We start from the raw sequence: 57,671 nt of genomic DNA on the forward strand, positions 1-57,671 counted from the left end.
CTGTGAACCGCACATCCACCTAGATACTACTCAAACTGCTGGTGAGCCTAACTGGAACATCTCTGGCACTTTGTTTGAAGGTATTGAGCGTTGGGCTGAGCGCAAAGAACTGCTATCAATCGAAGACGTAAAGTCTCGTGCCAAGCAAACACTGAAATGGCAGATAGCTAACGGTGTTCAACACGTTCGTACACACGTTGATGTGTCTGACCCAACACTCGTTGCGTTAAGAGCGATGGTTGAAGTTCGTGAAGAGATGAAAGAGTGGGTCGACATCCAGATCGTTGCATTCCCTCAAGAAGGTATTCTTTCATACCCTAACGGCAAAGAGTTGCTTGAAGAAGCAGTGAAGATCGGCGCTGACGTTATCGGTGCTATCCCTCACTTCGAATTCACTCGTGAATACGGGGTTGAATCTTTGCATTATGTGTTCGAGCTTGCACGCAAGTACGACTGTCTGATCGACGTTCACTGTGATGAAATCGACGACGAACAGTCTCGCTTTGTGGAAACATTAGCAGCCCTTGCTCATAAGTTTGAAATGGGCGAGAAAGTAACTGCTAGCCACACCACTGCAATGGGTTCGTACAACAGTGCTTACACATCTCGCCTGTTCCGTCTATTGAAGATGTCAGGTATCAACTTCGTGGCAAACCCGCTAGTGAACATTCACTTACAGGGCCGTTTCGACGATTACCCGAAACGCCGCGGTGTAACGCGCGTTAAAGAGATGCTAGCAGCAGACATCAACGTTTGTTTTGGCCACGATGATGTGTTTGACCCATGGTACCCACTGGGCACAGCGAACATGCTTCAAGTTCTGCACATGGGACTGCATGTAACACAGGTTATGGGCTACGACCAAATCAACAACTCACTTGATTTGATCAGCAAGAACTCTGCTCGCACATTGAACATTCAAGACAACTTCGGTATCGAAGAAGGTAAGCCAGGTAGCTTGCTGATTCTTCCTGCTGACAATGGCTTTGATGCAGTACGCCGCCAAGTACCAGTGCAGTACTCAATACGCCACGGTAAGGTGATTGCAGAGACTCAACCAGCGAAAACAAAAATAAATTTAGATCAAACTGAAGATATCAACTTTAAGCGTTAATATCGTCTATACTAATGATCAAAAGGAAGCTGAGATGCTTCCTTTTGTTGTGTTGGACGAAGCGACAAAACTATCACTAAATCAGTGTAAATCTTGTACATTCGCACGGTATGACAAAAAAAACACAAATTTCTTAAGCAATGCGTGTACATCTCAAAAGACTGTGTTAACATGCTCTCGCTCTGTTAGCCGGAGTTATTTAAGTTAGATGAATAGTAAAAAATTGACATGTAAAATCGTTACCCGTTTTTGTAAGTAGTTTTTCCTTATTTCTTAGCAATATTAAATAATTCAATTATCAGCGCATTGCATTAAATGCAATCAACAACTTAGAAAATTTATGAATAAGGGACAAATTATGTCTAACACAAATACTGGCACTGTAAAATGGTTTAACGAAGAGAAAGGTTTCGGTTTCATTTCTCAAGACAACGGCGGCGCTGACGTATTCGTACACTTCCGTGCAATCGTTTCTGAAGGCTTCAAAACTCTGAAAGAAGGCCAAAAGGTTTCTTTCGAAGTTGAAAATGGTCAAAAAGGCCTACAAGCAGCAAACGTTGTTGCTCAATAATTAGCTCTTATAGCTAAAAAGAATTTTAAAGCGCTGATTTTTATCGGCGCTTTTTTATGCCTGCTTATAAACATTTCCCCTCTCGATACAGGCTTTCCCCCGTAAACTCTGAACAAATGCAAATCACCAGCCAAGCGTCCTCAACCTAGACTTTCTCAATTAAAGCTCAACGATCAATTTACGTCACTTTTTGTATGCACTTCCCTAGACAACACTTAATTCTCAGTAATCTTTTGATACTAACTCACGCTACGCCGAAAGTTTGATAAGCCCAAATATGGTTAAAGAACAATCCATTAGATTACGCTTATGAATACGCAATCGATATTCATAATAAAAATGAGTTATTTATCCAACCCTCATCCACTAATCATATAATTTTTAAAGCAAAGACCTTCGAAATCCGCTAACCTTGTTCGCAAGTGGCTTAGTTGTTTTGGTATCTGCAGTAAAAATAATGAACAAAGACGAATTTCAGAAATCCACCGCAAATCTAAAAAAAGCGGTGCCTCTTATGATGAAGAACAGGGTGTCAACGACACCTGCAAATTACGCACTTTGGTACACCTATGTCGATAACGCTATTCCCCAGCTGACTCAAGACATGGATGGTGTTTTAGAACACTACGGTATTTGTCCTCCTGCCGTTGGTGAGCAGCTATACAACAATTATGTTGCCAGCAAATCCGAAACCAATATCAATGACCTTCGCGCTAATTTGGAACTGTTAGTTTCTGAAGTTTCCAATTCAATGAATGACACCCTGACCGACACCTCCGCTTTTTCTGACATGATCGATAAAAGCTTCGAGGACTTGGCTCGTGTTGATAATGAAAGCCTATCTATTGATGAAGTCATGTCCTTAGTTCGACAGCTGGTGTCTGAATCCCGTCATATTCGTCACTCTACTCAGTTTTTAAACTCTCAGCTAAACTCTGCAACCTCAGAGATCACCAAGCTAAAAACCCAGTTAGTAGAAGTTCAGAAAGATGCGCTTTTCGATAGTACAACCACACTCTATAACCGTCGCTCTTTCGACCGTGACATAGAAACCCTGTGTGAAGCACAACAATCTTTGTGTCTGATTCTTCTCGATATCGACCACTTTAAAAATTTCAACGACACCTATGGCCACTTGTTTGGCGATATGGTGCTTAAAGCGATCGCTCGCAAGCTGAAGTTAAGTTGCCGTGAAGGTATTTCTGCCTATCGATTTGGTGGTGAAGAGTTCGCGCTGATTGTGCCTAACAAGTCTTTGCGTATTGCTCGTCAACTCGCTGATACCAATCGTCGCTCTCTAGAAAAGCTGTCGATTAAAGATCGCCGCAGTGGTCAACAAGTCGGCAGTATCACTGCATCGTTTGGTGTCGCTGAACTTGAACCCGGCGAATCAGCTCAATCGCTGATTGAACGTGCTGATAAGCTACTTTATGAAGCGAAATCACTTGGCCGTAACCGAGTCATGCCTTTGTAAAACACACCAACAATGCTCTTATCGACATATTAGTCGGCTCGTATTGAGACTAGAAAGCCCCAAAGTTCATTATCTTCGGGGCTTTTTTTCTTTAGTTGTATAAATTACTTTAGCTAACTAGGATTCACCGTTAGATCTGGAAGCAATAATTCAAGCAGTAGTCTTCACCACTCTTTGCTCTGAACTCTTTATCTTCACTGCATGCCTTTGGTTTACCCTTTGCGTCACCTTGAATCAAACTGATCCAGTGGCGCATCGCTGCAATGGTCTCTTCACGCATTGTGGTTGTTGCTTCCATTGGTGATTGGCCAAACGTGGTGCATGATTCCAACTGAATATCATCAATTTCTACTAGCTCAATACAACCTGTCCCTTTGTGGCAACCAAACATCACCTCTAGGTGGCTGCCACTGCCATCTCGAAACAAGATAGAGTCTGGGTCGTTCTTCTCACCCATGTACGCTACAAACTGCTTAGGGTGCTTCAGACCGCTGTGCTGACCGTCTTTAAAGTAAGCCATAATATGGCGGTAATCGACTACGTAGCTGGTTACGTCTTGATGTGAGCCATTCTCTAGTGGGAATAGTCGATCAAGCAGCTGCTTTGCTTTCACTTGCTTTTCAGTTTGCTGATTAGCATTGATTGTCTCCACGGCAAAGACAGCTTCAGCGATAAATGGCTTTGATTGTTTTTGGATTTCTGTTTTATCGAATGTAAGCATATTCATAGTCTTTCCCTCTTGACCAGTCCGGTGATAACCACCGATTTCTACAGCAAAAATGTGTCCTAGAGCAATTATTCCAAACTAACGTTTAATTTATTTGTCATTTTGTGAATTGCTTAGTTTGTAGATTAGCGCTTTTTTACATACAATTTCACAACAAAAATTTTACAATGTGAATTTTACAAATATGGCCTTGTCAAAAAGTTTAGTTCGTCAGTCACATTTCCTAGGTACGAAAATACGTAACCTAAGAAAACGTAACCATTTAACGATGGAAGACCTGTCTGCGCGTTGTATTAGAATCGACCCAGAATGTGCTCCTTCCGTTTCTTACCTTTCAATGATTGAACGTGGAAAGCGGGTTCCGAGCATCGATATGCTGGAAGTGATTGCACAGGTCTTTCAGAAGAATCCGACGTGGTTCCTCGACGACGAATCTGAACAACAAGCCATTGCTCCTGATAAGGGGAATCGTGGTGGGATAAGTGGCATGGCGCTCGAGCCGAGCTTCCTATTCTCAAACGACATCCTGCAAATTGCGATTCCTGAGATGCTGTCACAAACGGGCATTTCAGGCCGCCAGTTTGCGCACCTCTTGATTCGAGCACACCAAGAGAGCAACCAGAACCACTTCCCTGACCTTGAGCGCGCTGCGGAAGAAGTAGGCTTAAAACGTCTTAACCTCAGCGTAGAAGACCTGATAGACATCGCTAGAAGCCTAGGAATCAACATCCGCTGGGTGACGCGCACGCCGCAAGACGTCGTCGATGAGCTCGGAATTAACGCTAAGCAGTTAGTGACCTCCTTCTTTGAGCCTCCCGGTACTATCTTCTTAAACGAGATTCTTAAAGAGTATCCAACTCGTCTGAAATACGACCTTTCGGTTTATATCGGTCATTGCATTCTGCACAGCAAAGAAGGCCTAAAGAGTGTGTTGTCGGTCGGTAACAACAACACGTGGGACGACAACCAGGTATCAGGCTCTTCACAGCTCAACTCCCAAGATATTCTTCAAGCATGGCGAGACTTTGAATCCAGCTTCTTTGCTGGCGCACTTCTGTGCCCGAAAGTCCCGTTTAGGCAGCTACTTGACCGCACTGGTTACGAAATCGACGTTCACAAAAGAGCAGGGGTTTCCCCCTCTGTTGCGATGCGTCGAATGACTGTAGTATCGCCCTACCCTCACTGGCACTACTTTGATGCTTATGGGCCGGGGAAACTCAAGGCGGTATATCGCGGGAACGGGATTCCGCTACCTTGGGGAAATATGAGAACGGTCGCTGACCCATGTCAACATTGGGCTGTGTTCCGTCGATTATCAGAACCTCGAGCGGGAAGCTCGGCTCAAATCTCCATTTTGAACGTGGGTGATGAGCCAAGAATCTACTGCTGTGAATCCATCAATATGACGGATCCTGCGGGTAACAATCGTGTGTTGTGTGCTGGTATAGATCTCAACCCTGCGATTGATGCTCAAGGCGGTAATTCAAGAGACATAGCAGAGCAGCTTAAAGCGTCATGCGTTAACAATGGTGGCTCTGTGGCAATTCCGCGTAACATCAAGAAAGATCTCACGACAATAGCCAAGATTCTAAATATAAATTGGATTGAACGTGGGATTGAGACAGAGGCGAGGCTTATCTGCTCCAGAGGTGGAGAATGCCCACGCCAGCCAAGCTGTTACTCGAAGTGTGGTGAGTAAAAAGTAATAACAAAAAATAGAACCTAAAATTCAGGCAAAAAAAAACCAATCACAATAAGGGTGATTGGTCATATATTTTGTGTGAACAAAAAAGGTTCACTAACAACGTCAGTTGGCTAGGTGACCCTCGGCTTAAGAAGGGTCACCATTACTAATGCAGCATGCGTGCCAACTTTTAAAACACGTATTTACTACGCATCTGGACACGTATTGGCCGGATATCCTTGTTTGTTTTGCAAACTGGAATTGCAAATTGCAAAATTCAACAAAAACGCTAGTGATTATGTTGTTATTAATAAATCATTAAAGATTCATTACCCTTCCCAAAAATGCCATATTTCCCTTAGATTCAATCACTTTAAACAGCAATAAACCTCTCCCTAGGTTACTCAACATAAACGGCTACTCAACATCAACAATACCCCAAACAGCGCCCATAAAAAAACGCGAACATTGAGATTCAATATTCGCGCTTATTCGATTTCTATGACAGAAAGAACTTAACCCACCAGACGCCTTTTTATAAAGCGACTCCTGTTCATTGCTCTTTCAATATCTCAGAAAAGATTACTTCTGAGGAGCTGGCTTAGAACGGCTTCGAGACGGTTTGTTTGTCGAAGGTTTGTTGCTTGTCGGCTTATTTGACGACTTGCTTGGGCCGTAGCTACCGCCGTAACCAGACTTCTTAGGTTTGCCTGCAGGTTTACCCGCGTTATTTGGCTTACCAGTACCGTTAGATTTACCCGCGCTGCTAGGTTTGCTCAGAGTACTCTGAGAACCCGCGTTATTTGCAGCAGGTTTATTGCCCGCACTACCGCGCTTAAAGTTGCTACCGTTGTTTCTTACTGATTTATCTTCAGCTGTCGCGGCTGAGTTGTTTTCAGCCGGCTTCTTTCCAGACGTTGGCTTACGTTTTGGCGCTGAGCCATTGCCAGCTACATGACGCTTGTTCTTACCTGCTGGCTTGTGCCCGCGAGCGTTATCACCAGAACGTTGACCATCGGCATGCTCACGTGGCTGTTTTGCTTTCTTCGGCTTCTTAGGCTTGATTGGACGTGAATCCAAGCGAGACTCAGGCAACTTGTTTACTGGAGAGAAACCTTCCAGTTCACGACGCTCTAGCACTTGTTGAATCAGGCGTTCAATACCGAACAATTCACCCACTTCATCCGCACAAACCAATGAAATCGCTTTACCTACTTCACCAGCACGGCCAGTACGACCGATACGGTGTACATAGTCTTCTGATACATGAGGAAGATCGAAGTTAACTACTTGAGGCAGTTGTGGGATATCGATACCACGAGCAGCGATATCAGTTGCAACAAGTACTCGTACCTTACCTGTTTTGAAGTTCTCTAAGGCTTTAGTACGTGCACCTTGGCTCTTGTTACCATGGATAGGTGCAGCAGTGATGTCTTGCTCTTCAAGGAAGCGAGCAAGCTTGTTCGCACCGTGTTTCGTCTTGCTGAACACCAACACTTGTTGCCAATCGTTATCTTTGATTAGCTTCGCTAGCATTGCGCTCTTTTTCTTTTTGTCTACTGGGTAGATGCTTTGCTCAACCGTTTTTGCCGTCGAGTTTGCAGGGCTTACTGAAATCTCAACAGGATTGTTCACTAAGCCTTTCGCTAAGCTGCGGATATCATCAGAGAACGTCGCTGAGAACAGTAGGTTCTGACGCTTCTTAGGCAAGAAAGCTAAGATCTTACGAATATCGCGGATGAAACCCATGTCTAGCATGCGGTCCGCTTCATCTAGCACTAGGATTTCTAGTTGGTCAAAACGCACTGCATTTTGGTTGTATAGGTCAAGTAGACGACCAGGTGTTGCCACCAACACGTCACTACCTTTACGCAGTTTTTGCATCTGAGGGTTAATCTTCACACCACCAAACACTACCGTCGAAGTCAGCGGTAAGTTAATACCGTACTTCACTACGCTGCCATTCACTTGCGCAGCAAGCTCACGAGTTGGCGTTAGCACGAGCGCACGAACTTGGTTCTGACGTACGCGAGTACCTTTCGATAACATTTCAAGAATAGGTAGCGTGAAGCCTGCAGTTTTACCTGTACCTGTTTGAGCAGCGGCCATAACATCTTTGCCCGTTAGGACAGCTGGCACGGCTTTCTCTTGTATTGGTGATGGCTTATCGTAACCTTGTGCTTCAATAGCTTTAAGGATCGGTTCAGAAAGGCCAAGGGAGGTAAAACTCATAGATTATTTTCTCAGTTGAATAACATTTAGTATGAGCAACACGTTAAAAAGTGCGTTGCTTCAGCTTTTGCTCATCAAATACATTGATACGGAGCAAAGCGCGGTATTCTGAGGCTTTTCCCCCCATTCAGCAACTAAATTCTAATCGCAGCTAAAATTCAACCTAGATAACTTGTCGCTTCTGTTCGTACATTTTTTCATCAGCGGCTTTCAAGAGCGCATCGACATCATTGTAGTTACTATTGTGAATAACCCAACCCACACTGATTCTGAGATAAATAGAGTGCGCTTCGTACACAACTGGCGCCGAGCATATCGCCTTTCGTAGTTTAGTCACGATTGAAGATACGTGTTGATCATCGATGATGCGTGGCAACAAGACCAAGAACTCATCACCGCCTATCCTTGCAACGATATCTGAAACACGCAGCTCACTTCTTATGCGGTTAGCACACTCGATCAATACCTGATCGCCTGCCGCGTGACCATAAGTGTCGTTGATTGCTTTAAACCCATCGAGGTCGATATTTACAACAGCAAAGGTTCTCGCTCTCTGTTTTTGAGTGGTTTTGAAGGCCTGTTTGAGGCTGTACATGAAGTATCGACGATTCGGTAACATCGTTAGCTCATCATGCATAGAGCGGCTATCTGCAATCCGGTACAGACGATAAATAGTAAAGAAGGCAAACGCCAACACTAATATAATGGCGTAGCCTACCAGCCTTACCGCTTGGATTCGATACCAAGGCTCATCCATCAATACATGTTCGTTACCGGAGAGAGCAAGGTACCAACCCCCGTATGGGAAACTCACCTGTTCAGTGGCGAACGCATTATCGAACACATCCTGAGTGCCATAAAAGACAGCGCCATCTTTCCCTGAACTGTTTGCACCACGAATTGCTAATTCATACTTGTTCTCTATCTTGCCGATTCCAACATCTTCAAACAGCTCATCTAAACCGATAACAGCACTGGAGACACCCCAATAATCTTGATTGAAAGGCGGGTCTCGGAAGATCGGAGTGCGTGCAATGAGGGCTTGTCCACCTTGAAACAGCTCAAAAGGACCGGCAATAAAGGTGTTGCCAAGATTACGGGCTATCTCAACAGACTCCCATTGATTTGGGTGATCACGATAATTAATACCGAGAATCTGCTCATTACCTTCCATCGGGTAAACAAAATTTAGAATGTCGTCTTTGGCGAGTCCGATAAGTCGAATATGGAAGCCATCTTGAATGATATTCTCTGCAATCTTATCCCAATTTTTTACCTCTCCATCGGGGTTGATGGTCACTAAGGTCGAGAAATTATTGAGGATATACATATCTGACACGATCGCGGCTTCAATCCGAGAACGAATAATGGATAGTTGCTTTTTTGCCTCTGAATACGATTCGTTTTTAAGAAAAGTTAATTGCTTGGCATGAAAGAACTCAATTGCGCTTACTATCGCAAGAAAAAAAAGAAAAGCTACTACTCTGGCAGACCACTGCTTGCTAGAACCACTTGGCATTTACGAACCTCTAACACTATTGTTCTATATACTGCCTTATAACGGCTCATTTCTGGCTTATTGCTCCAGTATGCCGCTAAGTCATTAAAAATCCATACTAACGTCGACTATCTATCAAATATTGGGTGATCCATCACTTCAAACTTCTTTACTAAACGAATGGTTTAATCAAAAAGGGTTAGTGAACCTTATAAAGCTTACATTGTATTGACTCAACGCTTACATTAAAGGATTCATCAATGTTATTTTACATAGACTAATAATCAGCTTGGTACCTCACGACATGAAGTTAAAAACTATCACACTGTGTACATTGCTATCAGCCTCGGTTGCCGTTCACGCACAAGAAAACGTTCAAGCGCCAACCGCAGTGAACGTTCAATCCCAAGCAGATTCGCTCAATTCTCAAGAACAATCTTTCAAGCAATCTGCAGACCTAATTCGCACCACCTACGAAAGCCAGCTTTACACCCTGCCTGCATTCAAAGAAGGTCACTACGGGCTGCGCATGTATCGTCAAACATTAGACGATAAGTATTCAGCGGCGGTGTGGAGCGACATGGCTCGAGTGGCAAGCAAGCTCAGCACCCTGTCGAATGACGTTCAAACCATGGAACAAATCGTACTCTACTCAGAGAAGCGAGTTGCATCTTATATTGGTGATAACGATGAGCGCAGTATTCGACGCTACAACATCACCAAGCACATGCCTGAATACCTTTACCTTGGTGTTGACCTCCTAGGCTCTATGGCTCGTGCTAATGAATACGGTTTAGAGCACAAGAACGATGCTAAGCTGCGTGAGATCATTCGTCGCTATGACTTTTCACGATACGTGACCAACGAAGATATGGTGAAAGCGTGGGCGGCTCAACTCGCCAATCAAGTCTACTGGCTGCGCCAACTGGGTGAACAAGATGTCGTTGATGAGTTTGTCGAAACCTTCAAAAAAGCGTACCCAGACGATGAAGATAAGAAGCTTTCAAGTCAGCAATTTGGCAACAAACTCTACGGCATGACACACGTCATCTTTGGCGATTCCGAGTACTATCAGCATCAAGTGAGCGAGCAAGATCATCAATGGATCTACGATTACTTCAGAGAAAACATCGATACGATTCTGTTGCGTGCGAAAGAAGATGTGATTGCTGAGGTTGGATTGACCTTCTTACTGGCAGGTTTAGAAGATGACCCAGTTCTAGAGAAAACTCGACTCGCGATTCAAGCTTCTATCGATGAGAAACAAGGCATGATCCCTTCTATCACTGGTGATTTTGATCTTGAGTACGGTGAACACCGCAATGTGCTAGCAATCATGCTACTCGATTGGCAGCAAGTGAATGAAGCGCCGACCTATGAAGGCAACCCTAAGGTATTTACTAACATCCCTTACGGACTTATTAAAAACCAACCACCGAAGAACTAGCAGCATACCTAGCCTAGGTTGGTCATAGAACCCAAAAAGCCGCATACCTTTCAAGGCTGCGGCTTTTTGCTGTTTACTACGTCAGTACTCGTATCAAAAGTTGTTAATATCAAAACCTGCGTAAAGATAAAAACAAAGACGACATCAAGCTCCTGACACGGCTTTGTTCATCACTATCGTAAAATCCCCTTCTGCGTAGCCCTCCGTTAAAGAGACATCATCGCAGAGCGTTTTACAGAAACGATAGACACCTTGAGGGTGATAACTCATCAAGGTATTACGCGAAGGATACTGGCTTGAGTTGAGAAGATTAAAAATCACCGTCTGATTCGCCAGTTCATACATGCGAGTAATCATGTTTGTCAGATAATCAGAATCACGAGAGATGTAGTTCAGTGAACCACTAGCGATGACAATGTCGTGCGCCTCAAGGTTCATTTTGCTCATATCACCCGCCAAAAACTGACAACGATCTTCTGTGTAGTTTTGCTTCGCCTTCTTAAGAAAGCCTGCGTGTTGGTCAACGCCGGTATAAGATTGAATACGATAGATGCTGTCGAGCAGTTCAAACAGCTCGCCATAGCCGCAACCCAAATCTAAAACACTCTTCTTTTCGAAGTCCGCCGCACGAGCGATTACTTCAAAGCGACACAATTGACTCTCTTCGCTAGTCCAACCTAAAGCTTTAGCCTTGTCGCCATTCGAGCGGTTAGTTTGTTTCCGATGATAGCGATACACCTTCCAACGATCGAGCCAGTGCATTCAAATCAGCCCTACTTCAATGAACATCAGCACACCTTGATAAGATTAAGCTTTAGAACTTGAAGAAAAGAGCCCACCGATTTTATAACCGATCGCATAGCAAACCACGGCGACAGTAACAAACACCAATGCCGAGAAGAAATACGCTACAGACGCTGCGACACCAGCCCCCCACACCACGCTGAACACCAAACCGAGATAAGCCTCTTTTGGCCACTGGTAGATAGGAAACTGAGCGCCGCCAGCAATTAGGTAAACCATCGCAAACAAGCCAATGAAGGTAACAATAAGACCGATGAGAACGCGAATGTTCATGGAGAGACCCTTGATTAATTTAGCTTGGTTGCCATTGTTCCTAATCGAAAGCGGATATGCTTAGTCGGAACCGAATATTCTCAATCGAAATCGAATGTTCTTAATCGAAGCCGAATGTTATTAATCGCAACCTGATGATATTCAAGTATATCGGATAAAAGGAACTGGCTCTATTACTCTTCCGAGTGAGCTTTTACTCACGATAGACAAATCACAGTCGACGGCCAAAACCTGATTTCGCCTGATTAACAGGCACAAAAAAGCGGACACCCTCCTTACGTTAACTCCGTAAGTAAAGTGTCCGCTTTAACTGAATATAGCTTAAAGCAGGATGAAAATACCCGCTAAGCATGCACTCATTAGGTTTGCTAGCGTACCAGCAGCTACAGCTTTCAAACCTAAGTTTGCAACTTCAGCACGGCGCTCTGGTGCCATAACACCGATTGAACCTAACTGAATCGCGATAGAACCAATGTTAGCAAAGCCACATAGAGCAAAAGTCACGATCACTTGGCTGTGTTCAGATAACAGAGCTTTGTTCTCAACGAAGTCGATGAAAGCAACAAACTCGTTCATAACGATCTTCTGACCGATGTAAGAACCCGCCATCAATACTTCGTCACTTGGGATACCGATCAGCCATGCAAGAGGCGAGAACAGGTAACCAAAGATAGCTTGTAGCGTAATACCCGCAAAACCGAACGTTTCACCTAGGCTTTCTAGGCCAGTGTTGACCATCGCAATCACACTCACGAATGCAACCAACATAGTACCAACCGCTACCGCAACCTTCATACCGTTCATCGCGCCGCTTGCCAATGCATCAATCACGTTGCTTTGGTCAGCTTTATCTAGCTCAATGTGGTCGTAATCACTTGGTGTGCTGCGCTCAGGAACAATGATCTTCGCCATTAACAGACTGCCCGGAGCCGCCATAAAGCTTGCAGCGATAAGGTATTTAAGCTCAACACCAAGGCCAGCATAACCACCAAGTACACTACCCGCTACCGACGCCATACCACCTGCCATTACAGCAAACAGTTCCGAACGAGTCATAGACTTTAAAAAGGGACGAATAAGAAGAGGAGACTCACCCTGAGAAAGGAAGATATTACCTGTAGCAACCAGAGATTCAGCTTTACTTGTACCCAGCAGTTTTTGCACCGCTCCGCCCAAGATTTGAATCACTTTCTGCATAACGCCTAAATAATAGAGCGCAGAGATCAAAGCACTGAAGAAGATAATGATTGGAAGTACGCGAACCGCGAAAATGAAGCCTTCAGTAGCAAGGTCACCGAAAAGGAATGCGATACCAACGTCTGCAAAACCAAGCAAACTCGAAACGCCATTGCTTAGGCTTGTTAACGCCAGTTGTCCCCAAGGGAAATACAATACTAAGGCTGCAAAACCGATTTGAAGTAATAGTGCACGAGAGACCGTTTTCCAGTTAATTGAAGAACGACTTTCAGATAACAGGTACGCGCAAGCAATCAGTGCAAGAACACCGACAAAACCAAATAGAATATTCATAATGTGTCCTAGTAATCCTTAAAGAGTGAACATGAGCCAAGCAAATGACATCAAAGGAACAGGACAAAGAACCGCAAGCAAAACGCTACGCGATGAAGGAGCTAACAGGGTTAGCGAATGTAACAACGAGTTGTTCATGTAAAAAATCACCTTATACAAGCAGTGGAACGTAGCTGGTCCGGTCCGTGGGGTCATTCACATATCCATGTGACGGCTTGTATTGGCTAAGCACCGGCTTAAAACCGGAAGAGAAGTATAAACAGTTAAGTGAGACTTTCATCACATTTTTTAACGCAAACGATCGCGCGGTCATAAAGCGTACAAATCGAACTACTTCTCGCAATAATTCATTTTCCCAGCAAGAAATAATGCAAAAAAAAACATCATTAAAACAAAAAGCCACAGAGTGTGGCTTTTTCAAAATATGAGATCAAAGTGGGAATAACTAGTTTAGCAGGGCACTTTTCACTTCAGCATCTCGGAATATCTCTTCAAAACGCTGTTTGTAGATCAGTTGCATCTCATTGATGATTGCACCACCATCAGGTACATCATTCTCGCCTTGGAAATTTTTGCTGAGTAGCTTATTACCAGCTTCATCATAGATAATCACATTAACGTTGTACCAAGAGTTATCCGTAAATGCGTGGAAGTCATACTTCCACTCATTCAAGACAAACATCATCGATTTGTTGTCGAATGCTTTCATCTGCTCAGCAACCTTGGTGATATCCTCTTCAGGCGTCGTCTCAACCGACTCAACAGCTACTTGCTGTTTTTTCAAGCCTGCGACCAATCTGTCAGTCAAAAATTGAGACATTGGCTGCTGTGTCGCCGTGTTGTAGGTATAAGGAATACCTAACGAACTGCGAATAATTCCCTCAAATTTTGGCTCTTTATCATGATCGAGAACGTATGGTCTCTTATCGATTACAGCGACGGTCAACGCTTTTTCCTGTGGAACTTCATTGAGTTGAGGCGCACTTTGTTCTGCTGTTAATACCGTTGCACAACCAGAAAGCCCTAACGATACTGCAGCGAGCAGTAAACTGACGAGTTTTTTCATAGATTTACCTATCTTATTGTTTTGAATAGGCTGTTCTAACAAAAATCGACTTAATGAGTAAACATTCATAAAATCAATATTTTACATAATTGTTATTTATATAAATTCGCTCACACATCGGGTTAAATTTATTGAGTCATCAGTCAATAACAAGGGTTTGTAACGGAACGTTATGAAATGAACAGATTATGTTCAAGCTATCAAGCAAAAGCACAAGGACATCGGCGCGTACTATGTTCTGGCACCAAAAATTGCGATGCCTCATGCTCGCCCTGAAGATGGTGTGAACGAAGCATCACTGCAAGTAACGGTATTCAAAAAGGGTGTTGATTTAGAGTCAGAAGACAACGGTGACGTTTACCTTTCGATTACTCTGGCAGCGATGGACTCAGATAGCCACATCCATACGATTATGGCGCTATCAGAGTTGTTCCAAAATGATAATGACATTGATGCCATCATCGCAGCGGAAACTGAGCAAGCGATCATCGAGATCTTAAAGCGATACTAATCTCGATCTAAAAATCCTGATAAGCCCCCATTAAAAAAAGCGATAGCCTCGGCTATCGCTTTTCTGTTTCTGGTGTTTAGTCATTTCGACCGAGTATGAGTTTAGGCGTCACACCTCGAAAGCATTCAGTGGCGTTAAAACGCGTACATTCGTTTGTCTGTCGATAATTCAAAGCAATATTGCGCGTGTTTATTAAGGCACTCAAATACTTCTCGATCCAACTTAAAGTTATCAACGTGGTCCCTCAAAATAGCGAGAGTCTCTTCTAACGTCATGCCTCCACGATAAGGTCGAGACTGAGTTAGCGCTTGAAACACATCCACCACAGCAACAATTCGACTGGGTTGATCCAACTCTTCCGCCGTTTTTCCCATTGGGTAACCCGAACCATCTAACCTTTCATGGTGATTAGATGCCCACTGACAAACCTGAGGTGAACTGAACAACTCCTGCAATGCGAATCGAGTGTCCGTTGCATGGCGTTTAATACAGCAATACTCTTCTTCAGTGAGTAAATCCGGCTTATGCAGAATGTCATTAGGGGTTTGCAGTTTACCGATATCATGGACTAACCCAGCCAGATAGAGTTTGCGCTGAGTGGTGTAGGAATAACCCAGCTGTTTGGCGAGGTATTCTGAAAGCTGCCCAACCTTTAAAGAGTGCTTAAAGGTAAACGAACTTTTGGTATCAACAACATTGGCGATAAACTCGGCAAAGGCCACCGTCTCATCCAGCGACATTTGCTGGGAGAAAAATGGCACAGGTTCAAAGTTATCCCTCATGTTCTCGATGTATGGAATCTCCATAGAAAACCAGAAGTCATCCAAATCAACCAACTCGCACATGTGTTGCACAAGGTTGGTTTCGAACATCTCATCCGCTTGTTCAGTCAAACGTTCAATGATGCTCGCTTTGCCATCTGGTGTTAGGTTTCCATAACGATCAGAAGAGGTTATGCCGTATAGATAATCGACTCTATCGGCAAGCATCACGATGGCAGCTAGTTCTCTTTCTAACTCGCTGATATGAATAGCCCTTAGCTCAGACCACGGAGTATGGTGATAAAGAACCGGCTTAGCAAATATAGAAAGAACTGGGCACTCTTTTAAGATTTGGTAGCCCTTTTGACAATGGTGATAGCTTGAGTCAGGTACAAACCCAGACGTTAAACTGAGCTGTTCATCAATTTGCGAGACACCACAGTCGTGAATCAAGCCTAACGAAAACGCGAGCTGCGCTTGCTCTTCTTCCCACCCCACACTCAGAGCACATCGATACGCGATATAGCCCACTCTCTGTCCATGATTTTTACTTTCGAAACCGACGTTATCAAGCGCCTTAGCAATACCGAATAGAGCCTTCCTTAAGTCCACGGTCACGTCCTGGCAATGTTGATTCATTATTTAAGCCTAGCATTTTTATATTTTTTATATATTTAGGCCGCTAATACTAATGCATAGCTAATTGATTATATACACAACTATTGTAAGGTTTAATGAGTTTCGTGATAGAACCAACGTATCACGAAAAATCCGTGCTACAAATGGTTGCATATTAAAAATCATGCGACATTATAGCCTGCCGACTAAGATTCGCTTAAATAAGCAGCCATAAGAAAAGGAAAGACATGTTTAAAACGGTTATCGACAACGAACTCTCCATCGCATTGGTTGAAGAGAGCTTCGCTTCTCACTACGCGGACATCTCACAAAACCAGAATGAGTACCTAAGCCAATGGCTCGTGTGGCCGCCACATTGTAAAACCGAGCAAGACTTTAGGATCTTCATCCAACGCTCGCTACACGATTATGCGGAAGGGAAAAGCATGACCTGTGCGATCGTGTATCAAGACAAGGTCGTCGGTAACTGCAGTTTCAATACTATTGATCATGATAAGCAAAAGGTGACGATAGGTTATTGGTTATCTGAGACATACCAAGGAAAGGGGATTGTGACGCGCGTTGTCCAGAAGCTGATTGATATTGCTTTCAATGAGTTAGATATGGAAAAGGTAGAGATATCAGCCGCAACCGGTAACCAAAGCAGCCGTAAGGTTTGTGAGCGCTTACATTTCACGTTAGAAGGTATCATCACGCGTAACGAAAACTTGAATGGTCGCATCATTGACCACGCTATTTATGGCCTTCATCGCTCTAAGCTCTAAGCTCTAAGCTCTAGGCTCTAGGCTCTAGGCTCTAGGCTCTAGGCAGTAGTAACTAAGAAGTCACTAGCTTGTAAATCGGAATATGAAAAAGCCACGGTATTAGTCGGTGGCTTTGTTATTTGACGAGCCTGAAGAGTTCTTAAAGCTACAGTTTATGCGATCTTAGGAATCACGATACTGAACTTGGCACCACCATGGTTGCTGTCGTCGATTTTGATATCCCAAGAAAGTTTTTTAGCCGCCGATAGAGCAATCGCGAGGCCCAACCCCAATCCACCGTTGGTCGACGTTCTGCTTGAGTCTAGTCGAGAGAACGGAAGGAATACCTCATCACGCCTATTCTCTGGTATTCCAGAACCATTGTCTTCAATCACCACCAGCCAGTTTTCTGAGTTCTCATCCAGCGTCATCCACACTTTGTCTTGTGTGTAATTACCCGCATTCTTGAGAACGTTATCGAACACCAAGCGTGCCATTGAGCAATCACACTTAATATTGCACTCTAGCTGTACCTTAGATTCAAAGGTGGCATTGTCTAGTTTCGAGTAACGAATTCTGTCTAGGCAATACTCACGAAGATCGGAGGTCACTTTAACGAGCTCAAAGAAAGAGTTATCCATGACATTCAACTTCGACAGCATGATGATTTCTGACGTGAGCTCGTTGATATCCTCAATGTAGGTATCAATGTCATCGAAAAGAACCTGATGATTATCGGGGGCTCCCCTTCTTAGGATATCGGTCGCCAGTTGAATACGACTTAGCGGAGTTCGTACTTCGTGTGGGATAGCTTGAGCGAAAATATGACTTTGTTTTACTTTGCTTTCGATCTCTTCAGCCATGAAGTTAAAACTGCTGGCCAAATCAGAAACAGGATGGATGTCGTCCATGTCAGATCGAGTACTAAGCTTGCCCTTACCAAACTGTTTCTGCTTCTCGACGAGCAACTCTATTCTTTCTTGAAAACGCCTCACAGGTAAGTAAACACTTACTCCAATCGCCACAATCACAGCCAACAACAGCCCTAACAAAAAGTGTCGTTCTGAGTCTTCGTACCATTCAATGTCAGGAGAGAAAAAGTCCCCTACCTCACTGAACCCAAAACTGAATTTAGAGTTTGGTAGCTGAAACACGGTCGAATAGAGGTTGTCATCACTTAGATATATCGGCACACCGTTTAAGGTTGTGTATAACTCACATTGTTGGCAAGGCGCCTCGCCCGACCAATTCTCCAACAGGCGTAAATTGAAGATATAAAATTGTTGGTAGCCTGTTCTATCGAGCTCTTTATAGAGTGAGTTTTCTTGATTGTGTTGACGAACATACTGCTCCGCAAAGTAGATGCCATCATTGAGGAAGGTTTCGATCTCGGTGCGTCGCATGTGCCCCTCACCAAGGTTCAAGAACAAAAATATCGTTGCCGACATCCCAGTCACAATCCCAAGGTATAAGCGAGCAAACATCGAAACCGAGCGAAGCTTCGTAGCAATGAACTTACGCAACCAGCATGTACCCCTTGTTGCGAACCGTACGAATCAACTGTTTGTCTTTTGCGTGAATGCGCAGCTTTCGGCGTAACCCAGACACGCGCATATCAATCGAGCGGTCGTTGAACGCGTAATCTATCCCTCTAAATAACTGACAGCACTGGTCTCGAGTCACGACCTGACAGATGTTATTAACGAGAAGGTTTAAGATTTCAAATTCAGCAGAAGTAAGCTTGAGGTTTTGGCCGTAGAGCGTGGCACTTTGAGCAGAGCTGTTGATTACAATATCGCACTGTTTTTCAGCCGTAGTTTCTTGCGCAGTTTTTACGGGAGTCGCTCGACGCAATAACGCTTCAATTCGCGCTAACAAGGCATGGCCACGAATCGGTTTGGCAACGTAATCGTCCGCACCAAATTTAAACAAGCTGACCTCGCTCATTTCATCGGCGGAAGCCGTTAGCACTAAAATCATTCCATTGTAAAACTCACGGGCTTGACGGCAAATTTGCGCGCCGCTCATCCCTGGAAGCATCAAGTCCAACAGCACTAAATCAGGTTCAATACTACGGATCGCTTCAAGTGCCAAGTTCCCTTCATGAACAACGCTAACATTGTAACCTTCAGCTTCGAGGTAAAGCGTCGTTAGACGAGCTATCTCTTGGTCATCTTCAACAATGAGCACTTTGGTTTTCGACATTCCTATCACCAGTATTTATTAAAAGCGAAGGCAGTATATATACTGGTCATAGATCATCAATATTGGAATCAGAGCCCTACATTTACCGTACGCAAAACATAGTAATCACTTTTGTACATACACGTTTACAGAATAGAGAACCAACAACCGGTGCGCCTTGGTTTATCAAGGTTTCCTCCTTCAGAGCACACCATTTTGATGTGCAAGGAAAGTGGCTCTTTGATAAAAGCGAACTGCTGCTAAACCTAGCCTGTACAACAAAGCAAAAAGAGAAGCTGATAAAAGCCAGATACAACGCAGAACACGACTGTTTAACGGAGCTTTATAATCGCCGTGGGATCAGCAACCTTCTAGAAACCAGCATTGCCTATCGCTCACCGTTTGAATTGATGTTTGTCGACCTTGATGGCTTCAAATTAGTTAATGACACTTATGGGCACACTGTCGGAGACCAACTACTCAAACGGGTTGGTGAACGCCTTAAACAGTTGGTTGATGAGAAATGCATGATAGGGCGATTTGGTGGCGACGAATTCATTGTGATTGCCCACACCTGCCGAAATCAAAATATCCCACTACTTTGCTCTCGCATCATTGATGCCTTAAACCGAAGTTTCCATATCAGAGGCATCGGCAGTTTATCTGTCGGTTGCAGCATAGGTACCGCGCATTTCCCTGATAACGCGGTTGACCAAGAAACATTGCTAAAGCAAGCGGGTATGGCGATGCATCTTGCAAAAGCGAATGGTCGAAACCGCTTCCAAACGTTTACCCCAGACTTAGCACAAACCCTGCATCGCAAAGTAGAGATCCGCCATCGACTGGCACGCGCCATAGAAAACGACGATCTCAACCTTCACTACCAACCGATCATGAACACCAACAGCGACAAGGTGAAAGGGTTTGAAGCCTTGCTTCGATGGTCAGACAAAGAGCTAGGTAACATAGGCCCTGATGAGTTTATTAGCTTAGCGGAGGAGACGGGGCAGATTGTACCGCTCGGGAAATGGGTTCTGAACTCTGCACTCAAACAGCTATCGATATGGCAACGTGAGTTTGATAGTGAGTTGATGATGAGTATCAATATTTCGAGTATTCAGATGCACGCGACCTTTGCCGAGCAGCTATTAGCAATGTTGAACTTCTACAATATCCAACCTCAAAGCATCGCCCTTGAGATCACCGAATCTTCCATGATCTTCAAGCATGGTGAAGTCAGGCAAGCGTTAAGCGATATTTCTAAATTGGGCGTAGAGCTTCACCTTGATGACTTTGGCACAGGCTACTCGTCACTGTCGATGTTGCATGACTTACCGATTAGCACCGTGAAACTCGATAAAAGCTTCGTCCACGGTTCACACAAAGGGAGCAAAGCGATTGTCCAAGCCACCCATGCTATCTGTGAAAAATTGGGGCTAAAAGTGGTTGCTGAAGGTGTCGAAACCGAAACGCAAAAAGCGTTCTTAATCGATTGTGGATACCAGTATCTTCAGGGATTTTTATTTAGTAAACCAATTCCCTCAAATGAAGTCGAAAGTCAGTTTTTGAATGGTCGACAATCCTACAATTAAAGACTTATTTATCAATAAATTAAGTCGTTTGAATGCTTCCTAAACAATCGGCTGCTGTGGGTGTGTACGCTTACGTATGCTTACATAGCGTTTAACAGTAAGAGGAAATAATTAAGCTATTGTTTATAAAGAAAATTACTTAGAAATTCACACAATAAAACACCAAACCATTATACCCACTAACTGTAATGACTTTGGTATTTAGATTACCCTCATTCCGTCCCTTTAGCAGAGCAAATAATCGGTAACCATGAACAGACAAAACGGCTTCACTCTTTTAGAACTCATCATCTCTGTATTAATTTTAGCGATCGTTTCGGCGACAGCTATGGTCAAGTTCTTAGACGTTCAAGGAAGTGCTCGGGCGAGTAAAATACATGATGTGGCTGGTAACCTACGTACCGGTATCGATATGATCTACGCCAAGTCTGCGATTGCTGGCGTTGAGGGAGAGTGCAACTATGTAGAAAAAACGGAAATTGAAACCTACTACGTCTGTCATGGTTACCCAATAGCTTATGTGGATTCACTAAGAAGACTGCTCAATATCGACAGAACAGAGCTTCACGTGATCAACAAAGAAGTCGATCCTGGCAGCAATGCCGAAAGAGTAGCTGCTATCTCTTTTGACGCAGATAACTACACCTATTCACCTGAAGGTGACTTTTGTCAGGTACTCTATCAACCAGAAAAAGAACCTCAAATCGTCGTACTTGATGGCGCATGTTAAATATTCAACGATTTTACTCATTCAGAAGTTAGAGCTAAGCCATCGAGACAGTTCTTTGAATATCATGTGGTTACGATAAATTTGTTCAAAAATAATACGAATAGGGTTAAGTTGTTGCTACTTACATCTTTAAGTGCTGTTTACGTTATAACATGAACTTAATTCATATCTTATTTTTTATAATTGGACTGTAAAGATCTACATAGGTGCATGTCTGATATAGATATCAACAGTATTTTGGTTAAACACCTTTCGTAAATAGATAGGTATAAATATATAAATAAAATAGCATCCTCGTGCTATCTAAAACTTCCCACCTAAAAATTTCATTATTTAATAAGACGTAATAATACAAATAAAGAAAACTCAAAATACAATATTATCAATGCCATCATCTAGCCATATAATTCAATTACTAAAATCATGTCTCAATTAAATTATATTAATATCACATAAAATGACATAATTTAATTTTATCATGAAAAATTCTGATAAATCTCACACATCGATAAACCGAATAAATACCATCAGAAGCTACATTAGAAACCTCTAAATCCAGTCGCTAAACCTACCGCGTAGAAGCTGTGAAATGGATAAATACCAAAACAAATGGATAAATCCCCCTTACCCCTTGTAAATCATTGGCTTTCATTTATAAATTCAACTTTTGGGTGAACATCTCCATAACCTTTCATTAAAGCCCAAATTCTGCGATTAGTATCAACATCTTGAGATAAAATGGTGACATTTTGGTTATATTATTTAGATCGAACTCTTGTGTTGAATGAAAATCCCAGCCATCACATATCCATCACACAAATATAATAACTATCGCTTAGGAGTTAAGCTATGCACTGTTCTTTCAATATAAATAACAATAATGAGAGCTTGCAACTAATCTACAATGAAGAAAAAATATACATAAAAAGAGACAGTAATAAGATATCAGAGGAAACTCTTAATAGTAAAGAGAGTTTTGTTTTCAAATACCTTATTGAACACTCGTCAATATCAAACCCTCAATCTGCACGAGATGTTGAAGAATCTTTTAAATTACACTTTGACGAAGAGTTTAGCTTATACGCGTTAAAAAATATTATTGCTTCTATAAGAAAGAAATATCGAAGCTTATGTAAGAAAGCGAAGGTAGATAATAATAGCGAACTTATCTCTAACCTTTATAAGGTAGGTTACTTTATCGATCTCGATAAAAGCTCAACCAACCGTATCGCACCTAAGTACGACATCAACCAGTTCAAGCCCAGCCAGTTCGAGATGTTGAAACTGATGTTCAACACCTATCATCGAGAGCTGATTAAGGCTCTGATAGCCGTGTTCACCATCTCTTCCTTTTTCCTATTCGTTGTCTACTTTTCCCAAATCCTTTATACGACGAAGATTGCGAATGAATACAGTGAGAACACCAAACACATTGCCGCAGAAGTCATGGACTACGGTTGCGATAGCCACGGGGCTGTGCACTCGCTAAGGCACTCGCTCAACCTTGATTCTGTCGTCATGACCACACCTTATGACTCCTGCTATATCTCTAAAACACGTTCTAAGATGATAGAGCTCAATCAATTAGACGACTTCTACGATAGTGCTGACTTTGCCTATTCACGCTTCATGGATACCGAGCACGACATTGAGATGGTTGCTCGAATATCTAAACGATCTATCGAAGCTCGATACAAGAACTCACTATTGCCTCTATTAGTCGATTCGATTTCCATCCAGAAGAATGGTTACCACATCTTAAACCTTGGCGAAGAGAGTAAATCTATCTATCAAACCTCCCTACCAACGGGTGCAACCATCACCTTCTACAGTGACGACATTGTTGCACTATGGATTGCGCTTTCTCTGATACTCGCCACCCTGCTTTATCGCTCCTATATTCTGGGTTTCGTGATCTACCTGTTTCGTTGGAAACACATCTCCTTTGAAGAAGAGCCGATCATCAACACCGAAGACAACTGCGTTCTCTACTACGAGTTGTTATCTCGTGTGCGTAACGTTGGCGTTTTAAGCTTCATCAACACCATGAGACGCACCAATTTACTCACCTTTCATACTATTTTACTCATCGAGACAGTCAGAAAAGCGAAGTTAAACAACAGCCATGAGATCTATGGTGTCAACGTGTGTCCGAGTGCTTTGGTAGGGTCGAACTTCGCAAGGCTCAGAGAGCATTTAGCCGCGATGGAAGCGAATGAGTTTGTCGTAGAGATTACTGAATATTCGAACATTGGCTATGGGTGTGAGGTTATCGATAACATTAAGGATATCAAAAAGCTTGGTATCACTATCGCTCTGGATGACTTTGGTACGGGCAATAACAACATCGAAATCATCAATGTTATCTCTCCGGCCTATCTAAAACTGGATCGTTGCTTTGTTAAGGATATCGAGTCAGGAGAGCATCATCAGGGTGTATTGCTCAATATCTCGGAGATTGGACGCCTATCAAATATCACAATGATTTATGAAGGTGTCGAGACGCGTAGGCAGCAATATATCTTGTGTCAGTTAGGCTACAACTTACATCAAGGTTACCTATATAGCCGGCCTAATGACTCAAAGGAGCAATAGGCCCAGCCTAATAGAAATCTTGATCAGCAACCATTCCCTATTCAAATAATCATCGCTTATACAGCTGCTTGAGAGCCCACAAGGATGTAGGCTTCAAGTGCCCTCCCCACCAAACGTGCTTTATCTAAACATAAAAATACCCGATGCACTTTCATAAAATCCTTGCCAACTCGAATAAATAGGTTAGTGTTATACACATGTATATCACCATGCAGTTTTAATTATGACCGAATGGAAAGACGACCAGCCGATCTTTAGGCAGCTTGCCGCCAAGATCAGTGACCAAATTCTTCAGGGTGTTTGGCTAGAGCTACAAGCATTGCCCTCTGTGCGTGCGGTTGCCGCCGATCTCAAGATCAACCACCTTACTGTCATGAAAAGCTACCAGTTACTGGTGGATGAAGGCTTGGTAGAGAAAAAACGCGGCCAAGGCATGTATGTGGCCGAAGGGGCACTTCAAAAATTGAAAGAGTCTGCACACCAATCATTCATCAACACACAGATCCCAGCCATCGCTGAGACGCTAGGCATCATTGATATGAGTGTCGAAGAACTCGTGAAACAGCTAGCACAACATATAAAGGACAAGTCATGAGTACTTTACTTTCCGTGAAAAACGTAACCAAAACCTATTCAAATCAAGTGGGTGTCGAAAACATCAGCTTTGAGTTAAAGCCAGGGCAAGTACTTGGTCTGCTTGGCCACAATGGCGCGGGTAAATCGACTCTGATCAAATCACTGCTTGGTGGACACAACTATCAAGGTGAGATTGAAGTAAACGGCTACCACCCTATCCACCAGCACGCAGAGCTCATGCAGCACTTGTCGTACATCTCAGATGTTAACGTGTTACCAGAGTGGATGACGGTTAAACAACTGCTTCGATACACACAAGGTGTGCACCCTAGCTTCAACAAGCAAAAAGCAGAACAGACGTTAAGCAGCACCAATATTAAGTTGTCTTCTACTATCAAGCAGCTTTCTAAAGGGATGAAAGTACAACTTCACCTTGCGATCATCATCGCGACTGACACTCAAGTGTTGATCTTAGATGAGCCTACACTGGGCTTAGATTTGCTGTATCGCGATACTTTTTATCGCCACCTACTAGAATGGTTCCACGACGGCGAACGCGCCATGATCATTGCAAGCCATGAGGTTTCAGAAATTGAACACCTATTAACGGATGTACTGATTTTGAAGCAAGGTCATTGTGTACTGCAAAAAAGCATGGAAGACATCGAGAGCGACTATTTCATTATTGAAGTCGCAAACAACCATTCAAGCGAGATTCAGAAACTCAACCCACTGACCTCACAATCAGGGCTAGGAACGACTAAGTGGTTATTGGAAGGTCAATACAAAGCGCAGGTTGAATCACAGGGTAACATCTATAACGTTGGTCTCGCAGATCTATTCCTTGCAACACAGACGGAGAAGGCATAATGCATCCAAGTTTTTACATGCTAGAAAAAGAACTCATCGAGCACAAAGTTAACACTCGATTGCCTCTGTTTGTCGCGTTATGTGGTTTCTTACTGTTCGTTGGTCTGTTCTTTAATGGCGCAGCACAACATGAGTTTTTCTTTGAAATGCAAGTGAACGGTGACGTGAGCGACATCCACAGAGAGTTCGCACAAGATCTCAACTCAGTGATCTACTTTGGCGCGGGCCTTATTTCACTGATCCTGTCGACGCTATATATCCCTAAAACGCTGCGTAAAGAGCGCCAAGAAGGCAGTTCGATGTTTTGGAGAAGTATGCCGGTATCTAACGCAATGACTCACGGCGTGAAACTCGGCTTCGGTTTAGTGGTTATTCCGGCTATCTGTGCATTGTTAGTACTGTTCGCAGATTTTCTATTCTGGATATTGAACGTCTCAAGTGAACAACAACTGGCGCTATTAGTTGAGCAGCAATCTCTGTTTTATGTGCTGAGCAACTGGGTCGTGTTTTTTGGACGAATGATGTTAGTTGCACTGGTTTTATTGCCACTGGCAACCGTCACTCTAGCGATTTCGCAGCTGGTAAACTCTCCACTGCTTGTCATTTTCATCTCAAGCTATGCGATTAAGTTCCTCTCTGTCGCCGTGTTTGGGTTCTATGGCATCAATGACTTCCTATCTCTCATCGCGTCATTGCCAATGAATGTGCTCATAGCAAGCAACCCATTAAGTGCGATTGCAGAAGCGCCGATTTTATCTTTAGGTATTTACGCACTGATCGGTGTTGGTGGCTATCTACTGAGCCTAAAGCTAAATAGAACGGACGATGTGAGCTTAAAGACGCTGTTCCAACGTTAGAGTCTATCCTAAGCACGAGCCTTTATCGGGCAGTCACATCAGATATCAAAATCTAAATCAAAGCTTCTGAGAAATCGGGAGCTTTTTTATTATCAAGACGTTAACGAGTACAGGGATGCGATAACAAGGAACAAGGAACAAGGAACAAGGAACAAGGAACAAGGAACAAGCTTTAGTTTGGGGTAACAGGTTTAACAAACGAAGATAAACTTAGAGGAGGTATTAATGAGCTGACATTGAATTGCATTGTTGTTAATGCCTGCCAGCTCTTTGGGGATGATTTCGTTAGTCGCCGACCAGATGAAGGTCCTTGAGAGTGCTAATGAAATCAGTTTGTTGCGTTTTACATTTGATTAAGCTTTTCAGCTTTTAAAGCTCTACGATTAAAGCTTATTTCTTTGATGCTTCTTTTGACGTGTCTTTCCAGTATTGGATACGAACGCGATGAAGCTGTGCTCTTCTCATTTTTTTCATAAGGGATATTTCCTTTTCTTTAACTGCTCTTCATGAGCTATTTTTATTGCCAACCATTCGAATCTAACGGTGTTTGATGTCCAGATCAATGATACAAATCACAAAATTTATAGAGTTTTGAGTACCATTTACATCAAAGTATGACCTAGATATCAACTATGGCTCAATTCAATCCTATGAGCCGCTCTTCAAAATTAAGGTTAGTTCTCTCAGATGACAAATTCATTTCAGTATCAATACAGTTCAATGATACTAATTTAATAGACCGGACCAACGCGGATTTAGTTCCAACGTCTTATTTTTTATTGCTCACATCGCCCCTAAAGTTACGCTGTAACCAAAGATGTATTCAATGTGAACAATTAATCGCCACATTAGCCTATACGTCACAACATCAAAATGGGATTATGTTTGTAACGGGTAAAGCTTTTTATAGAAAAAAGCCGTAGTGGACAAAATTAAATAGACGTAATTAAATGGACGTAATTATGAGTAAAGTAATTCTGCAAGGGCATATTCTAGTGCCAGACAACGACCTAAAAGCCGTCACACAAGCCTTGATTGTACACAAAGAACTGACACTGGAAGAACCTGGTTGTATCGTGTTTCGAGTCAGTCAAAGCACGCTTCAACCTAATCGCTTTGAAGTGTATGAAGAATTCACTAGCCGAGAAGCATTCGAAATGCACCAACAGCGAGTAAAAGCCTCTGAATGGGGTGAAATCTCCCAGAACGTGACACGTCACTACCAAGTCACCGACGTTCCGACATCATAATGATACATCCGCTAGCCAAACGCATCGTCACGTTGATCAAACAAGATCCCTTACGAATGAAGGTTTTAGACTGTGTCGCTCAGTTGGATTTGCCGCAGTGTTATGTCGCTGCGGGCTTTGTGAGAAACCTCGTTTGGGATCACCAGCATGGTTATGCCTCCCCGACTCCATTCAATGATATTGATGTGATCTACTTTGATCCCATTGACACCTCTTACGAATCGGATCTTAGATACGAGGCTCAGCTTAAACAACGGTTACCCGAACTGAATTGGCAAGTTCGCAATCAAGCCTACATGCACACTAGAAATGGGGATGAACCTTACCAAGGCTCATTGGATGCGATGAGTTATTGGCCAGAGAAAGAAACCGCCGTCGCCGTGAAACAAAGCCTCCATGGAAACATCGAGTGTATTTCTGCCTTTGGCTTAGAGAGTTTGTTTGATTTGCAAATCACACCCAATCCAAAGCGTAGCCGAGATATCTTTGATCAAAGAGTACAATCCAAGAACTGGCTGACCCAGTGGCCCAAGTTAACGATTAGTCGCAGTGAACTAGCTTTCGAATTCAAACGCTAAAACCATTGACTAAAATCCCAATCAGATCGAACATGCCCCACTTGTTAGCTTATTAACTTATTAGCTTAGTAAGTTAGTTAGTTAGTAACTAACCAACTCATCAACCGCGCGTGGCGACTAGCTGCTACGCTCTCTCGTCATACTGAGTAACGACCATGAACCAACAATACATGCTGCAAGCACTCGAAGCTTCGCGCCAAGCCCTACCCGATTGCCAACCAAACCCGCCTGTGGGTTGTATTTTGGTGAAGAACGATAAGGTGGTGTCTGTTGGATATACGCAAAAGGTCGGTGGAAACCACGCCGAGGTTGAAGCACTGAATAGCTATGACAGCGAAACGGACGGAGAAATGGAAGGCGTTACCGCTTACGTAACTCTAGAGCCATGTTCATTTGTTGGCAGAACACCCGCTTGTGCCAATACATTGGTTAAAGCAGGTGTAAAACACGTAGTAATGGCGATGCTAGACCCAGACCCTCGCAATAATGGTCGTGGTGTGGTGATACTTGAATCACACGGAGTGAAAGTGGATGTAGGACTATGCCAAGAACAAGTGAGCGCCTTTTTAACCCCTTACCTTGGTAAGTCCTAGATCTAAACAGCCAGTATTAGTTCAATTTCACTCGGTAAAGCGGATTAACTGGCTTATCGACAAAATACGACCAGATATGATCGTAGACGGCATGTTGGTTAGGGAATGGCGCCAACGCTTTTGCCTCTTCTAAATTGCACCAACGATACTCGGTATGCTCGTCATTCAGTTCAATCGCTTGGTTGGGTGGGCATAGCACTGCAAAGACCGGGATTAGCTGAATTACATTCACGTGCGCCTCGTAAAACTGCTCCAGAAACTGCGCGTTATACAAAGCTTCCACTTTAATTTGGGTCTCTTCTTCAAATTCGCGCACGATAGCCTGCCAACCTGTTTCGCCCGCTTCAATCGAGCCTGCGACATGGCACCAAAATTCGCCTTTCACACGCTTCATTAATAGCATTTTCATTTGTCCGTCGATCTCTGAAAGAGCGACACCAGCTACGATGGTAGTATTGAGTGGAATCATCACGTTACCTTAGGTTGAATAAGAGGGCGGCAAGGCTACCACCCTTCACTTGTTAAGTTACCTTCTCTGATTAGAAACGAGAAGTCACTCATCAATTCATGAAGTTCAAGCCATAACTCATGGGTTCAGTGTTAACCGTCTCGCTTAGCTATCCAGTAATAGAACCATTTCTTATTTGAGGCGTATTTCGATAAAGAGTAGAATCGCCGCCTTGTACTGTGTTTAAAGCCTTTAAACATAAACAGTAGACTCACAACCATTTATCACCACGATATAAGTATTAATACGACTATGCACTCATCAAAACCAACGCACGACTCAGAAAACAACCATACTCCTGAGCATTGCTTCACTCGTTTTCAACAGCCGATCGAGTCATATTCGTTGCCTGAGCGTTTCACCTTCCCGTTCTATTATGAACCACACGCACTGTGTGAAATCGCTTCTCATCAGCTTCAACAATATCTAGAAACACAAACCGACTGGCAGCATGACTTTGGACTAGATTCTGACGCTGGTCGCGGCAAAATGTTTGGTGTGTTACTGGTGAAAAGCCCTGAAGGTGAGCTTGGTTACTTCTCTGCTTTCTCTGGAAAAATCGCCGACCAAAACCTACTGCCCCATTTTGTGCCACCCGTATTCGACATGTTGAGCAGCGACAGCTTTTTCCATCAAGACACAGCCGACATGATGGCTGTGAATGCGAAATTTAAAGCGCTGCAAGCAAACGCTGATTACCTTGAACTGTGCGAGCAACTGGCACAACAAAAAGCGCAAGCTGAACAAGAGATTGAAGCTCAACGGCTATTGATTATTGAAGGCCGAAAAACGCGTAAAGAACAACGTGAACAAGGTAAAGAAAACCTTGATGAGCAAGCCTTCGAACAACTGAACAATGAGCTAAACAAAGCCAGTGTTGCCGACAAGAACCAGCAGAAGTACCTAAAACTCAACTGGGAACAGACTCTGCAAGTGTTGCAGGCTAAAGTTGATGTGTTCACCACTCAACTGGCTGAGCTAAAAGAGCAAAGAGCACACCTTTCTCATCAACTTCAACACAAGTTGTTTTCACAATACGCTTTCCAAAATGCAGAAGGAAACGTTGAAGACCTTAACCAGATCTTTGAAAACACGCCAAACAAGATACCACCAGCTGGCTCAGGTGAATGTGCCGCACCCAAGCTTTTGCAATACGCGTATTTAAACGGTTACACACCATTGGCACTGGCTGAATTTTGGTGGGGTCGATCACCGAAATCGGAAATCCGTAAACACAAGAAATACTACGCGTCTTGCCAAAGTAAATGTGTACCGATTTTAGGTCACATGATGAAAGGCTTAGAAGTCGATCCCAACCCATTGCTAGAGAACCCAGCAGAAGGCAAAGACCTCGATATCCTGTTCCAAGACGATCACATCGTTGTGGTACACAAACCAGCAGGTTTTCTATCCGTACCGGGTAAAACCATCAAAGATTCGGCTTACACTCGTGTTCAAGAAATGCACCAAGATGTTGAAGGGCCATTTGTTATCCACCGTTTGGATATGGCGACCTCTGGCATTCTGATATTTGCTTTAACACGACGTGCGAACAAAAGCTTACAGAAGCAGTTCATTACTCGTGAAGTTGAGAAGCGATATGTCGCAATGATTGAAGGTGTGCTAGACCAAGATGAAGGCTATATTCGACTGCCATTGCGTGGCGACTTGTATGACCGCCCTCGTCAGATTGTTTGCTTCGAACACGGCAAGCCTGCAGAAACCAAATGGGAAGTGATTGAGCGAAACGAGCAAACCACTAAGGTTTACCTGCACCCTAAAACAGGCCGTACACACCAGTTACGTGTTCACTGTTCACACCAAGAAGGGCTTAACATGCCTATCGTTGGTGACGGCTTATACGGCAACAAAGCCGACCGACTGCACCTACACGCAGAAAGACTTGCACTTCACCACCCAGTCACCAAAGAGTGGATGGAGTTCCAGTTCGACGCTGAATTCTAAAATCTCTCATTAGTACCGAGCTTTAAAAGGAGTTACACCGCTTGTGGCTCCTACCTCTTTTGGGTATATCTCCACGCTTATTGCACTACATCAAGATTCACTTTGTTGTGAAGAGTAGCATGCCCTCCTTCTTCTCTCCTTGAGGCCTTTGATATGTCATCAGCTGCTTTGAATTTACACCACAACACACAAACTTCTTCTTTGATAACTGCGCAAGCACCAAGCTTGAAACCACTAGCAACCAAAAAGCCTAATCTAAATTTGGCAATGCTAAGCTTAATTGAAGAAGTTAAAAACGAACTCCCACTTTACGAATCGGAGACGTTTATCTGTGGGCCAAAAGGAAACTGCTCGGGTTGCTCTAAAAAGCTACTAGAGATGGTCGACAGTGAGTTGATGTACTGGGAGCACCGTATTTCAATTGGCCAAGGCCCCAACTTCGAAGAACTGCGCCGTTTTGGTAAGCTATGCAGCAGTGTTAGACGCGGTTTAGAGCGTAACGGTTTAGTCGAAAAACGGCCAAAGAAAAGATAACAAGCAAGTCGATAATCATTACAATGTGTCTTTGGCGATTACAAGCCACCCTGCTACTAACTGATTGAACTCGTTAGCTATAAAAGTAATAATGTTTTGTAATACAATTCAGTGCGCAGACCGACTTCGTAGATTCGGACTCATAGAGATAAGTTCATCGATACTTTCACCATATTCTTGAAAAACTCTATCCTTCTTGTCTGACGTGCCTTAACCTTCTGTATATCAATATCACATCAATTAGAAACCTACCTTGGACAACGGAGAGCGACCTTGAAGAGACCACAACCAGTACTGGGAAAGACCGGTATGCTATTTTTTCTCGTCATAATAAGTGCTTTCCCTCCATTGACCATCGACCTTTACTTACCTGCGCTTCCGCAGATGGTCGAGGTGTTTAATACTAACCGATCAATGGTCAACCTAACCCTGAGCAGCTACTTCGTTACTTACGCCATCGGTCTTTTGTTCTGGGGGCCGCTCAGCGAAAAATTTGGTCGTAAGCCGATCCTATTAATTGGATTAGCGAGCTATATGGTCGCGAGCATATTGTGCGCGATGACCAATAGCATCGAACAGTTGATTAGTGCTCGTGTATTCCAAGCCTTTGCTGGCAGTGCTATCACCGTTATCGCTACCGCCATTGTCAAAGATCTTTATGACGGCCGAGAACGTGAAAAGATCATGGCGACTATCATGTCACTGGTGATCATCGCGCCAATGGTTGCGCCTGTATTTGGTGCCTTTCTACTGAAAATTGCTTCTTGGCGAATGATGTTTGTCACGCTCGCCATTTTTGGTGCATTTGCGTCAGTATTAGCTTGCTGCTACCGAGAAACACTCGAAAACAAATACCAAGGTTCTATATTCCGATCATGGGGAAGAATGGGCGTGGTCATGAAAAACCGCTCGTTCGTCAAGCTGCTGGTCATTTTCTCTATCATACCGATGGCGTTGATGGGCTTTCTTGCGGCGGGTTCTTATATCTACATCGATCACTTTGGATTGACCGAACAACAGTTTAGTTACGCGTTCGCATTCAATGCACTGTGCGCCTCATTTGGTCCAACAATTTACATGAAGTTGTCCTACCGAATGCCGGTTCAAAAGGTCATCTCAGGATGTTTTGCTTTATTAGCGCTTGCGGGAATCTTCACCCTAACCATTGGCGACCTGTCCCCTTGGTTCTTCATGTTCATCGCTGCACCAGCGACATTAATGGCGATCATCATGCGAGTACCGGGGACCAACTTGATGTTGAATCAACAAGATCATGACACGGGCTCTGCCGTCGCACTGATACAGTTCTTCAGCATGATTTGTGGCTCGCTTGGCATGGTATTAGTTTCAATCCGCCCAGAGTCACTGATTGAAAACCTAGGCTTTATCCAATTATCCATCGGTACGCTAGGCGGCCTGATGTGGCTAATGGTCAGAAACAAAGAGTTCGTGACTAATAAGCTGAATTAAAGCTCTCAAGCCTAATTGTCACTCACACTACAATAAACTTGAAAACCGCTATAACGAAATTAGAAACCGTCTACATAGGCGGTTTTCTTGTATTTGAAGACGTACATTGAATTTTCAAGCCATGAGTTTCACGCACAAAAAAGCTCCTATTAAGGAGCCTTCTTATCAGAGCCAGTGAGCACTCAGTTTGGTCAATTGTTACTAAGCTTGAGCCACTTGACGTGCTGGGTGTTTAATAAACACAGCAACCACAGCCACGATTGCAAGAGCAAAACAGTAGTAAGAGTTAGCTACAATATCCAAAGGCGATAGGTTAAATACCGAACCTAACAGCAATACCTGCGCACCGTAAGGCAACACGCCTTGAATCACACAAGAGAAGATATCCAACAAGCTTGCAGAACGACGTGGAGACACATTGTTCTCTTCCGCCAATTGACGAGCCACACTACCAGACACAATAATCGCTACCGTGTTGTTTGCAGTACATAGGTTCACCATAGATACCAAGCCAGCAATGCCTAGCTCACTCGCACGACCATTCGCTTGCTTAGAGTGTGAAGAGCCAAACGCACGAATCACACCACTTACTAAGTTAGTCAGGAACGCCAATCCACCTTGACGACGCATTAGCTCACTCAAACCGCCAATTAGCATCGACAATAAGAAAATCTCCTGCATGTTGCCGAAGCCTGCATAGATATCTTGAGCGTAATCCGTCATACCGTAGTTCTCAACAGAACCTAGGCTCACGCCACCCGCCAGCAAGATACCAATCGCCAACACGACAAAGACATTCATGCCCGATACCGCAAGAATCAAGATAGTGATGTACGGAAGGACTTTTAGCCACTCGATTGGACCTGTTTCAGGAACCTGAGTTGCCGTGCTGTTGAAAGCAAAGATAACAATCGCGATAAGTGCAGCAGGAAGTGCAATGCGGATGTTCTCTTTAAACTTATCTCTCATCTCACAGCCTTGCGAGCGTGTCGCGGCAATCGTGGTATCAGAGATGATAGAAAGGTTGTCACCAAACATAGCGCCACTTAGCACTACGCCAGCGGTTAGAGGAATACTCATGCCAGCTGAGTCAGCAATGCCTAGTGCAACAGGAGCAACCGCAGCGATAGTACCCATAGAAGTACCCATTGCCGTCGCAATGAACGCCGAAATAAGGAAGATGCCCGGTAGGATCATGCTCGTTGGGATAGCAGATAGACCAAGATTTACCGTCGCGTCCACGCCACCAGAAGCTTTAGCCACAGCAGCAAAAGCACCCGCCAATAGGTAGATCATACACATTGCAATAATGTCTTTGTGACCCACACCACCTAAGAACTGCTCGATCGCACGGTTCAATTTATCTTTGCTCAATAGCAACGCTAACATCACGGCAGGCAGAGCCGCAACCGGAGCTGGAAGCTGATAGAAAGCAAAATCGACGCCTTGTAGCGACAGGTATGTACCCACGCCAATAAACAGCGCAAGGAAAACGATCAGAGGGATAAGCGCCACTGCAGAAGGGGCAATTACCGCGTTAGAATTTTTTGAATTGGACATGGAACGACAACACAATAGAACAGGAAGGTGAGCAGACTAATGTCACACTTAGAACTTGTCAACGTCTAGACGTCTAAACGCCTAATTTAATGCAAAGTAATAAGAACCCTATTAAGCATCACGTAATAAAAAAGGCTATTTACTCATCAGTAAACAGCCTTTCGATAACAGATAGTGCGCCGCTAGAAGTTAGCGTTTCTGCTTGAACGTTACTTGGTATTCACCAATGCCTTCGTAGTGGAAGGTCGTTGGTTTATCGAATTCCATTTCCACGATACCGCAGTAAGAGCCCGTGATAATGGCTTCACCCGCTTGGAAATCAACACCACGACGTGTCATGTAGTTAATCAGCCAGTAAATTGGGCTTGGTGGCAGTGTATTCGGGTGCTTACCGTCGAATGCTTGAACTTGCTCGCCTTGAGTCACTTCAATACTGATCTCTGCAGAAGTGAACGCTTTTTCGCGATCAATCTCAGAGCCAATAAATAGACCTTGGTTTACTAGGCCATCGGCCAGCTTTTCATAGAACTCAGCGCCGCTGTCATCCGCAAAACGAGACTGCATTAACTCAAGTGCCATGTGGCAAGAACCAATCGCTTCGTTGATTTGCTCTTCGCTGTAGCCTTCTTGGCTTGCAGGCAGGCTCTTAGCAAGCGTAAATGCGATTTCAGGCTCAACGCGTACTACGCCGTTGTCAGCAAACAGTTCACAAACTTCGCCTTGTTGAACGCTGCCCGAGAAGATTGGCGCAACAACAAACTTGTCTTCAGCCAGAGGAAGTAAGCACTTCCAACCGCCGACTTTATCGCTTTTCAAATCGATCATTGAAGATTGGATCTTTAGCGCATCTTCCAAGTTATTCGGACGGTACTGTTCGTCCAATCTTGGTGCTTTGGTGCCAGCAACACGACGACTCAACAGTTCTTCAGCTGCTTGTTTAAATACATTTGTCATATAATACCACCTTTAGTTTTATGACCAGTATAATATCGGATTTCTTAAAGCTTGAATAGACAATTCAACAACGGTGCTACACCGAAAATTCAGCCATCAATTTTCGCATATTCTAGACGCAAACAACTGAAACTATTTTGATTTAAATGTAAAAAAGCCAGTAAGTTCGTTACTGGCTTTTCGATGTGTTGCTGATGGTTAGGCTTTACTGCCCTTTCAACGTCTTCTTCAAATTCTGCATGAAGTTTCTGAAGTGAGGCATAAAATCAACAAACAGAGGGTGTTTTCTATCTTGCATCATCAATGGGCCTAACAAGCGAATGCTCACTCCTAGTCGCGCTGCTGATTGCTCATCTAAGCCGCTGTCATGTTTGATCTTCTCAACAATCGCGAACATATCTTCTCTGTCTTCAATTTCAAACTGCATGGTTTGAAGTTCACGATCTTCTTTGATGTTCACTTCTTCGATAGTGATACGGTAGTTATTGTGTTTGCCTGTGAATGCTTTCATTTGGACCTCCTAAAATGCTTAAAAAGTGTTTTGGTTAGCTCTTCATGAATCGTTCGAGCTTAGGTTTAACCGTCATCGACATCACGACCATGATCGCAAGGCCAATGGGAAGTGCGGCAATAAATCCATTAAACCATCCACTGGTAAACGCCGATGTATCCGAAAATCCAATGTTATTTGCCGCTGTTACAAATGCCATCATGGACTCCATTATGAATGCCATGATCAGTCCTACGATCAGGTTGCGAACTTTCTCGCTATAAGTTGTGAACACTCTAGCAACGGCTTTGGTGACTAAAGCCATCATCACCGTGCCCATTGGCATCATGATCACGACAACAAGGGCTAACGAAGAAAGCCAGTTGCCAATAAATTCCTCGCCGAATCCGACATTCATGTAAGTCATCACAGCCGTTAAACTGCCGCCAATCGTCAGCATTAAGCTCATCATGACCAAAACTTTGTATAAAACCGGTGTGCCTTTTTGCTCAGGAAGAGTTGGCGTTAGAGTTGCTTGAATCGTCATATCTATTTCCTGTCTTGAATTTACGAACAATTAAGTTGATAATGTCAACTATAAATACAGTAGTTGATAATGTCAACTATAAATACAGTAGTTGATAATGTCAACTATATTTCTAAGGATCGTTTATGTCTGATAACACATCGCTAGAATCAATCTTTCGTCTAGTGCACTCTTTGAAACGTCAAATGAGCGAACAGATTGAGAGCTTAGACTCAGAGATCGCACCTATGAACATTCGTGTCATGAAGATCATTACTAAGAAGTCTCCATGTACCGCTATCGATATCGCACACTTCCTAGATCGTGATAAAGCACAGGTCACTCGGCTCATTAATGCCTTGATCAATCAGGAACTTGTGAAGAAGTCTCCGAACCCGGAAGACAAGCGCAGCCAGTTATTGGTTCTGACTGATAAGGGTCAAGAGATCATGAGTAAGGTCTCGGATATCGATCGAGACATGCTGAAGAGAATGACCAAAGGCATGGCCGAAGACGAGTTAGAACAATTCAGAAAAATTGCGAAGAAAATGGCGCAGAACTTAGAAAGCTGATCTTAAAAATAAAACGAAAAAACGCCACCGAATCGTAAGATCGGTGGCGTTTCGTGTATAAGTTGGGTTGTACAGCTTAGTGGTTTAGCTATGTCTATTTGGATGACAGCTCTAATTCGATGCTAGTTTCCACCATGCCTGAACAGGTACAGGCTCTGAGATCACCAAACGTTCACCCATCACCGGGCTTACCATTTGTACATCTCGCTCTTTGCTAATCGCCAGTGCTTGTTCCATTGGGTCTTGCCAATCATGCATAGAAAGGTCGAAGGTACTGTTGTGGATTGGCATCATCACCTTACCTTGCAGATCAATGTGTGCCTGAACACTCTGTTCTGGGAACATATGAATATCCGCCCAAAGTGAGTTATACGCACCCGTTTCAACCATGGTTAAATCAAACGGCCCAAAACGGTCGCCAATCTCTTTAAAGCCATTGAAGTAACCAGAATCACCGCTAAAGAAGACTTTCTTATCTGAAGCGTTAATAACCCAACTGCCCCACAGTGTTTGGTCACGATCAAGCAAGCCACGTCCAGAGAAGTGCTGTGTCGGCGTCAACGTGAACTCAATGTCTGAGGCCGTTGCCGATTCCCACCAGTTCAATTCGATGATCTTCTCTTTATCCACGCCCCACTTTTCCAATAGTGAGCCCACTCTTAATGGCACTAAGAACGTACCCACTTTGTCGGCTAATACCTTCACGGCACCTTTGTCTAAATGGTCGTAGTGATCATGGCTGATCACTACCACATCGATGTCAGGTAGATCTTGCAGTGAGATTGGGGTTGGGTGAAAGCGCTTTGGCCCCATCCATTGCACTGGTGATGCTCGATCACTGAACACAGGGTCAGTCATCACTAGCTTGCCATCTAGCTTCATCATCACACTTGAGTGACCTAAGCGGTACGCAACGTCTTCTGTCTCTTCGATCAATTGCTCGGCTGTCATCGGAATCAAAGGCAATGCAGCGCGCGGCACGGGCTCGTTTCTTTCCACAGTCACGTATGCTTTCAAGATTGAAAAAATATCAGACATACCCGATTTGTATTCCAGCTCACTGTTAGCAAACTTCTTTGGAAGCTTATCTAGATTGTCATTTGATTGTGAACCTGTGCTTACGATAGCGACCACGGCAAGTACTCCTAAAATCGGTAATAGATATTTTTTCATTGGTATCTCTTCAACCGTTGGGAAAGACCCAACTCAAAAACTACACTGACTAGTTTACATACCAAAACCAAAAAGTAAACCACAGAGTGTAATTTTTAATTTATCTAGACGTAAGCGTGTCAAAGTCGATTTTGGAAAAACCAACTTTGGCAACGAGTTAACTTAGTTATTTAGCTAATCAGAAAGGTTAATCAGCAGACCATACATTCTTGAAATCTGGCCATCCCCAGTTGGTGATGGCTACGTTTTTAAGAATCCCTTGGAAACGAACGGTCTGTAAGTGATGGAACATAGGCACTAGCCAATAATCAGAAATCAACGTCGATGCAACAGGCTCCAACTCTGCCAAGTAATTCGGCAGTTCAACTGAGGCTTTGTGATGATCTAAGCGCTGTTTAAGCCAATCACTGTTCATCTCTCCGAGCGCGGAATGCAATACAGGGTCATTCATCAACCACGAGAACAGCGAAGATGGCGCATTATCATCGAGATTCAGGTTACACAATACCAAATCTTCTTTTAAATCGCCCCGCTGAGAAAGCAGCGCCAACTCTCGAAAGCTATAGGTGTTCACTTCAACTTCCACTCCATGTCGTTTAAGGATGTCCGACACGGAAATGGCACACCGATAAAGGGCATAGTAGTTATATACCGCAATGCTCAATTTCTTAGGCAACTCGCTCTCTCTGGAAGGCGTTCGATACAGCTTCTGCCAACTTGGCAATATGTTCTGAGCCAAAGAGACACTGAATAATCCTTGGTTTTGCTCCAGTTGCGCCAAAATAGCCTGAGGGTTTGCAAGGGCTGATAGGTACTTACGTTGCTCGTCGCTTAACGGATTCACTGCTGAGTTTTGATTGAACAGAACAAACAAACAACCATCTTCGATTCGACTACGAAGCCCGTCAGTTTCAGCCGAGACTAGCTCAGTGTCGCTTTTCCCTAATTGGTGAAAACAGGCGGAGTCTTCATAAGGTGACACCTGCATCTGGCTATCATCGAATCGAGCACTACCTGTCATCGACTCTTCAAACTGCCAAATAGTCACTTCATCGGTTAAAGAGCGACACCCGTAAAAGTGTTCGAATGCCGAGAGCTTGATGCGCTCACTATTGGTTTCAACCACTCTGAAAGGGCCAGTACCGATCACAGCATGAGACATTGAGCTCAATGGTAATGGTTCACGCATCACTTGCTCGGCGGGTTGAATCGAATACTTAACGCCAGCCAATAAGCCCGCGAACCCGGTGTCTGCTTTGGTGAGTTGAAAGCTGATCCTCAATGGCTGTTCACTGTAGATGGAAGAAACATGATCTAACTCAGCTTGATAGAAAGGCAGAGCTTGTAAAGCAGTAAACAAAGCAACCAGCTGCTTGGCATCAACTGGCTGACCATCATGAAATGTCAGACCGGGGCGCAGATAGAAAGTCCAAACCAGTTGCTCAGTGTCATATTCCCAATGGTGAGCTAGTTCAGGCTTTAACTCACCTTTACCATTACACGTCACTAGGCAGCTAAACACCTGTCTGATCAAAAATCGTTCGCTACTGCGGTGTATATGGTGCGGAAACAAATCCTCAAACTTACGCTTATAGGTTAATTGAACGTGCAGCAGCCCTTCACGCATGGTCGCGCCGGAAGTTTCTTGCAGTAAAGAACCAAACACAGCGCGGTCATTATCCAATATGGAAAGTGCTTTTTCGTACTTGCCCTGCTCTATCAGTTTACTTGCAACATGCTGCGCCAACTCTGAATTGCTAAAACGCAGTGTTAAGTTAGAGCGTTGATTCCTGCCAACTTTTGGCTCCCACACCACCCATTCAGCTTGATGCATCTTACCAAGTAAAGTTCGAGCGTGACGCAAGCTTGTAAACAGCATATCCGCTACTTCGGCTAGGGTGACTGAATGAGAAATGTTTGGCTCGAATGATTCTAGCCGCGTGTAGTAACGTATCATGTTTAGATCAGACAAATAGTGAACCTTTTAAAGATAGCTCTTCCTAATTAAGCTCATTATAAAACACATTCATCAAAAAGTAGTGTAATGCGACCAAAACAGGAACAACCAATAAAAATACCATCTGTTTTTTAGTTCCTCTTAATTATCCATAATGAACGGGTCAGCAACAAACCATAGGTTGTAAATAAAGCCTAACCAGAGAGAGTAATGACCATGAGAAAATACTATCTTAACAAGCTAAAAAGCACCTGCAGTAAGCTCGAAAGAGAAGCACTACGAACACTTTTAGATCTATGTAACTGGCGTTATTAGTACACTTTTTAGCACCGAGTAAACGCGAGTTGGGTACAACCTAATATGCTCCTACCCCCAATATGAGTTAGGTCTCAACTCGCTTTTCCATTCCAATTCCCCTCTCAAGCCTGCTGTACCAATAGCTCACACAATCGATAAATTTCCGTTGTCGACTCGACAAATTTAATTCGTTTTCTTAGTTGAACGAAAAGCCTTAAGGTTCGCCCCGAAGCAAGCAAGGAGCCTCAGAAAAAACTGAAAGCTCAGCTAACAACTAATTTATTTGCAGTTACCAATCAGGTATTAACTAAGGAAACGCCATGCGTATCGCAATTCTTTCTCGCAACGAAAATCTATACTCTACCGCTCGTCTAAAGCAGGCTGGAGAAGCACGTGGTCATCAGGTCGATGTTATCGACACGTTGCACTGTGATATAGATATCGCGAGTAACAATCCGAAGATTCGCTACATGGGTGAAGAGCTACCTCAATACGATGCTGTTATTCCACGTATTGGCGCTTCCATTACCTTTTACGGAACTGCGGTTGTTCGCCAATTTGAAATGATGGGCACTTTTTGTATCAATGAGTCAGTAGCAATCAGTCGCTCTCGCGACAAACTGCGCTCACTCCAACTGTTGTCTCGTAAAGGTATTGGCTTACCAAAAACAGGTTTCGCTAGCCGCCCAGACAAGATTCAAGACCTGATCAAAAACGTAGGCGGCGCGCCACTTGTGATCAAGCTTCTTGAAGGCACTCAAGGTATCGGCGTTGTACTAGCAGAAACAAACAAAGCAGCAGAAAGCGTTATCGAAGCGTTCATGGGCCTAAAAGCGAACATCTTGGTTCAAGAGTTCATTGAAGAAGCAAATGGCGCAGACATCCGTTGTTTTGTTGTTGGCAACAAAGTAATTGCTGCAATGAAGCGTCAAGCTGGTGAAGGTGAATTCCGCTCTAACCTGCACCGTGGCGGCACTGCTCAGCTGGTTAAACTAACCAAAGAAGAGCGCGCAACAGCAATCAATGCAGCGAAAATCATGGGATTAAACCTATGTGGTGTAGATATCCTACAATCTAAGAACGGCCCAGTAGTAATGGAAGTAAACTCTTCTCCAGGCCTAGAAGGCATCGAGAAAGCAACGGGTAAAGATGTAGCAGACATGATTTTCGAATTCATCGAGAAGAATGCAAAACCAAACGCTAACCGTACTCGTGGCAAGGGCTGATTGAATACCGATAACTCATGATTGGAAAGAAAATGAACAATAAAATGATCATAGGGAATACCGAAGCACTTTGCTTACCAGAGTTAGGGATAACTGGACTACATACACGTGTTGATACAGGGGCTAAAACCTCTTCTCTACACGTAGACAATCTACTATGTGTTAAATCAAATGGTGAGAAATTCGTAGAGTTCGACCTTCACCCAGACGTTTATCACCTAGAAGAGACGGTGCGCTGCAAGGCGAAACTGAAAACAAGTAAGAAAATTAAATCATCTAACGGCGAAGTTGAACACCGTTGCGTGATTGAAACCATGCTAAGAATCGGTGGCCAACAATGGCCGATCGATATCACGCTAAGTAACCGTCAAGACATGACTTACATGATGTTGCTTGGACGTCAAGGCATGAGTGACAAAGTGATTGTTGACCCTGCGGGTGAATTCCTGCTGACTCACTAATCCGAGTCATCGTAACCGCTCCACAGGTTATAACTAAAGCTACTCACAACGATATAAGGCCAGTCTCATGACTGGCCTTATTGCTATCTATTTTTCTATTTCTACTTTCAGCTCTGAATACACGACTTTGCATTCAGACTTCTGATCTATTTCTTCGATTTACCATGAGATTGAAAACCAAATCGCCCAATCGATAAAAGTAATTTCTTGGTTTTGATTTTCGTCACTCGCCAATGTGTAACAGGCCTTCTTGGGGCACTCATCAGCAGGTGTTCAAAAGCCTTCTGACTGAAATCGACTTGCCCACCATGCGCCACCAGCAAGGTATCGAGCTGCATGTCATAAATGCGCGATACAGACGCTCGATACTTATTAGGGTGAAAGATAGGAAACGGCGGAATCAGCTTCTTCTTAACCTCGACCATTAAATCGGCAACATAAGCCACGCTGTGTGATGGGCAATAGACCGAGAGATCACGGTCGGTATGGCCCGGTGTTTCAAGAACCAACCAATCATCAAACCCTGGAATACTATCCCCATCAGACAGCTTGTAGTCCGGCTTTAACTTTCTTGAATACCATAGGTTTGCTTTAGGCTTGCCTAAGCGGTTCGCCATCCACCTAGCAAGCGCTAAGTCGGTCAGGTGCATCAAAATGCCATCGATGCCGTGATACCAATCTTTGTCTCTGTTTGCTGCCACCAAATGACAATTAGTCAGCTTTCTGAGCGTATGCGCTGCCCCTGCGTGGTCCGGATGCATGTGTGTAACAACCACAGTATGTAGGTCGCTAAATTCACGGCCAAGCTCATCTTCAATGAAAGCCCTAAGATGAGGAATATCCGCACGGCACGCACCATCAAGTAACAGCAACCTATCTGGGTACTCTACGAGATACATGTCTTGGATATAGCCTTTGATGGTATGCAGCTGCAAAACCGCTCCTTGTGATAAAACAACTGGTCAGACCTATACAATAGCAAATTCAACTTCAATTGTGATCATTTTGTTAAAGACAACAATCTAAAACCGGATAGAGAACCCGAATCAAGATTTCTATTGGTATTCACTCAATTACTCAATTCCAATTCAACTCAGTGCACAGGAACAAATTCCAAAGATTGCCATCAATTTCATCCGATATTTTTCAGCATTATCGAATGCCCGCATTGCCGTAAACCTTACTCTATAGGCCTTGCTACTCTAGCCTCCACATGTTTTATCGTGACGACAAAACATGTGATTTGGTGACCTGAGTTATTCGGACTATATATGCGCCTCTAATTTATTGTCTGAGTGCTATACATGAACCAATTGATCGATGCTCTTTCTACCCAAGGTTACTTTGTTTGGGATGACTTCTTAACTCACAAAGAAGTGGTGGCATTGAGGGATTGCATTCCAGAGAACTGGAAAAAGGCTAGGATCGGCCGTAACGATGACGTAGCACGAGAAGCAGCGATTCGTAGTGACAAAATTCAGTGGGTACGCCGTGATATGGGCGAACCAGCATCTCTGTTCCTAGACAAAATGGAACAAATTCGTTTAGAGGCAAACCAAGCTTTCTTTTTAGGTCTGTTCGAATACGAAGCGCACTTTGCTAAATACGAAAAAGGCGACTTCTACCAGAAGCACTTAGACTGTTTCAAGGGCAATGAAAACCGCCGCCTGACCACTGTGTTCTATATGAATGATGAGTGGACAGAAGAAGACGCTGGTGAACTTGTGGTTTACGACCTAAAAGACAACCACATCACGACCATTCCACCAAAGTCAGGCCGCTTATTTGTGTTCTTATCTGAACAGTTCCCACACGAGGTACTGCCGACAAACACAGAGCGATTCAGTATTGCAGGTTGGTTCCGTATTAACGGCGTGAAAGACAACCAACTCGATATCGCACACTAGAACAAAGCCGATTATAACAAGCTCTAGCTTATTCAAAGCCTCTCCTTCGAGAGGCTTTTTTATGGAACAAATATTGAGCGAGTATTGAACAACATACCTCTTAAAAACCGCACGCAATAAATATTAAAACCATCAATAACTTTTCTCTTAAATGAAATCGAAATGAATCTTTCATATCAGTGAAACGGTTTAGCCACTTAAGTGAAATACGCCCTGTTCAAGATAGCTTCAAACGACACCCCTACCGTCTCGTTAACACTCTAATCCAATACCTCGACATCGATTTCATCCAAAAGGAAACGAAGATGAATAAGCTAATTTTGGCAGGCGTTCTTTCTGCGACAGCGGCAATGCCAGCGTTCGCAACGACTCAAGTCACTTGGTGGCACGCAATGGGCGGCCAGCTTGGAGAAACAGTAAACAAAATTGCGACCGACTTTAATGCGTCACAAGATGATTACGAGATCACGCCAATCTACAAAGGTTCATACACAGAGACCTTAACAGCCGGTATCGCGGCATACCGAGCAGGTGAAGCACCCAATATTCTGCAAGTCTTCGATGCAGGCGCAGCAACCATCATGAACGCGAAAGACGTCGCGAAACCGGTACAGGATATTCTGGTTGAGTCGGGTTACAACTTTAATTCAAACGACTACCTAGCGGGCGTTCGTAACTTCTATGCCGACAACCAAGGCAAGATGGTTGGTATGCCTTTCAACAGTTCGACACCGGTTCTTTACTACAACAAAGATCTTCTCGCGGAAGTGGGTGCAGACGCGCCTAAAACTTATGAAGAACTAGAAGTGGTCGCTAAGAAACTGAAGGCTGAAGGACACATCGCGTTTTCTCAATCTCTGACGCCGTGGATCATGTTCGAGAACTTTAAGTCTCGCCACAACCTGCCAGTCGCAGATCAAAACAACGGCTACGATGGCTTGTCCACTAAGATCATGTTCAACACCAAAGACATGATGATGCACGTTAGCAAGATGAAAGAGTGGTCAGATCTAGGTTACTACAAGTATTACGGCAGCGACTGGGATGCAAACCAAACCCCTTTCGAGCGCCAAGAAGTGGCGATGTGGATGGGTTCTTCAGGCTCATTCGGTGGCTTACGTAATCGCGTACCTTTCGAACTCGGCACCACATACCTTCCATACTGGAAATCGGTTAACCCAGACGCAGGCTTAACCTTCATTGGCGGTGCTGCTCTGTTTGCACTCAATGGCCATGACCAACAGCAAGACAAAGGTGTAGCAGCGTTCTTTGATTACCTGACGAAGCCTGAAACTCAAGTCTACTGGCACAAAACCACTGGTTATGTACCTGTAACAACGGCTGCCTATGAGCTAGCGAAAGAGTCTGGCTACTACAACGAACAACCAGATGCAGAAGTGGGCGTTAAGCAGCTAAGCCTAAAATCGGGCGAATGGACTAAAGGTTACCGCTTAGGTTACTACCCTCAAATTCGTGAAGTGATGCATCGTGAATTCGACAATATCTTCGCCGACCGCTCTAGCGTCGAGAACAGCCTAGATAAAGTCGAAGATGAGAGCAGCAAACTGCTGAAACGCTTCGCTCGTACGATGAACTAATTTGGCTTAATAAACCAAAGCCGTTCATTGCTCCTCACTACTTGTCACTGCGTCATTAAAAACGTAATGGCAAGGTGTGAGGAGATTCTTCACTAGCGCCATTTCTTGCTCCAAAAACTACAACTCAACTGGATGCATTCCTTTGCTATAGCGCTAGTGCTCACCGTAACTAACAGTGATAACAGTCACTAATTTTTGGGGATTACCCTGTGGAACGACGTCAGCAATTCTTTCACTCTCCGCTGCCTTACCTATTTTTGGCGCCTCAGATACTCATCATTGCAGTTTTCTTTATCTACCCAGCAGCAAAGGCAGTTTACCTGTCCTTCATGCTAGAAGACCCTTGGGGCACCTCTTCCATCTTCGTGTGGTTCGAAAACTATCAAATGCTGTTCGAATCGAGCGAATATCTGAACTCGATTGGCTTCACCTTAATGTTCGCGATTGTGGTCTCTTTCTTATCGCTTGCCTTAGCGCTACTGCTCGCGGTTAAAGCCGACAACATCATTCACGGACAAGGCGCTTACAAGGTCACTCTCACTTGGGTTTACGCGGTTGCCCCTGCGATTGCAGGCGTAATCGGTGCTTTCTTGTTTAACCCACATATTGGCGTGTTTGCCGAGATATTTGCGGTTATAGGTTGGGACTTTAGCTTCCAGACCGACCCTTTGGATGCCACGTTTGCTCTGATTTTGGTTTCGGTTTGGAAACAGGTTTCGGTGAATTTCATCTACTTTCTGGCTGGGCTTCAATCGATCTCTTACGCAGTAAAAGAAGCGGCGATGCTCGATTGTGTCAGCGACTCGAAACGTTTCTGGACCATTACTTTCCCGCTACTCGCACCTACAGGCTTCTTTCTTCTGGTCATCAACCTCACCTACTCGTTCTTTGAAACCTTTGGCGTGATCGACACCATGACCAATGGCGGCCCAGGTGGCGGCACAACGTCGTTGGTGTACAAGGTGTATCGAGACGGGTTTGTTGGCGCAGATTTAGGCGGCAGCTCTGCGCAGTCAGTTGTGTTGTTGCTATTGGTTCTCACTCTTACATTTATCCAGTTTCGCGTTGTAGAAAAGCGTGTTCACTACTAGCCCACCACAGCTAGGTTTTAACGCGACAGGAGTTATTTATGAAAAGTAATAAGGTCTATGACCACCTAATTCTAATTGCTGGGATGCTGTTCATGTTGGTCCCTATCTGGCTAATCTTCGCCAGCTCGACGCATAACCCGAACACCATTGTCAGCGAAGGCCTGCAATGGGTACCAGGCGATAACTTTACGGCCATTTATAGCGAAGCTTGGAACAAAAGCATGGGCTTCAGTGGCGAAGTCACCGCCAGCAAAATGATCGCCAACTCGATGATCATGGGGCTAGGTTTTGCGATCGGTAAGATCATCATTTCGATGATGGCTGCGTATGCTTTGGTCTACTTCAGACTGCCTTATGCTACAGCTTGGTTCTGGTTGATCTTCGTGACGCTTTTGCTGCCATTAGAAGTGCGCATTATCCCTTCCTATGAGGTTGTCGCTGGGCTTGGGCTTCTTAATAGCTACACAGGTTTAATTCTGCCTTTGATCGCCTCAGCCACCGCGACGTTCTTTTTTAGGCAGTTCTTCAAAACCATCCCCGATGAATTGTTAGAAGCCGCTCAGCTAGATAACGCAGGTCCATTTCGATTCTTTGTCGACATCTTATTGCCACTGTCTAAAACCATGATTGCCGCAATCTTCATCATCATGTTTGTGGTGGGTTGGAACCAATATCTGTGGCCAATCATGATGACCACGGACGAAGGCTACAACACCATCGTGATGGGCATCAAACAAGTACTCAACAACATCAATGAAACCAGTTTACCGCGCTACGACTATGTTTTTGCCATGGTGATTTTAGCTATGTTGCCACCCGTTTTAGTGGTGGTTGTATTTCAACGTTGGTTTGTAAAAGGGCTAGTAGAAAGTGAAAAATAATAACGACAAAAATCAAATGAACGATAACCGCATTCAATCACTCGCTGAGTACAAGATGTCTCACCTGCCTTCTCACCAAGCTATCCACAAAAATACAGAGGACACTCCGATGCCAAAGTTAAAACAAACGTTAGGGCACACCCAAGCCACTCACAACCATACGCACAAAGCACCTACCATGTTAGGCATCAAAAACTTGGTCAAGACGTACGAAAACGGCCATCAAGCCGTCAAAGGAGTCTCTCTTGATATCGATGAGGGTGAGTTCCTTGTTTTAGTGGGGCCTTCTGGTTGTGGTAAGTCTTCTATCTTGCGTTCCATTGCGGGTTTAGAAAGCATCTCTGGCGGTGAGATACATATAGGTGGTCGTCGGGTTGATACAGAGAAACCTGCCCTGCGTGATATCGCGATGGTCTTCCAGAATTACGCGCTCTACCCTCACATGACGGTGTATAAGAACCTCGCTTATGGCTTAAAGAACCGAGGTGTCAGTCAGCACCTTATTGAAGATAAAATTGAGAAAGTCGCCAAAACACTGAAGATCGAAGAATATCTAGACCGCAAGCCAGCCAAACTTTCTGGTGGTCAACGTCAACGTGTTGCTATGGGGCGAGCGATCGTTCGCGACCCACAGCTGTTCTTGTTTGACGAACCTTTGTCTAACCTAGATGCCTCACTGCGTGCCCACATGAGATTAGAAATCAAAAAGCTGCAACGCGAGCTTGGCGTGACCAGTGTTTACGTCACTCATGATCAAGTTGAAGCCATGACACTGGCTGACAGAATTGTGGTACTCAACAACGGTCAAATAGAGCAAGTCGGGACACCAAGAGAGGTCTACCACCAGCCAGCCAGTACCTTTGTGGCAAGCTTCATTGGCAGCCCAGCGATGAATTTCTTACCAGCAACACTCGACGACGGCTACCTTGAGATTGGCGACCAACAAATGTACTTGCCCGAATTCGCCCACGTAAAAAATACAGCCATCACACTTGGTATTCGCCCAGAACACTCTGAGGTTTGTGCCGATTTAGTCATGAACGCGCTGCCACTTGAATTACGCATCAGTGTGGTTGAGCCTTTAGGGCCAAATCAATTGGTTCATGGCCTTGTGAACGAACAACCCTTTATTGCAGTGACACCCGAAACGACGCTGTGCCAAGCCGTCCCTCTCGGGCTAAGCATTAATAAATCCAACCTGCATATTTTTGACAATCTTGGCAAACGCATTCACCCAAATAACTTCACCTCACAGGAGTCACACGAAGATGCGACAAGCTTAACGACGGCTCTAGCTTAATCGAGTACACTGATATTTAATGCGTTTTTACGGTGCGTCTTTAAGAAGGATTAATTATGTCGTCTATCATCGTAGGTCATCGGGGTGTTGCAGGTACTCACCCAGAAAATACCAAAGCAAGCATTGAACAAGCGGCTAAACTCGGCTTGAAATGGATTGAAGTTGATATTCAGCCCACTCAGGATGACCAACTGGTCGTTTGTCACGATCACACGCTTGATCGCTGCAGCGATGGCAAGGGTCGAGTTGATGAACACACCCTTGCTGAGCTGCGTCAGCTCGATTTTGGCAGTTGGAAGTCTGAGCAGTTCGCTGGTGAAAGAATATTGACGTTGGAAGAGTTGCTCGCGCTTGTTGAGCAGCATGATCTCAGCGTGAACTTAGAGATCAAAGTCGACAGTCGACATCAAGCGCCTCATGTCGTTGATTTGCTGCATACCGAGTTGATTCGTTCAAATCTAGACACCGACAGAGTGCTGCTTTCAAGTTTCAGCCATCAAGTGGTTTCTGAAATGGCTCTTCACCTGCCGAGATACCGCGTAGGTGTGATCACAGAGCAGCTGACTCAAGCCGACTTGATGTTGATTGACGAGGTTAAAGCGTTCAGCTGTCACATGAACTACGAGCATGTGAATCAGAGCGATCTTGATACACTCAGTGAAGCAAATATTCAAACTTGGTGCTACACAGTAAACGATCCCTCTCACTTCAAATTCATCTCAAAAGTAGATGCCGTATTCACTGATCTTCCGAATCAATTTACCTCTATAAATTGACCAAGCGAATACTGCAAAAACAACCCCGAGAGACTTTAAAATTAACTCTCGGGAAACCTTAAAATTAGGTAGCAAACACAAGTGAGTAGGAGTACATTCCGCTACTCACTTGGTTTCATTAGCTCGCTCTATTTAGACAGCTTCATTGGTTACTTAATTTATGGATCTCATTTTTAGTCCAACCTTCCCAATTTTGGGTGCAATCTTCATTTTCGCCGCTATTGTTCGTGGCTTCTCAGGTTTCGGTTTCACCTTAGTGGCATTGCCATTAAGTGCGTTATTCGCGCCTGTTATCGAACTGGTTCCCGTCTTCATGTTGATCGATCTCCTAGGCAATGTTCAATTACTGCCTAAAGTTCGAAAGCACGTTAACTGGCGCTGGGTTTTAAAGGTGTTTATCCCTTGTTTTGCCTTCACACCAGTCGGCCTACTTCTGCTTAAATCCGTTAGCCAAGACACGATCATCTTGATCATCAGTGCCTTCATTTTTGCGTCTGCGCTTATGATCTATAAAGGCTTCCAGTACAAAAGCGAACCTAGATTTGCTCCCTATATTCTAGGCAGCCTTGCAGGTGTAATGAACGGCGCGGCTTCGATGTCAGGACCTCCAATTGGCACTCATGCATTGGCAAGCCCAGTCGCTCCGCACATTGCTAGAGCCGGCCTGATTGCCTTCTTTGTATTGGCAGATTCCACTGCATTTGTTTCGGCATCTATCGCTGGGTTAGTCGACCGTGATGTGGTCTGGCTGACTCTCGCACTCTTACCAAGCAGCATGTTTGGCGGTTATGTGGGTTCTAAACTGTTCGAGAGATTTGGTGGAGCGAAGTTTAAGCCAGTCACCATTGCATTGCTGATTGTGATTGCAATATTCAGTGCCGGTCGAGTCTTACTGTAACTGGATTTAGCGGTTAATTTTGGACGTTGCTTTTACGAATTGGTTTCGCGAATTGATTGCGCTAATTGGCTGCAAAAGTGATTAAGAAAATTGGGTACCAATGACTACCATTCAATATGGATAGGGGTACCCATTTTTACAAGTTGGAGAAACTCATCCATATCTTGATTGGTTAACGCGATACAGCCATCCGTCCAATCAAAGCTTTGAATAAAGCTCGGCGAACGACGCTCGCCGTTTTTGATGCCATGGATTTTGATGTTTCCTCCAGGATCTACATCATTTTGCTCTGCCCATTGCATATCCGAAGGTTGCGGATAGTTAATATGTACTGAGCGATAAAAGTCCGACTCTTCCATCACATAATCGAGCTGGTATTCCCCTTCCGGCGTTCGGTTGTCCCCTTCAAAGCGTTTATGCCCTTTCGGTTGTTTGCCTAGCGCAATACGAAACTCCTGAATCACCTCTTCACCTTTTAGCAGATACATCCTACGTTTCGATTTATCGACTTTAACTAACGTAACCACTTGCGACAGCGAATCTATCTCAGATGCGCTATCCGGTACGTTGTAAAACTGTCGAGAGGAACTTTGAGGTGGACGTTTCGATGACCCTTGAGAAAACTGAGCTACCTTTTCATCAGGGCTACTGTTAAGAACATCATCCACAATAATCACATGCTCGGAGTTTGAGCTCGTGGAAGAGGTTGAGTTAGATGAAGACGTTGAGACACGTTGAGAATGAGCCGGTGCAGACTCGAATACGATGGTTTCGATAGCGGTCGCGTCAGAGACTATTTTCTCGACCACGACTTGCTCAGCATTCGCGTTCGAAGCCACAAACAGTAAACACAGTGATAAAGGCAGAAACAGACGCACCTTTAGATCTCCTCAAAACGCATGGACATGGTTCGTGACTGAGTTTCCATTCCTAACGACTCATAGAAACCCTGAGCTTGTTGGTTAAACTCCATTACCTCCAACCTAAGTTCTATCGCTCCTCTCGCCTGCGCCCATTGATTAAAAGACTTCATTAACGCTCGACCAGCACCTTTGCTCTGAACCTGATCGTTCACCACAATCGTATTGACCCTTGCCACCTTGTGCGGCTGAATAAAACTGACGCCTTTGTTCTGCGTTACCTTACCCGCTAAAAAGCCAACGACTTGCTTGTCGTCTACTGCAACCAAGAAAGCGCCAAGTGGGTCAAGCATCAAACCTAACCAATACTCTTCACTGTCGGCCAAGCCTTGTGACGCTGGTGCAAATACCATAGGCGCACCAAGATGATGTTGACGGTTTATCTGCTCAGAGAGCGCTAAGATCGCGTTAATATCAGTTACCTTGGCCGTCCGGATTTGCATATCATCACCTTGTTTGAATTCAATAACACCTTAGCAAAAATGGCTTAGTTGTGCACCGTTACACTGGTCAACTCAGACGCTCTGTGAAGGCTGAACATTAATATTAGGCACTATGTTTAGGGAAATTGTTCCGTAAATCTCAGGCACATTGCCAGCCGTTGAGTGCTACTATCTCTGCAGAATCAATATACTAACGACGACTAACGACTGGATACCTATATGATTAAGTTTGCTGTAATTGGAACCAATTGGATTACACAAAAGTTTGTTCAAGCTGCGCACGAATCTCAATCGATGCAACTTGCTGCGGTTTACTCTCGAAATCTAGACAGCGCGGCACAGTTCGCCCAAGAATTTGACGTTGAAACCACGTATGACTCACTCGACGCATTGGCCAATGACAACACTGTAGAAGCCGTGTACATCGCTTCCCCTAACTCACTGCATTGCGAGCAATCTATCTTCATGATGGAACACGGCAAGCATGTTATCTGTGAAAAGCCGGTTGCATCAAATATTGATGAAGCAACACGCATGTTCGAAGTCGCTGAGAAAAACGGTGTGGTGCTGTTTGAGGCGTATAAATCTCAATTCCTACCGAACTTTAAGCAAGTTCAACTTGGGTTAGAAAAGATTGGCAAGGTACATAAAGCACACATCAACTACTGCCAGTATTCATCGCGCTACCAAAAATACCTAAACGGCGAGAACCCAAATACCTTCAACCCAGCTTTTTCTAACGGCTCATTGGTCGATATTGGCTTTTACTGTGTTGCCGCGACAGTCGCGCTATTTGGCAAACCTGAAAACGCACAGGCTTCTGCAAAGCTACTTGATTCAGGTGTCGATGCTCATGGCTGTGCGATCTTCCAATACCCTGAGTTTGATGTGACCCTTGCGCACTCCAAAGTCAGCGACTCTTATGCGCCAAGCGAGATCCAAGGTGAATTAGGGGCGATCATCATCGATCACATCGCTGAATGTACTGACGTTAAGATCCGCTACCGCGATGGCACGGTAGAAAACCTTACTCAAGCACAAAGCGAAAACTCCATGAGTTACGAAGCGCAGGCCTTTGCTAGCTGCATTGCTGGCGACAACGCAACACAAGCGCAGGCCCAACTGCGCGCTTTAACGGTTACGAAGTTAATTACAGAGATGCGCCAACAAGTTGGTGTAGTGTATCCAGCGGATAAATAACGTCACAGCGTAAGTTAACAAACTGATTTTTAATACATAATTATTTATACATAACTGAATTTAATCTTTACGACAAATAACCGGATTAGTTGATTGAGGTCCCATCTGTTTAAATCCGCGTTCGATATCTATCGTATTTATTTAATTTATTGAAGGTGTGTAAAGTGTTTTCAGTTGATGATCGCGTTGTAGCAACAAAAGGTGTTGAACTAGGTGAAATGGTAGTAACTGGCCTAAGTGCTGGTGGCGGCTACGTTCACGTTACAACGGTAGAAGGCGCAATGACGCTTACTTACCCAGCGCAAGATCTTAAAAAAGCATAGTTTAACCACTCTGCCCTTTTAGTAGTCACTCTACTAAAGGTAACAAAATTGAGGCTTTGGCTGACTTCACTCTTCTGCATTAGAGTAAGCAGCCAGAGCCTTTTTTATGCCCGTCATTTACCCACCAGCTTTCTCATTAGCTTACTCGCTACAATAAAACCGCACTCAACTGACAATAGAATTAGGCAACGAGTTTCTACACTAGGTGCTTATTCTCATCGTTCTCTTGATATTCCCGTGCACTTAATCGCAGTGAATAGTTCTTGTTAACAAAGGCTTATTGTCTGCGAAAGTTTCTGGTACATTAGCATCATCTTATACTAAGAAAGACCCGAATGAGGGAAGCTATGAAGCTTTACATTTACGATCACTGCCCTTTCTGTGCAAGAGTCTCCTACATTGCTCAATCGCTAGGCTTGAACATTGAGCTTGTTTCTGTCGATTATGATGATGCCCAAACCCTTATCGATCTGATCGGTAAAAAGATGGTACCCGTCTTACAAAAAGACGATGGCTCTATCATGGCAGAGAGCCTAGATATCATCGCGTACTTCATGGACTTGAAATCAAGCGATGAGCAGCGTGTGCCATCTGAGCAAGTGACTGTGTTCCAAACTCGCGCATTCCCTCTTACTCAACAGATTGGACGCCCACGTTGGTGGAACCTCGACTTGGCTGAATATCGCTCTTCTGGAGCCAAAGAAGCTTGGCGTGCCAGTAAAGAGACCGAAGGTTTTAACTTTGAAGAACTGTTAGAAAAGACGCCTCAGTTCGTTCAACTGATTAACCCATTACTGAAAGATGCCGAACTCTTACTGGATCTAGAGAATGGTGAGTCATCACTGCCTCTAATCGATCAAGCGGTGTATTTCTCGATGCTTCGTGGCTTTTGCGTAGAACCAAGCATCAGTTGGCCACCAGCACTTGAACGCTGGTTAGAAAAGAAAAGCGAAACGCTAAAGCTGTCTTTACTTCGCTAGAAAGCTATCTCGATTAAGAAAGCAAGCTCTGATTAAGAAAACAAGCTCTGACTCGCAAGCGACTACAACGAGCACAAACAAAAAATCGAAGCTCTCAGGTGTAAACTGCGAGCTTCGATTTTCTTTTATCTGGCCATTCTATTTCTCTAAGGCTTTGTCTTACAGCAGACGCCTTCTCAAACCTGTTCGCTCCAAGATTCGTGTCGAAATTTCTTCAACCGATAGTGAAGAGGTGTTGATGTAAGGTATCGCTTCTCGACGGAACATCGCCTCTACCGTTTGCAATTCATACAAACATTGTGAGTCACTGGCGTATTCGCTGCCTGCTAAGCGGTTCTCACGAATTTCAGTGAGCCTTTCTGCATCAATGGTCAAACCAAACAGCTTATGTCGGTAAATCTCAAACTCTGGCAACAGCTTTAAGCGTGCCAAGTCATCGTGGATAAATGGGTAGTTTGCTACGCGTAAGCCAAACTGCATCGCCATATACAAACTTGTTGGTGTTTTGCCACTTCGAGAAACACCCAACAAGATGATGTCGGCTTCTTCCAGCCCTTTTAGCGTGATGCCATCATCATGCGCGAGCGTGTACTCAATCGCAGCAATACGGTCGAAATACTTCACCGAGTCCTTGTTTACACTGCGTGAGCGCTGCAACTTAGGAACAGGCGCCATCTGAATGTCATCCTGTACTTTCTGCACGATGCTCTCTAACACGTCATAACAGTGCGCGGGCGCTTCTAGCAATTTGGTTTTGATATCAGGTATCACAATCGAAAAGAACACTAGCGGTTCTAATCCGGTATCACGATACGAAATTTCAATCTCTTTTAATAAATCAGAAAGTTTGTCCTCACTTTCCACAAACGGAAAGGTTTTTTCATTGGCTTTAAAAGGGAATTGACCTAGAACAACATGCCCTAAAGTCTCACATGTTATGGCCGTTCCATCAGAAACATAGAATACATCACGACTTTGAATATCAATTTGCATTTTTTATTTAATGTTTAAAATTATTTTGAGTAGGATGGTAACCATAATATAGATAATAAAACCCTGCTGACTATTACGTCCCCCACAGCTTTAGAAAATAATTTACATTTTTTTAAACTGATACGTAATCGTTTGCCTTTAAATCCCTACAATGCTTGCTATGTTTCTGGAGAAATAAATGCAAAATAATACCCTATGGTTCAATGGCCTATCCATGGAAGATGTCGACAAAGTCGGCGGTAAGAACGCCTCACTGGGCGAGATGGTTTCTAACCTGTCCAATGCTGGTGTTTCTGTACCTAATGGTTTTGCTACCACCTCTTATGCGTTTAACGACTTTCTTGATTACAAAGGTCTTGATGAGCGCATTCACCAACTACTTGATGAACTTGATGTTGAAGACGTTGACGCCCTGCGTAAGACAGGTGCAACGATTCGACAATGGGTTCTAGATGCACCCTTCCCAGAATCACTAGAGCAAGACATCCGTGATAACTACCGCGAGCTAATCGAAGACAACGAAGAATTGTCTGTAGCTGTGCGTTCATCTGCAACCGCAGAAGACCTTCCAGATGCTTCATTCGCAGGCCAGCAAGAAACCTTCCTTAACGTGAAAGGCATCGACGCGGTACTCGAAGCAACCAAGCACGTTTACGCGTCACTGTTTAACGACCGCGCTATCTCTTACCGTGTACACCAAGGCTTTGACCACCGTGGCATTTCATTGTCTGCGGGTATCCAGCGCATGGTTCGCTCAGACAAAGCCTCTTCAGGTGTGATGTTCACGCTTGATACTGAGTCTGGCTTCGACCAAGTGGTATTCATCACCTCTTCTTGGGGCTTGGGTGAAATGGTTGTACAGGGCGCAGTGAACCCAGACGAGTTCTACGTTCACAAGCCAATGTTAGAAGCGGGTCACTACCCAATCGTTAAAAAGACGTTTGGTTCTAAGTTGATCAAGATGATCTACTCGACCAATCAAGAAATCGGCAAGCAAGTCGATATCATCGACACCGACACTCAAGAGCGTAACCAGTTCTCACTGAACGATGAAGAGATCAAAGAGTTAGCAAAACAAGCGATGATCATCGAGAAGCACTACCAACGTCCGATGGACATCGAGTGGGCGAAAGATGGTATCGACGGCAAGCTATACATTGTTCAAGCTCGCCCAGAAACCGTATGTTCTCAAAGCGATCAAAACGTTATCGAGCGTTACGAGCTAAACAATAAGGCGGATGTCTTGGTTGAAGGCCGCGCTATCGGTCAGCGTATCGGCTCTGGCCCTGTTCGCTTGGTTGATTCTCTAGACCAAATGTCACTGGTTCAAGAAGGCGACGTGCTGGTAACTGACATGACAGACCCAGACTGGGAACCTGTGATGAAGAAAGCCTCTGCGATTGTCACTAACCGTGGTGGCCGTACTTGCCACGCAGCAATCATCGCTCGTGAGCTCGGCATTCCTGCAATCGTTGGCTGTGGTACAGCGACAAGCAGCCTAAACGACGGTGACACCGTGACAGTGTCATGTTCAGAAGGCGAAACAGGCTACGTTTACAACGGCGAACTCGACTTTGAAATTAAACGTTCTGAAGTTGATGAGCTACCAATGCTGCCAACCAAAGTCATGATGAACGTGGGTAACCCAGATCGCGCCTTCGACTTCGCGCAGATTCCAAACGAAGGTGTTGGCCTTGCTCGTCTTGAATTCATCATCAACAAGATGATCGGTATTCACCCTAAAGCGCTGCTTAACTTCGATGCGCAAA

52 protein-coding genes and 2 pseudogenes (2 of these 54 cut by a window edge) are annotated in these 57,671 nt (G+C 44.2%); 33 read left to right on the top strand and 21 right to left on the bottom strand.

Annotation, left to right across the window (positions count from 1 at the left end; genetic code table 11):
• The 3 genes from AB6D93_RS09960 to AB6D93_RS09970 all read left to right on the top strand — a co-directional run.
• Positions 1-1,114 carry the 3' portion of a cytosine deaminase gene (locus AB6D93_RS09960; protein ID WP_102332003.1) on the top strand. 164 nt of this gene lie to the left of the window's left edge, so the window shows 1,114 of its 1,278 coding nt (coding positions 165-1,278); the start codon falls outside the window, past its left edge; the stop codon is at positions 1,112-1,114.
• 358 nt (positions 1,115-1,472) lie between these two features.
• Positions 1,473-1,685 carry a cold-shock protein gene (locus tag AB6D93_RS09965; RefSeq protein ID WP_004740083.1) on the top strand — a complete coding sequence of 71 codons (213 nt, stop codon included), beginning with the start codon at positions 1,473-1,475 and terminating at the stop codon, positions 1,683-1,685.
• A 457-nt stretch (positions 1,686-2,142) separates the two neighbouring features.
• Positions 2,143-3,159 (top strand): GGDEF domain-containing protein, encoded by a 1,017-nt coding sequence (locus tag AB6D93_RS09970; RefSeq protein ID WP_017060611.1) that lies wholly within the window; start codon positions 2,143-2,145, stop codon positions 3,157-3,159.
• Between the two features lie 130 nt (positions 3,160-3,289).
• Here AB6D93_RS09970 and AB6D93_RS09975 read toward each other — a convergent pair whose 3' ends face one another.
• Positions 3,290-3,886, bottom strand: coding sequence for a malate synthase (locus AB6D93_RS09975; RefSeq protein WP_017060610.1), 597 nt, complete (start codon positions 3,884-3,886; stop codon positions 3,290-3,292).
• A gap of 169 nt (positions 3,887-4,055) precedes the next feature.
• On the opposite strand from AB6D93_RS09975, the gene AB6D93_RS09980 reads away from it, so the two are divergent.
• A complete protein-coding gene (locus AB6D93_RS09980; RefSeq protein ID WP_081090203.1) occupies positions 4,056-5,585 on the top strand; it encodes a DUF3612 domain-containing protein in 1,530 nt (509 codons plus the stop codon).
• 567 nt (positions 5,586-6,152) lie between these two features.
• Here the strand turns inward: AB6D93_RS09980 and AB6D93_RS09985 are convergent.
• On the bottom strand, positions 6,153-7,802 hold the full coding sequence (locus AB6D93_RS09985; protein ID WP_102332002.1) for a DEAD/DEAH box helicase: 1,650 nt from the start codon (positions 7,800-7,802) through the stop codon (positions 6,153-6,155).
• Positions 7,803-7,965: 163 nt separating this feature from the next.
• Entirely contained in the window at positions 7,966-9,321 is a 1,356-nt protein-coding gene (locus AB6D93_RS09990; protein ID WP_102332001.1) for a diguanylate cyclase, read from the bottom strand.
• 283 nt (positions 9,322-9,604) lie between these two features.
• Here AB6D93_RS09990 and AB6D93_RS09995 point away from each other — a divergent pair, with 283 nt between their 5' ends.
• Positions 9,605-10,747 (top strand): DUF3541 domain-containing protein, encoded by a 1,143-nt coding sequence (locus tag AB6D93_RS09995; RefSeq protein ID WP_017064867.1) that lies wholly within the window; start codon positions 9,605-9,607, stop codon positions 10,745-10,747.
• 144 nt (positions 10,748-10,891) lie between these two features.
• Here the strand turns inward: AB6D93_RS09995 and AB6D93_RS10000 are convergent, their stop codons facing one another.
• The 4 genes from AB6D93_RS10000 to AB6D93_RS10015 form a co-directional block, all read right to left on the bottom strand.
• Positions 10,892-11,509 (bottom strand): class I SAM-dependent methyltransferase, encoded by a 618-nt coding sequence (locus AB6D93_RS10000; protein WP_017064868.1) that lies wholly within the window; start codon positions 11,507-11,509, stop codon positions 10,892-10,894.
• 45 nt (positions 11,510-11,554) lie between these two features.
• Complete coding sequence (locus AB6D93_RS10005; RefSeq protein ID WP_017064869.1) at positions 11,555-11,824, bottom strand: hypothetical protein; 270 nt, start codon at positions 11,822-11,824, stop codon at positions 11,555-11,557.
• Positions 11,825-12,145: 321 nt separating this feature from the next.
• Complete coding sequence (locus AB6D93_RS10010; RefSeq protein WP_017060598.1) at positions 12,146-13,354, bottom strand: NupC/NupG family nucleoside CNT transporter; 1,209 nt, start codon at positions 13,352-13,354, stop codon at positions 12,146-12,148.
• Positions 13,355-13,799: 445 nt separating this feature from the next.
• On the bottom strand, positions 13,800-14,420 hold the full coding sequence (locus AB6D93_RS10015; protein WP_017060596.1) for a hypothetical protein: 621 nt from the start codon (positions 14,418-14,420) through the stop codon (positions 13,800-13,802).
• Between the two features lie 187 nt (positions 14,421-14,607).
• Here AB6D93_RS10015 and AB6D93_RS10020 point away from each other — a divergent pair.
• Positions 14,608-14,931: pseudogene (locus tag AB6D93_RS10020) on the top strand (PTS sugar transporter subunit IIA); the annotation flags it as partial.
• 134 nt (positions 14,932-15,065) lie between these two features.
• Here AB6D93_RS10020 and AB6D93_RS10025 read toward each other — a convergent pair.
• Positions 15,066-16,331: an HD-GYP domain-containing protein gene (locus tag AB6D93_RS10025; protein ID WP_029235617.1), complete on the bottom strand. Its 1,266-nt coding sequence runs from the start codon at positions 16,329-16,331 to the stop codon at positions 15,066-15,068.
• A 227-nt stretch (positions 16,332-16,558) separates the two neighbouring features.
• Here AB6D93_RS10025 and AB6D93_RS10030 point away from each other — a divergent pair, with 227 nt between their 5' ends.
• Positions 16,559-17,095: a GNAT family N-acetyltransferase gene (locus AB6D93_RS10030; RefSeq protein ID WP_102331999.1), complete on the top strand. Its 537-nt coding sequence runs from the start codon at positions 16,559-16,561 to the stop codon at positions 17,093-17,095.
• Between the two features lie 152 nt (positions 17,096-17,247).
• Here the strand turns inward: AB6D93_RS10030 and AB6D93_RS10035 are convergent, their stop codons facing one another.
• Together AB6D93_RS10035 and AB6D93_RS10040 are read right to left on the bottom strand one after the other, a co-directional pair.
• Positions 17,248-18,597, bottom strand: coding sequence for a sensor histidine kinase KdpD (locus AB6D93_RS10035; protein WP_102331998.1), 1,350 nt, complete (start codon positions 18,595-18,597; stop codon positions 17,248-17,250).
• Positions 18,590-19,279, bottom strand: a complete 690-nt coding sequence (locus AB6D93_RS10040) for a response regulator transcription factor (RefSeq protein WP_017060591.1) — start codon at positions 19,277-19,279, stop codon at positions 18,590-18,592. The genes AB6D93_RS10035 and AB6D93_RS10040 overlap by 8 nt, the downstream gene beginning before the upstream one ends.
• Positions 19,280-19,461: 182 nt before the next feature.
• Here AB6D93_RS10040 and AB6D93_RS10045 point away from each other — a divergent pair.
• The 9 genes and pseudogenes from AB6D93_RS10045 to AB6D93_RS10085 all read left to right on the top strand — a co-directional run.
• Positions 19,462-20,850 (top strand): annotated as a pseudogene (locus AB6D93_RS10045) (putative bifunctional diguanylate cyclase/phosphodiesterase); the annotation flags it as partial.
• A 250-nt stretch (positions 20,851-21,100) separates the two neighbouring features.
• Positions 21,101-21,580, top strand: a complete 480-nt coding sequence (locus AB6D93_RS10050) for a type II secretion system protein (RefSeq protein ID WP_102331996.1) — start codon at positions 21,101-21,103, stop codon at positions 21,578-21,580.
• An 849-nt stretch (positions 21,581-22,429) separates the two neighbouring features.
• Positions 22,430-24,175 carry an EAL domain-containing protein gene (locus AB6D93_RS10055; RefSeq protein ID WP_017066680.1) on the top strand — a complete coding sequence of 582 codons (1,746 nt, stop codon included), beginning with the start codon at positions 22,430-22,432 and terminating at the stop codon, positions 24,173-24,175.
• Between the two features lie 223 nt (positions 24,176-24,398).
• Complete coding sequence (locus tag AB6D93_RS10060; protein ID WP_102331995.1) at positions 24,399-24,770, top strand: GntR family transcriptional regulator; 372 nt, start codon at positions 24,399-24,401, stop codon at positions 24,768-24,770.
• The gene (locus AB6D93_RS10065) at positions 24,767-25,621 is read left to right on the top strand and encodes an ABC transporter ATP-binding protein (RefSeq protein WP_102331994.1); all 855 of its coding nucleotides are present in this window, start codon (positions 24,767-24,769) and stop codon (positions 25,619-25,621) included. Before AB6D93_RS10060 ends, AB6D93_RS10065 begins: the two co-directional genes overlap by 4 nt.
• Positions 25,621-26,478 (top strand): hypothetical protein, encoded by an 858-nt coding sequence (locus AB6D93_RS10070; RefSeq protein ID WP_017083226.1) that lies wholly within the window; start codon positions 25,621-25,623, stop codon positions 26,476-26,478. Before AB6D93_RS10065 ends, AB6D93_RS10070 begins: the two co-directional genes overlap by 1 nt.
• Positions 26,479-27,440: 962 nt before the next feature.
• Entirely contained in the window at positions 27,441-27,728 is a 288-nt protein-coding gene (locus AB6D93_RS10075; RefSeq protein WP_017066682.1) for a putative quinol monooxygenase, read from the top strand.
• Complete coding sequence (locus tag AB6D93_RS10080; protein ID WP_102331993.1) at positions 27,728-28,306, top strand: nucleotidyltransferase family protein; 579 nt, start codon at positions 27,728-27,730, stop codon at positions 28,304-28,306. Before AB6D93_RS10075 ends, AB6D93_RS10080 begins: the two co-directional genes overlap by 1 nt.
• A gap of 155 nt (positions 28,307-28,461) precedes the next feature.
• Positions 28,462-28,899 (top strand): bifunctional diaminohydroxyphosphoribosylaminopyrimidine deaminase/5-amino-6-(5-phosphoribosylamino)uracil reductase RibD, encoded by a 438-nt coding sequence (locus AB6D93_RS10085; protein ID WP_102331992.1) that lies wholly within the window; start codon positions 28,462-28,464, stop codon positions 28,897-28,899.
• 16 nt (positions 28,900-28,915) lie between these two features.
• On the opposite strand, the gene AB6D93_RS10090 is transcribed toward AB6D93_RS10085, so the two are convergent.
• Positions 28,916-29,368: an NUDIX pyrophosphatase gene (locus AB6D93_RS10090; RefSeq protein WP_102331991.1), complete on the bottom strand. Its 453-nt coding sequence runs from the start codon at positions 29,366-29,368 to the stop codon at positions 28,916-28,918.
• A gap of 291 nt (positions 29,369-29,659) precedes the next feature.
• Here AB6D93_RS10090 and AB6D93_RS10095 point away from each other — a divergent pair, with 291 nt between their 5' ends.
• The 3 genes from AB6D93_RS10095 (at position 29,660) to AB6D93_RS10105 (ending at position 33,376) form a co-directional block, all read left to right on the top strand.
• Positions 29,660-31,372, top strand: coding sequence for an RluA family pseudouridine synthase (locus tag AB6D93_RS10095; protein WP_102331990.1), 1,713 nt, complete (start codon positions 29,660-29,662; stop codon positions 31,370-31,372).
• A 153-nt stretch (positions 31,373-31,525) separates the two neighbouring features.
• Entirely contained in the window at positions 31,526-31,906 is a 381-nt protein-coding gene (locus AB6D93_RS10100) for a hypothetical protein (protein ID WP_102331989.1), read from the top strand.
• Positions 31,907-32,215: 309 nt separating this feature from the next.
• On the top strand, positions 32,216-33,376 hold the full coding sequence (locus tag AB6D93_RS10105) for a multidrug effflux MFS transporter (protein WP_102331988.1): 1,161 nt from the start codon (positions 32,216-32,218) through the stop codon (positions 33,374-33,376).
• A 201-nt stretch (positions 33,377-33,577) separates the two neighbouring features.
• On the opposite strand, the gene AB6D93_RS10110 is transcribed toward AB6D93_RS10105, so the two are convergent.
• From AB6D93_RS10110 to AB6D93_RS10125, 4 genes are all read right to left on the bottom strand, one after another.
• Positions 33,578-34,936, bottom strand: coding sequence for a Na+/H+ antiporter NhaC family protein (locus AB6D93_RS10110; protein WP_102331987.1), 1,359 nt, complete (start codon positions 34,934-34,936; stop codon positions 33,578-33,580).
• 189 nt (positions 34,937-35,125) lie between these two features.
• Positions 35,126-35,890: a hydratase gene (locus tag AB6D93_RS10115; protein WP_017060576.1), complete on the bottom strand. Its 765-nt coding sequence runs from the start codon at positions 35,888-35,890 to the stop codon at positions 35,126-35,128.
• A gap of 205 nt (positions 35,891-36,095) precedes the next feature.
• On the bottom strand, positions 36,096-36,401 hold the full coding sequence (locus AB6D93_RS10120; RefSeq protein WP_017060575.1) for a DUF3861 domain-containing protein: 306 nt from the start codon (positions 36,399-36,401) through the stop codon (positions 36,096-36,098).
• A 34-nt stretch (positions 36,402-36,435) separates the two neighbouring features.
• On the bottom strand, positions 36,436-36,927 hold the full coding sequence (locus AB6D93_RS10125) for a DUF2798 domain-containing protein (protein ID WP_017081271.1): 492 nt from the start codon (positions 36,925-36,927) through the stop codon (positions 36,436-36,438).
• 125 nt (positions 36,928-37,052) lie between these two features.
• Between AB6D93_RS10125 and AB6D93_RS10130 the strand changes: the two genes are divergently transcribed.
• Positions 37,053-37,478: a MarR family winged helix-turn-helix transcriptional regulator gene (locus AB6D93_RS10130; protein ID WP_017060573.1), complete on the top strand. Its 426-nt coding sequence runs from the start codon at positions 37,053-37,055 to the stop codon at positions 37,476-37,478.
• A gap of 111 nt (positions 37,479-37,589) precedes the next feature.
• On the opposite strand, the gene AB6D93_RS10135 is transcribed toward AB6D93_RS10130, so the two are convergent.
• Positions 37,590-38,651, bottom strand: a complete 1,062-nt coding sequence (locus AB6D93_RS10135) for an MBL fold metallo-hydrolase (RefSeq protein ID WP_102331986.1) — start codon at positions 38,649-38,651, stop codon at positions 37,590-37,592.
• Between the two features lie 187 nt (positions 38,652-38,838).
• On the bottom strand, positions 38,839-40,623 hold the full coding sequence (locus tag AB6D93_RS10140; protein WP_102331985.1) for an SgrR family transcriptional regulator: 1,785 nt from the start codon (positions 40,621-40,623) through the stop codon (positions 38,839-38,841).
• Between the two features lie 602 nt (positions 40,624-41,225).
• Here AB6D93_RS10140 and rimK point away from each other — a divergent pair.
• Both rimK and AB6D93_RS10150 read left to right on the top strand, forming a co-directional pair.
• Complete coding sequence (gene rimK, locus AB6D93_RS10145) at positions 41,226-42,131, top strand: 30S ribosomal protein S6--L-glutamate ligase (protein ID WP_004740040.1); 906 nt, start codon at positions 41,226-41,228, stop codon at positions 42,129-42,131.
• Between the two features lie 32 nt (positions 42,132-42,163).
• Entirely contained in the window at positions 42,164-42,592 is a 429-nt protein-coding gene (locus AB6D93_RS10150) for a RimK/LysX family protein (RefSeq protein WP_004740039.1), read from the top strand.
• A 146-nt stretch (positions 42,593-42,738) separates the two neighbouring features.
• Here AB6D93_RS10150 and AB6D93_RS10155 read toward each other — a convergent pair whose 3' ends face one another.
• Positions 42,739-43,527 carry an MBL fold metallo-hydrolase gene (locus AB6D93_RS10155; protein ID WP_017067276.1) on the bottom strand — a complete coding sequence of 263 codons (789 nt, stop codon included), beginning with the start codon at positions 43,525-43,527 and terminating at the stop codon, positions 42,739-42,741.
• Between the two features lie 369 nt (positions 43,528-43,896).
• On the opposite strand from AB6D93_RS10155, the gene AB6D93_RS10160 reads away from it, so the two are divergent.
• The 7 genes from AB6D93_RS10160 (at position 43,897) to AB6D93_RS10190 (ending at position 51,043) form a co-directional block, all read left to right on the top strand.
• Complete coding sequence (locus tag AB6D93_RS10160) at positions 43,897-44,499, top strand: 2OG-Fe(II) oxygenase (protein WP_102331984.1); 603 nt, start codon at positions 43,897-43,899, stop codon at positions 44,497-44,499.
• A gap of 305 nt (positions 44,500-44,804) precedes the next feature.
• Positions 44,805-46,097: an extracellular solute-binding protein gene (locus AB6D93_RS10165; RefSeq protein WP_017064900.1), complete on the top strand. Its 1,293-nt coding sequence runs from the start codon at positions 44,805-44,807 to the stop codon at positions 46,095-46,097.
• Positions 46,098-46,306: 209 nt separating this feature from the next.
• Complete coding sequence (locus AB6D93_RS10170; protein ID WP_017060567.1) at positions 46,307-47,188, top strand: ABC transporter permease subunit; 882 nt, start codon at positions 46,307-46,309, stop codon at positions 47,186-47,188.
• 38 nt (positions 47,189-47,226) lie between these two features.
• Positions 47,227-48,069, top strand: coding sequence for a sn-glycerol-3-phosphate ABC transporter permease UgpE (ugpE, locus tag AB6D93_RS10175; protein WP_017071585.1), 843 nt, complete (start codon positions 47,227-47,229; stop codon positions 48,067-48,069).
• Entirely contained in the window at positions 48,059-49,369 is a 1,311-nt protein-coding gene (locus AB6D93_RS10180; RefSeq protein ID WP_102331983.1) for a sn-glycerol-3-phosphate import ATP-binding protein UgpC, read from the top strand. The genes ugpE and AB6D93_RS10180 overlap by 11 nt, the downstream gene beginning before the upstream one ends.
• Positions 49,370-49,425: 56 nt before the next feature.
• Positions 49,426-50,145 carry a glycerophosphodiester phosphodiesterase family protein gene (locus AB6D93_RS10185; RefSeq protein WP_102331982.1) on the top strand — a complete coding sequence of 240 codons (720 nt, stop codon included), beginning with the start codon at positions 49,426-49,428 and terminating at the stop codon, positions 50,143-50,145.
• A 160-nt stretch (positions 50,146-50,305) separates the two neighbouring features.
• On the top strand, positions 50,306-51,043 hold the full coding sequence (locus AB6D93_RS10190) for a sulfite exporter TauE/SafE family protein (protein ID WP_048617090.1): 738 nt from the start codon (positions 50,306-50,308) through the stop codon (positions 51,041-51,043).
• A 104-nt stretch (positions 51,044-51,147) separates the two neighbouring features.
• Here the strand turns inward: AB6D93_RS10190 and AB6D93_RS10195 are convergent, their stop codons facing one another.
• Together AB6D93_RS10195 and AB6D93_RS10200 are read right to left on the bottom strand one after the other, a co-directional pair.
• Positions 51,148-51,921 (bottom strand): murein L,D-transpeptidase family protein, encoded by a 774-nt coding sequence (locus AB6D93_RS10195; RefSeq protein ID WP_017064906.1) that lies wholly within the window; start codon positions 51,919-51,921, stop codon positions 51,148-51,150.
• 2 nt (positions 51,922-51,923) lie between these two features.
• Positions 51,924-52,406, bottom strand: coding sequence for a GNAT family N-acetyltransferase (locus AB6D93_RS10200; RefSeq protein WP_017064907.1), 483 nt, complete (start codon positions 52,404-52,406; stop codon positions 51,924-51,926).
• A gap of 219 nt (positions 52,407-52,625) precedes the next feature.
• Here AB6D93_RS10200 and AB6D93_RS10205 point away from each other — a divergent pair, with 219 nt between their 5' ends.
• From AB6D93_RS10205 to grxB, 3 genes are all read left to right on the top strand, one after another.
• Entirely contained in the window at positions 52,626-53,606 is a 981-nt protein-coding gene (locus tag AB6D93_RS10205; protein ID WP_102331981.1) for a Gfo/Idh/MocA family protein, read from the top strand.
• A gap of 164 nt (positions 53,607-53,770) precedes the next feature.
• Positions 53,771-53,929: a hypothetical protein gene (locus AB6D93_RS10210; RefSeq protein WP_004733064.1), complete on the top strand. Its 159-nt coding sequence runs from the start codon at positions 53,771-53,773 to the stop codon at positions 53,927-53,929.
• A gap of 347 nt (positions 53,930-54,276) precedes the next feature.
• Positions 54,277-54,909 (top strand): glutaredoxin 2, encoded by a 633-nt coding sequence (grxB, locus tag AB6D93_RS10215; protein WP_102331980.1) that lies wholly within the window; start codon positions 54,277-54,279, stop codon positions 54,907-54,909.
• Between the two features lie 159 nt (positions 54,910-55,068).
• Here grxB and AB6D93_RS10220 read toward each other — a convergent pair whose 3' ends face one another.
• Positions 55,069-55,902, bottom strand: a complete 834-nt coding sequence (locus AB6D93_RS10220) for a pyruvate, water dikinase regulatory protein (protein ID WP_017060559.1) — start codon at positions 55,900-55,902, stop codon at positions 55,069-55,071.
• Between the two features lie 178 nt (positions 55,903-56,080).
• Between AB6D93_RS10220 and ppsA the strand changes: the two genes are divergently transcribed.
• Positions 56,081-57,671: the 5' portion of a phosphoenolpyruvate synthase gene (gene ppsA / locus AB6D93_RS10225; RefSeq protein ID WP_102331979.1), read on the top strand. 782 nt of this gene lie beyond the right edge of the window; the window shows 1,591 of its 2,373 coding nt (coding positions 1-1,591); it begins with the start codon at positions 56,081-56,083; its stop codon lies off the right edge, out of view.

This window comes from Vibrio sp. 10N.247.310.23 (assembly GCF_041467155.1).
Taxonomy (GTDB): domain Bacteria; phylum Pseudomonadota; class Gammaproteobacteria; order Enterobacterales; family Vibrionaceae; genus Vibrio; species Vibrio crassostreae_C.

Coding starts and splice junctions, on each gene's coding strand:
- AB6D93_RS09965 (WP_004740083.1), top strand. CDS start 1,473: ATGTCTAACACAAATACTGGCACTGTAAAATGGTTTAACGAAGAGAAA.
- AB6D93_RS09970 (WP_017060611.1), top strand. CDS start 2,143: ATGAACAAAGACGAATTTCAGAAATCCACCGCAAATCTAAAAAAAGCG.
- AB6D93_RS09975 (WP_017060610.1), bottom strand. CDS start 3,886: ATGAATATGCTTACATTCGATAAAACAGAAATCCAAAAACAATCAAAG.
- AB6D93_RS09985 (WP_102332002.1), bottom strand. CDS start 7,802: ATGAGTTTTACCTCCCTTGGCCTTTCTGAACCGATCCTTAAAGCTATT.
- AB6D93_RS09990 (WP_102332001.1), bottom strand. CDS start 9,321: ATGCCAAGTGGTTCTAGCAAGCAGTGGTCTGCCAGAGTAGTAGCTTTT.
- AB6D93_RS09995 (WP_017064867.1), top strand. CDS start 9,605: ATGAAGTTAAAAACTATCACACTGTGTACATTGCTATCAGCCTCGGTT.
- AB6D93_RS10000 (WP_017064868.1), bottom strand. CDS start 11,509: ATGCACTGGCTCGATCGTTGGAAGGTGTATCGCTATCATCGGAAACAA.
- AB6D93_RS10005 (WP_017064869.1), bottom strand. CDS start 11,824: ATGAACATTCGCGTTCTCATCGGTCTTATTGTTACCTTCATTGGCTTG.
- AB6D93_RS10010 (WP_017060598.1), bottom strand. CDS start 13,354: ATGAATATTCTATTTGGTTTTGTCGGTGTTCTTGCACTGATTGCTTGC.
- AB6D93_RS10015 (WP_017060596.1), bottom strand. CDS start 14,420: ATGAAAAAACTCGTCAGTTTACTGCTCGCTGCAGTATCGTTAGGGCTT.
- AB6D93_RS10025 (WP_029235617.1), bottom strand. CDS start 16,331: ATGAATCAACATTGCCAGGACGTGACCGTGGACTTAAGGAAGGCTCTA.
- AB6D93_RS10030 (WP_102331999.1), top strand. CDS start 16,559: ATGTTTAAAACGGTTATCGACAACGAACTCTCCATCGCATTGGTTGAA.
- AB6D93_RS10040 (WP_017060591.1), bottom strand. CDS start 19,279: ATGTCGAAAACCAAAGTGCTCATTGTTGAAGATGACCAAGAGATAGCT.
- AB6D93_RS10050 (WP_102331996.1), top strand. CDS start 21,101: ATGAACAGACAAAACGGCTTCACTCTTTTAGAACTCATCATCTCTGTA.
- AB6D93_RS10055 (WP_017066680.1), top strand. CDS start 22,430: ATGCACTGTTCTTTCAATATAAATAACAATAATGAGAGCTTGCAACTA.
- AB6D93_RS10060 (WP_102331995.1), top strand. CDS start 24,399: ATGACCGAATGGAAAGACGACCAGCCGATCTTTAGGCAGCTTGCCGCC.
- AB6D93_RS10065 (WP_102331994.1), top strand. CDS start 24,767: ATGAGTACTTTACTTTCCGTGAAAAACGTAACCAAAACCTATTCAAAT.
- AB6D93_RS10070 (WP_017083226.1), top strand. CDS start 25,621: ATGCATCCAAGTTTTTACATGCTAGAAAAAGAACTCATCGAGCACAAA.
- AB6D93_RS10075 (WP_017066682.1), top strand. CDS start 27,441: ATGAGTAAAGTAATTCTGCAAGGGCATATTCTAGTGCCAGACAACGAC.
- AB6D93_RS10080 (WP_102331993.1), top strand. CDS start 27,728: ATGATACATCCGCTAGCCAAACGCATCGTCACGTTGATCAAACAAGAT.
- AB6D93_RS10085 (WP_102331992.1), top strand. CDS start 28,462: ATGAACCAACAATACATGCTGCAAGCACTCGAAGCTTCGCGCCAAGCC.
- AB6D93_RS10090 (WP_102331991.1), bottom strand. CDS start 29,368: ATGATTCCACTCAATACTACCATCGTAGCTGGTGTCGCTCTTTCAGAG.
- AB6D93_RS10095 (WP_102331990.1), top strand. CDS start 29,660: ATGCACTCATCAAAACCAACGCACGACTCAGAAAACAACCATACTCCT.
- AB6D93_RS10100 (WP_102331989.1), top strand. CDS start 31,526: ATGTCATCAGCTGCTTTGAATTTACACCACAACACACAAACTTCTTCT.
- AB6D93_RS10105 (WP_102331988.1), top strand. CDS start 32,216: ATGCTATTTTTTCTCGTCATAATAAGTGCTTTCCCTCCATTGACCATC.
- AB6D93_RS10110 (WP_102331987.1), bottom strand. CDS start 34,936: ATGTCCAATTCAAAAAATTCTAACGCGGTAATTGCCCCTTCTGCAGTG.
- AB6D93_RS10115 (WP_017060576.1), bottom strand. CDS start 35,890: ATGACAAATGTATTTAAACAAGCAGCTGAAGAACTGTTGAGTCGTCGT.
- AB6D93_RS10120 (WP_017060575.1), bottom strand. CDS start 36,401: ATGAAAGCATTCACAGGCAAACACAATAACTACCGTATCACTATCGAA.
- AB6D93_RS10125 (WP_017081271.1), bottom strand. CDS start 36,927: ATGACGATTCAAGCAACTCTAACGCCAACTCTTCCTGAGCAAAAAGGC.
- AB6D93_RS10130 (WP_017060573.1), top strand. CDS start 37,053: ATGTCTGATAACACATCGCTAGAATCAATCTTTCGTCTAGTGCACTCT.
- AB6D93_RS10135 (WP_102331986.1), bottom strand. CDS start 38,651: ATGAAAAAATATCTATTACCGATTTTAGGAGTACTTGCCGTGGTCGCT.
- rimK (WP_004740040.1), top strand. CDS start 41,226: ATGCGTATCGCAATTCTTTCTCGCAACGAAAATCTATACTCTACCGCT.
- AB6D93_RS10150 (WP_004740039.1), top strand. CDS start 42,164: ATGAACAATAAAATGATCATAGGGAATACCGAAGCACTTTGCTTACCA.
- AB6D93_RS10160 (WP_102331984.1), top strand. CDS start 43,897: ATGAACCAATTGATCGATGCTCTTTCTACCCAAGGTTACTTTGTTTGG.
- AB6D93_RS10165 (WP_017064900.1), top strand. CDS start 44,805: ATGAATAAGCTAATTTTGGCAGGCGTTCTTTCTGCGACAGCGGCAATG.
- ugpE (WP_017071585.1), top strand. CDS start 47,227: ATGAAAAGTAATAAGGTCTATGACCACCTAATTCTAATTGCTGGGATG.
- AB6D93_RS10185 (WP_102331982.1), top strand. CDS start 49,426: ATGTCGTCTATCATCGTAGGTCATCGGGGTGTTGCAGGTACTCACCCA.
- AB6D93_RS10190 (WP_048617090.1), top strand. CDS start 50,306: ATGGATCTCATTTTTAGTCCAACCTTCCCAATTTTGGGTGCAATCTTC.
- AB6D93_RS10200 (WP_017064907.1), bottom strand. CDS start 52,406: ATGCAAATCCGGACGGCCAAGGTAACTGATATTAACGCGATCTTAGCG.
- AB6D93_RS10205 (WP_102331981.1), top strand. CDS start 52,626: ATGATTAAGTTTGCTGTAATTGGAACCAATTGGATTACACAAAAGTTT.
- grxB (WP_102331980.1), top strand. CDS start 54,277: ATGAAGCTTTACATTTACGATCACTGCCCTTTCTGTGCAAGAGTCTCC.
- AB6D93_RS10220 (WP_017060559.1), bottom strand. CDS start 55,902: ATGCAAATTGATATTCAAAGTCGTGATGTATTCTATGTTTCTGATGGA.